Annotated in this window: 41 protein-coding genes, 1 tRNA gene and 2 pseudogenes; 22 read left to right on the top strand and 22 right to left on the bottom strand. The window is 68.3% G+C overall.

Features of this window, described 5'->3' with window-relative positions:
• Nucleotides 1-309 precede the first annotated feature (309 nt).
• A pseudogene (locus HB724_RS13120) lies at nt 310-1,794 on the bottom strand (DEAD/DEAH box helicase); the annotation flags it as partial.
• A gap of 265 nt (nt 1,795-2,059) precedes the next feature.
• Here HB724_RS13120 and HB724_RS13115 point away from each other — a divergent pair.
• Nucleotides 2,060-2,437, top strand: a complete 378-nt coding sequence (locus HB724_RS13115) for a PilZ domain-containing protein (RefSeq protein ID WP_213981392.1) — start codon at nt 2,060-2,062, stop codon at nt 2,435-2,437.
• Here HB724_RS13115 and HB724_RS13110 read toward each other — a convergent pair.
• Together HB724_RS13110 and HB724_RS13105 are read right to left on the bottom strand one after the other, a co-directional pair.
• Nucleotides 2,434-4,065, bottom strand: coding sequence for a glycoside hydrolase family 43 protein (locus HB724_RS13110; RefSeq protein ID WP_213981391.1), 1,632 nt, complete (start codon nt 4,063-4,065; stop codon nt 2,434-2,436). The two genes, HB724_RS13115 and HB724_RS13110, sit on opposite strands and share 4 nt — an antisense overlap.
• Entirely contained in the window at nt 4,062-5,312 is a 1,251-nt protein-coding gene (locus HB724_RS13105) for an MFS transporter (protein ID WP_256731501.1), read from the bottom strand. The genes HB724_RS13110 and HB724_RS13105 overlap by 4 nt, the downstream gene beginning before the upstream one ends.
• 288 nt (nt 5,313-5,600) lie before the next feature.
• Here HB724_RS13105 and ada point away from each other — a divergent pair, with 288 nt between their 5' ends.
• On the top strand, nt 5,601-6,635 hold the full coding sequence (gene ada / locus HB724_RS13100; RefSeq protein WP_213981390.1) for a bifunctional DNA-binding transcriptional regulator/O6-methylguanine-DNA methyltransferase Ada: 1,035 nt from the start codon (nt 5,601-5,603) through the stop codon (nt 6,633-6,635).
• On the top strand, nt 6,632-7,102 hold the full coding sequence (locus tag HB724_RS13095) for a DUF1203 domain-containing protein (RefSeq protein ID WP_213981389.1): 471 nt from the start codon (nt 6,632-6,634) through the stop codon (nt 7,100-7,102). Before ada ends, HB724_RS13095 begins: the two co-directional genes overlap by 4 nt.
• Nucleotides 7,103-7,105: 3 nt before the next feature.
• Here the strand turns inward: HB724_RS13095 and HB724_RS13090 are convergent, their stop codons facing one another.
• The 3 genes from HB724_RS13090 to HB724_RS13080 form a co-directional block, all read right to left on the bottom strand.
• Entirely contained in the window at nt 7,106-8,632 is a 1,527-nt protein-coding gene (locus tag HB724_RS13090; RefSeq protein ID WP_213981388.1) for a serine protease, read from the bottom strand.
• A gap of 92 nt (nt 8,633-8,724) precedes the next feature.
• Nucleotides 8,725-10,266 (bottom strand): hypothetical protein, encoded by a 1,542-nt coding sequence (locus HB724_RS13085; RefSeq protein ID WP_213981387.1) that lies wholly within the window; start codon nt 10,264-10,266, stop codon nt 8,725-8,727.
• 269 nt (nt 10,267-10,535) lie between these two features.
• Nucleotides 10,536-12,707 (bottom strand): primosomal protein N', encoded by a 2,172-nt coding sequence (locus HB724_RS13080; RefSeq protein ID WP_213981386.1) that lies wholly within the window; start codon nt 12,705-12,707, stop codon nt 10,536-10,538.
• A gap of 73 nt (nt 12,708-12,780) precedes the next feature.
• Here HB724_RS13080 and HB724_RS13075 point away from each other — a divergent pair, with 73 nt between their 5' ends.
• Entirely contained in the window at nt 12,781-13,239 is a 459-nt protein-coding gene (locus tag HB724_RS13075; protein ID WP_213981385.1) for a hypothetical protein, read from the top strand.
• 3 nt (nt 13,240-13,242) lie between these two features.
• Here the strand turns inward: HB724_RS13075 and HB724_RS13070 are convergent, their stop codons facing one another.
• A complete protein-coding gene (locus tag HB724_RS13070; RefSeq protein WP_213981384.1) occupies nt 13,243-13,896 on the bottom strand; it encodes a DUF2490 domain-containing protein in 654 nt (217 codons plus the stop codon).
• Nucleotides 13,897-14,003: 107 nt separating this feature from the next.
• On the opposite strand from HB724_RS13070, the gene HB724_RS13065 reads away from it, so the two are divergent.
• The 3 genes from HB724_RS13065 (at nt 14,004) to HB724_RS13055 (ending at nt 16,143) form a co-directional block, all read left to right on the top strand.
• Nucleotides 14,004-14,399 carry a hypothetical protein gene (locus HB724_RS13065; protein ID WP_256731500.1) on the top strand — a complete coding sequence of 132 codons (396 nt, stop codon included), beginning with the start codon at nt 14,004-14,006 and terminating at the stop codon, nt 14,397-14,399.
• Nucleotides 14,400-14,551: 152 nt separating this feature from the next.
• Entirely contained in the window at nt 14,552-15,205 is a 654-nt protein-coding gene (gene fsa / locus HB724_RS13060; protein ID WP_213981383.1) for a fructose-6-phosphate aldolase, read from the top strand.
• Nucleotides 15,206-15,252: 47 nt separating this feature from the next.
• Nucleotides 15,253-16,143: a tyrosine recombinase XerC gene (locus tag HB724_RS13055; RefSeq protein ID WP_213981382.1), complete on the top strand. Its 891-nt coding sequence runs from the start codon at nt 15,253-15,255 to the stop codon at nt 16,141-16,143.
• On the opposite strand, the gene HB724_RS13050 is transcribed toward HB724_RS13055, so the two are convergent.
• The 4 genes from HB724_RS13050 to rsmI are packed head-to-tail and all read right to left on the bottom strand — an operon-like array spanning nt 16,140 to nt 18,978.
• Entirely contained in the window at nt 16,140-16,742 is a 603-nt protein-coding gene (locus tag HB724_RS13050) for a DedA family protein (RefSeq protein WP_213981381.1), read from the bottom strand. The genes HB724_RS13055 and HB724_RS13050 overlap by 4 nt on opposite strands.
• Before the next feature lie 9 nt (nt 16,743-16,751).
• Nucleotides 16,752-17,711, bottom strand: a complete 960-nt coding sequence (gshB, locus tag HB724_RS13045) for a glutathione synthase (RefSeq protein ID WP_213981380.1) — start codon at nt 17,709-17,711, stop codon at nt 16,752-16,754.
• A 42-nt stretch (nt 17,712-17,753) separates the two neighbouring features.
• Complete coding sequence (locus HB724_RS13040; protein WP_213981379.1) at nt 17,754-18,110, bottom strand: YraN family protein; 357 nt, start codon at nt 18,108-18,110, stop codon at nt 17,754-17,756.
• A 1-nt stretch (nt 18,111) separates the two neighbouring features.
• Nucleotides 18,112-18,978 (bottom strand): 16S rRNA (cytidine(1402)-2'-O)-methyltransferase, encoded by an 867-nt coding sequence (gene rsmI, locus HB724_RS13035; RefSeq protein ID WP_213981378.1) that lies wholly within the window; start codon nt 18,976-18,978, stop codon nt 18,112-18,114.
• An 11-nt stretch (nt 18,979-18,989) separates the two neighbouring features.
• Here rsmI and HB724_RS13030 point away from each other — a divergent pair, with 11 nt between their 5' ends.
• Entirely contained in the window at nt 18,990-20,189 is a 1,200-nt protein-coding gene (locus tag HB724_RS13030) for a penicillin-binding protein activator (protein ID WP_213981377.1), read from the top strand.
• Nucleotides 20,190-20,193: 4 nt separating this feature from the next.
• Here HB724_RS13030 and HB724_RS13025 read toward each other — a convergent pair whose 3' ends face one another.
• The 4 genes from HB724_RS13025 to HB724_RS13010 all read right to left on the bottom strand — a co-directional run bounded on the left by HB724_RS13025 (nt 20,194) and on the right by HB724_RS13010 (nt 23,742).
• Entirely contained in the window at nt 20,194-20,760 is a 567-nt protein-coding gene (locus HB724_RS13025) for a carboxymuconolactone decarboxylase family protein (protein ID WP_213981376.1), read from the bottom strand.
• Nucleotides 20,761-21,147: 387 nt separating this feature from the next.
• Nucleotides 21,148-22,293 carry a radical SAM family heme chaperone HemW gene (gene hemW, locus HB724_RS13020; RefSeq protein WP_213981375.1) on the bottom strand — a complete coding sequence of 382 codons (1,146 nt, stop codon included), beginning with the start codon at nt 22,291-22,293 and terminating at the stop codon, nt 21,148-21,150.
• A 184-nt stretch (nt 22,294-22,477) separates the two neighbouring features.
• Nucleotides 22,478-22,551 (bottom strand) — tRNA-Gly (locus HB724_RS13015).
• A gap of 51 nt (nt 22,552-22,602) precedes the next feature.
• Nucleotides 22,603-23,742 (bottom strand): serine hydrolase domain-containing protein, encoded by a 1,140-nt coding sequence (locus HB724_RS13010; protein WP_213981374.1) that lies wholly within the window; start codon nt 23,740-23,742, stop codon nt 22,603-22,605.
• Nucleotides 23,743-23,801: 59 nt separating this feature from the next.
• Here HB724_RS13010 and HB724_RS13005 point away from each other — a divergent pair, with 59 nt between their 5' ends.
• The 6 genes from HB724_RS13005 to dacB all read left to right on the top strand — a co-directional run bounded on the left by HB724_RS13005 (nt 23,802) and on the right by dacB (nt 31,136).
• Entirely contained in the window at nt 23,802-24,686 is an 885-nt protein-coding gene (locus HB724_RS13005) for a LysR substrate-binding domain-containing protein (RefSeq protein ID WP_213981373.1), read from the top strand.
• Nucleotides 24,687-24,754: 68 nt separating this feature from the next.
• Nucleotides 24,755-25,789 (top strand): N-acetyltransferase DgcN, encoded by a 1,035-nt coding sequence (dgcN, locus tag HB724_RS13000; protein ID WP_213981372.1) that lies wholly within the window; start codon nt 24,755-24,757, stop codon nt 25,787-25,789.
• Nucleotides 25,747-26,736 (top strand): N-acetyl-D-Glu racemase DgcA, encoded by a 990-nt coding sequence (gene dgcA, locus HB724_RS12995; protein ID WP_213981371.1) that lies wholly within the window; start codon nt 25,747-25,749, stop codon nt 26,734-26,736. The genes dgcN and dgcA overlap by 43 nt, the downstream gene beginning before the upstream one ends.
• Complete coding sequence (locus tag HB724_RS12990) at nt 26,733-28,295, top strand: amidohydrolase family protein (protein ID WP_213981370.1); 1,563 nt, start codon at nt 26,733-26,735, stop codon at nt 28,293-28,295. Before dgcA ends, HB724_RS12990 begins: the two co-directional genes overlap by 4 nt.
• Nucleotides 28,296-28,464: 169 nt before the next feature.
• Nucleotides 28,465-29,709: a dicarboxylate/amino acid:cation symporter gene (locus HB724_RS12985; RefSeq protein WP_256731499.1), complete on the top strand. Its 1,245-nt coding sequence runs from the start codon at nt 28,465-28,467 to the stop codon at nt 29,707-29,709.
• Nucleotides 29,706-31,136, top strand: a complete 1,431-nt coding sequence (gene dacB, locus HB724_RS12980) for a D-alanyl-D-alanine carboxypeptidase/D-alanyl-D-alanine-endopeptidase (protein ID WP_213981368.1) — start codon at nt 29,706-29,708, stop codon at nt 31,134-31,136. Before HB724_RS12985 ends, dacB begins: the two co-directional genes overlap by 4 nt.
• A gap of 468 nt (nt 31,137-31,604) precedes the next feature.
• Here dacB and HB724_RS12975 read toward each other — a convergent pair whose 3' ends face one another.
• Both HB724_RS12975 and HB724_RS12970 read right to left on the bottom strand, forming a co-directional pair.
• On the bottom strand, nt 31,605-32,618 hold the full coding sequence (locus HB724_RS12975; RefSeq protein ID WP_213981367.1) for a serine hydrolase domain-containing protein: 1,014 nt from the start codon (nt 32,616-32,618) through the stop codon (nt 31,605-31,607).
• Nucleotides 32,615-34,147 carry a permease gene (locus HB724_RS12970; RefSeq protein ID WP_256731498.1) on the bottom strand — a complete coding sequence of 511 codons (1,533 nt, stop codon included), beginning with the start codon at nt 34,145-34,147 and terminating at the stop codon, nt 32,615-32,617. The genes HB724_RS12975 and HB724_RS12970 overlap by 4 nt, the downstream gene beginning before the upstream one ends.
• A gap of 304 nt (nt 34,148-34,451) precedes the next feature.
• Between HB724_RS12970 and HB724_RS12965 the strand changes: the two genes are divergently transcribed.
• A complete protein-coding gene (locus HB724_RS12965; protein ID WP_213981366.1) occupies nt 34,452-37,472 on the top strand; it encodes a TonB-dependent receptor in 3,021 nt (1,006 codons plus the stop codon).
• Nucleotides 37,473-37,617: 145 nt separating this feature from the next.
• Here HB724_RS12965 and HB724_RS12960 read toward each other — a convergent pair whose 3' ends face one another.
• Genes HB724_RS12960 through HB724_RS12950 form a run of 3 tightly spaced genes read right to left on the bottom strand, consistent with a single transcriptional unit; the run spans nt 37,618 to nt 43,448 of the window.
• A complete protein-coding gene (locus HB724_RS12960; protein WP_213981365.1) occupies nt 37,618-39,081 on the bottom strand; it encodes an efflux transporter outer membrane subunit in 1,464 nt (487 codons plus the stop codon).
• Nucleotides 39,078-42,269, bottom strand: a complete 3,192-nt coding sequence (locus HB724_RS12955; RefSeq protein ID WP_213981364.1) for an efflux RND transporter permease subunit — start codon at nt 42,267-42,269, stop codon at nt 39,078-39,080. The genes HB724_RS12960 and HB724_RS12955 overlap by 4 nt, the downstream gene beginning before the upstream one ends.
• A 6-nt stretch (nt 42,270-42,275) precedes the next feature.
• Complete coding sequence (locus HB724_RS12950; RefSeq protein ID WP_256731502.1) at nt 42,276-43,448, bottom strand: efflux RND transporter periplasmic adaptor subunit; 1,173 nt, start codon at nt 43,446-43,448, stop codon at nt 42,276-42,278.
• A 323-nt stretch (nt 43,449-43,771) separates the two neighbouring features.
• On the opposite strand from HB724_RS12950, the gene hisS reads away from it, so the two are divergent.
• The 6 genes and pseudogenes from hisS (at nt 43,772) to HB724_RS12920 (ending at nt 51,047) form a co-directional block, all read left to right on the top strand.
• Complete coding sequence (hisS, locus tag HB724_RS12945; RefSeq protein WP_213981363.1) at nt 43,772-45,016, top strand: histidine--tRNA ligase; 1,245 nt, start codon at nt 43,772-43,774, stop codon at nt 45,014-45,016.
• Nucleotides 45,013-46,086 carry a peptide chain release factor 1 gene (prfA, locus tag HB724_RS12940; RefSeq protein ID WP_213981362.1) on the top strand — a complete coding sequence of 358 codons (1,074 nt, stop codon included), beginning with the start codon at nt 45,013-45,015 and terminating at the stop codon, nt 46,084-46,086. The genes hisS and prfA overlap by 4 nt, the downstream gene beginning before the upstream one ends.
• The gene (prmC, locus tag HB724_RS12935; protein WP_213981361.1) at nt 46,083-46,895 is read left to right on the top strand and encodes a peptide chain release factor N(5)-glutamine methyltransferase; all 813 of its coding nucleotides are present in this window, start codon (nt 46,083-46,085) and stop codon (nt 46,893-46,895) included. Before prfA ends, prmC begins: the two co-directional genes overlap by 4 nt.
• Before the next feature lie 258 nt (nt 46,896-47,153).
• Nucleotides 47,154-47,345, top strand: a pseudogene (locus tag HB724_RS20720) (DUF4167 domain-containing protein); the annotation flags it as partial.
• 741 nt (nt 47,346-48,086) lie between these two features.
• On the top strand, nt 48,087-49,484 hold the full coding sequence (locus HB724_RS12925; protein ID WP_213981359.1) for a DUF4139 domain-containing protein: 1,398 nt from the start codon (nt 48,087-48,089) through the stop codon (nt 49,482-49,484).
• Nucleotides 49,485-49,487: 3 nt separating this feature from the next.
• The gene (locus HB724_RS12920; protein ID WP_213981358.1) at nt 49,488-51,047 is read left to right on the top strand and encodes a hypothetical protein; all 1,560 of its coding nucleotides are present in this window, start codon (nt 49,488-49,490) and stop codon (nt 51,045-51,047) included.
• A 2-nt stretch (nt 51,048-51,049) separates the two neighbouring features.
• On the opposite strand, the gene HB724_RS12915 is transcribed toward HB724_RS12920, so the two are convergent.
• On the bottom strand, nt 51,050-51,349 hold the full coding sequence (locus HB724_RS12915; protein ID WP_213981357.1) for a hypothetical protein: 300 nt from the start codon (nt 51,347-51,349) through the stop codon (nt 51,050-51,052).
• 65 nt (nt 51,350-51,414) lie between these two features.
• Here HB724_RS12915 and HB724_RS12910 point away from each other — a divergent pair, with 65 nt between their 5' ends.
• Entirely contained in the window at nt 51,415-51,843 is a 429-nt protein-coding gene (locus HB724_RS12910) for a CBS domain-containing protein (RefSeq protein ID WP_213981356.1), read from the top strand.
• Nucleotides 51,844-52,043: 200 nt separating this feature from the next.
• Here HB724_RS12910 and HB724_RS12905 read toward each other — a convergent pair whose 3' ends face one another.
• A complete protein-coding gene (locus tag HB724_RS12905) occupies nt 52,044-53,522 on the bottom strand; it encodes an oligosaccharide flippase family protein (protein ID WP_213981355.1) in 1,479 nt (492 codons plus the stop codon).
• Nucleotides 53,523-53,689 lie beyond the last annotated feature (167 nt).

Here is a 53,689-nt window from a genome sequence, read left to right as displayed (position 1 = left end):
CCCGCGGGGGGGGGGGCCCCCCCCCGCCCCCCCCCCCCCGCGGGGGGGGGGGGGGCGCGCCGCCCCGGGCGCGGGGCCGCCCCCCCCCGCCCCGCCCCCGCCCCCCCGGCAGCGCGTGCGTGCTGACATAGCCCTTCGCCCCGTTGAGCCGCCACTGGAAACGCGCGGTCGTCTTTGGCGGCCCGATCGCCACCCCCCTCCCGGCCACCGGCCGCCCCTACATCCCCTCCGCCCCCCGGTGGGCCTTTTTCCGCGCCCCCTCCCCCCCCCCCCGGCCGCGCGGGGGGGGGGGGGGGTTCCCCCCCCCCCCCTCCCCCCCCCCCCCCCGCCTCCCCCCCCCCCCCCCCCCCCCCCCCCTTCCCCCCCCCGCCGCGGGCGGCCGCGGCCCCCCCGGGCCGGGGGGGCTCGCCCCCTGCCCTTGGGGCGGGCCTTGCTGGCGGGCTTTGCGGCCCGCGGGCGCTTCCTGCGGGGGGCCTCCGTTCCCGGCCCCCCGGCGCGGCGCGGCTGATCGCCCCGCGGCGGACCGTCACGGCGCTCGCCGCGCGGCTGGCTGTCGCTGCGGCGGCCGTTCTGGTGCTGCATCGCGCGGCCGTTGCGGCCGTTCTGTTCGTCGCGGGCGACCGGCATCGGCGAACGGCTCGACTTGATCTTGTTCGATTCGTTGACGAAATCGGCCGGCAGCGGCTCGATGGTCACCTTCTGGCGGGTGAGCCGCTCGATGTCGCGCAGGTATGGACGCTCGTCATCCGCGCAATAGCTGATCGCCACGCCGGTCGCGCCGGCACGCGCGGTGCGGCCGATGCGGTGGACATATTGATCGGGCACATTGGGCAGCTCGAAGTTGAAGACATGGCTGACGCCCGACACGTCGATGCCGCGTGCGGCGATGTCGGTCGCGACCAGGATCTTGACCTTGCCCGACTTGAACTCGCCCAGCGCGCGCTCGCGCTGCGGCTGGCTCTTGTTGCCGTGGATCGCATTCGAGGCGATGCCGCTGCCGCCGAGCAGGCGGACGACGCGGTCGGCGCCGTGCTTGGTGCGGGTGAAGACCAGCGCGCGATCGATGCTCGGATCGCGCAGTGCGATCGTCAGCAGCGACTGCTTCTCGGCCTGCTGGACGAAGGTGACGCGCTGCTCGACACGCTCGGCGGTCGTCGCCTCGGGCGTGACCTTCACTTCGATTGGATCCTTGATGAACTGGCCGGCCAGCTCGCGGATCGTCTTGGGCATGGTCGCCGAGAAGAACAGCGTCTGGCGCTTCGAGGGAAGCTCGCGGACGATGCGCTTCAGGGCGTGGATGAAGCCCAGGTCCATCATCTGGTCGGCTTCGTCGAGCACCAGGATCTCGATCCCGAGCAGGATCGCATAATGCTGGTCGATCAGGTCGACCAGACGGCCCGGCGTGGCGACGACGATGTCGACGCCGCGGGCGAGATCGGTCTTGTTCTTATGGATCGAGGTGCCGCCGAACAGCGTGCAGATCGACAGGTTGGTGCCCTTGGAATAGGCGCGGGCGCTCTCGGCGATCTGGCTGGCCAGCTCGCGGGTGGGGGCGAGCACGAGCATGCGGCAGCCGCGCGGGGCGGCGCGCTTGCCCGATGCGATCAGGCGATCGATCGAGGGGAGCATGAACGCGGCGGTCTTGCCGGTGCCGGTCTGGGCGATGCCGAGCAGGTCGCGCCCTTCGAGCAGCGACGGGATCGACTTCTCCTGGATCGGAGTCGCTTCGGTATAGCCCTTCGCGGCGAGCGCAGCGAGGACGGTCTCGGACAGGCCGAGGTGCTTGAATTGCATTATGGAACTTTCGAATGCGGCCGACGCGCACGGAATCCGGACGCGGAAGCGGTGTCAAAAATGACAACCCGCGTGATAAGGGAAGCCGGGGTCTGGACCGAGGCAGAGCCGGGCGTCCAAAGACGGCCCATCACGCTGCATGATGCCTCGATGGCGGCGCATATGGCAGCGAGACTGACCAAAGTCAAGACGGTTCGCGCCGCCCCGGGGTTACGAAACCTTTAACGATATCCGTCCTAGAATCGCGCTCCGGAAGCAGGGTGGAGTGCGGAAATTGCTGGTCGCGCGACTGGAAGTGTTGGGCGAAGTCGATGCACGGGGGGCGATCCGCTTCATCGTGGACAGCGAGACGACGCTCCGCGGCATGGACGGCAAGCCCTTCGACGTGACGGTCGAGAATTTCTCGCGCACGGGCTTCCTGTTCACGGGCGATGTCGATCTGCCGGTGGGGACGCTGGTTTCGGTCGGGCTGGCCGGCGCCGGGGCGCGCGAGGCCAAGGTGGTGCGCCGCGACGGACAGCGCCACGGCTGCGAATTCCTGATGCCGCTGCCGAAGCGCGAGCTGGTCCATGCGTTCAAGGGCCAGGCGCAGGTGGTCGCGGAGCTGGAGGCACTGCTGCGCAAGGCGCGGGAGGGGCGCTAGAGCGCCTCCGCATCGGGCGCATAGGGGCGCTCGCGATAGTCGAACCAGTCGAAGTCCGCCGGGCGGCCGGTGCCGGCCATGTCCTGGCAGGCCATCCCCACGAACGCGCCGGTGAAATTGGGCTGGCCGGGGGCGGTGGCTTCGTCGGACAGGATCGAGGCGTCGAATATTTCGGGGAGCCAGGCCCAGTCGTCGTCCCCCACGCGCCAGGCGAAGCGCAGCCGCTCGTAATCGACCTCGACGCGCAGCGCGATGCGGCCGGGCGGGATCGGCACCGGCGCGGTGAAGGCATCGACCTGGGGCGCATCGGGCAGCACGGACATCACGCGGATATGGCGGCCGATTTCGGCGTCGTGCGTGACGTGCAGGTAATGGAATTTCGACCCGTTATAATAGGCGACCAGCCCGGCAGCCTGCTGGAAATGCTCGGGCTCGAACGCCAGCGCGCAGGATGCCGAATAGCAGAAACCCTGCTGCCGCCGCGCGACCAGCGCTTGGGTGAACAGGCTGCCGATCGTCTCGCGGCCATGGAGGCGCAGATGGCCGGGGCGCTCGGTCAGGCTGAAGATCGTCTCCGGCTCGGGCGTGCGGAGCCATTGCAGGTCGATCGGCAACTCGGCTTCGTCGAAATCGTAGCGCGCCTCGGTCGGGCGGGGCAGCGAAGGGGGGAGATCGGGCGCGGGGGCTTCGAGCATCGGCAGCCCGGAGCGGTCCTGCGTGTAGAGCCAGCCATCCTCGGCCCAGCGCATTGGCTGGAGCGCGGTCTCGCGGCCGAGCACGCAGCGGCCGCGATCCGGAAGCGGGCGGCCGCAGAGATAGGCCATATAGGTCGCGCCGTCCCGCGTCTCGACCAGATCGGCATGGCCGGCGCGCATCAGCGGGGCGTCGGGCCGGGTGCGGCTGCTGAGGATATGGACGTCCGGGTGGAGCTCATAGGGGCCGAGCAGGTCGCGGGCACGCGCCATCGTCACGGCATGGTTCCAGCCGGTGCCGCCCTCGGCGGTGAGGAGGTAATACCAGTCGCCGCGGCGATAGAGGTGCGGCGCCTCGGTGAGGCCGAGCGGCGTGCCGGGGAAGATGTTCGCACGCTCGCCGACCAGCCGGCGCTGCTCGGGCGAATATTGCTGGAGGACGATGCCGGCGAAGCGGTTATGGCCTGGGCGGTGGTCCCAGAGCTGGTTGACCAGATATTTGCGGCCGTCCGTATCGTGGAACAGCGAGGGGTCGAAGCCGCTGCTGTTCAGGTAGATGGGGTCTGACCATTCGCCGTCGATGGTATCGCAGGTAACAAGATAATTGTGGAAATCGCGCAGGCTCGCGCCGGTGGCGCCGGAGACGGTGGTGCGGCCATAGCGCTTCACATCGGTATAGATCAGGTGGAAGCGCTCGCCGTCATGGCTCAGGCAGGGCGCCCATACGCCGCAGCTATCGGGATCGCCGCGCATGTCGAGCTGCGATGCGCGGCGCAGCGGACGGGTGAGCAGCGTCCAGTTCGCGAGGTCGCGGCTATGATGGATCTGGACGCCGGGGAACCATTCGAAGGTCGAGGTCGCGATATAATAATCGTCGCCGACGCGGCAGATCGAGGGATCGGGATTGAAGCCGGGCAGGATGGGATTGCGGATCATTCGGGGGCCTTGATCAGGGTCCAGAGCAATGCCGCGGCGACCAGATCGAGCAGGCCGAGCGCGACGAAGAAGGGATTGTAGCCGATCGTCGAGACGAGTCCGCCGATCAGCAGCGAGAAGATCAGGATGCTGGCATTGGCGAGCGTGCCCGCCATGCCGGCGACGGTGCCCAGCTCGTTGCGGCGGAACAGGTCGCTGGCCATGGTGATGACGGTGACCGACAGCGTCTGGTGCGCAAAGCCGCCCAGGCAGAGCAGGGCCACCGCCGCCCAGGCGCTCTCCACCGTGCCGACGAACATCATGCCGGTCATCAGCACCGCACCCAGCGTGAAGGTCCAGCGGCGCGCGTTGATGAGGCCGATGCCGCGCCGCTCCAGCCACAGCACCACGGTCGGCCCGAACAGGCAGCCGAGATCGGCGGCGACGAAGGGCAGGAAGGCGGAAAGCGCGATCTGGCCGAGATCGAAGCCGCGCACGGTGGTCAGGTAAAGCGGCATCCAGAAGGTGAGCGTGCCCCAGGTGGGATCGGCCAGGAAGCGCGGGATGGCGATGCCCCAGAAATTGCGCTGGCGCAGCAGGGAGGGGATCGAGGGCGGCGCGGCGGACGCCTGGATATGCGCTTCCTGCCCGGCGAGGATATGCGCGCGCTCCGCCTCGGAGATCGACGGATGGCTGGCGGGCGGCCGATACCAGAAGAGCCACAGCACGACCCACATCAGCGCGAGCAGGCCCGCGACGACGAAGGCCGCGCGCCAGTTCCACAGATAGATCGATCCCGCCACCAGCGGCGCCGCCAGCGCCGAGCCCGCCGACGCGCCGAGATTATAGACGCCGCCCGCCATTCCACGCTCGCGCGCCGGAAACCATTCGGAGACGACCTTCAGCCCGCCGGTGTGCGACGTGCCCTCGGCGAAACCCAGCAGGCCGCGCAGCGCGAACAGCCATTGCCAGCTGATCGCCAGTCCGTGCGCCATGGTCAGCAGGCCCCAGCCGGCCGCGAACAGCGCCAGCCCCGAGCGCAGCCCGATGGTGTCGAGGATATAGCCCACCAGCGGCTGGAGCATGATCCCGCCCTGGAAGGCGGCGGTGATGTAGGAATATTGATGCTCGTCGATCTTCAGATCGGCCATGAAGGTTGGCGCGGCCACCGCGAGCGTGCTGCGGGTCAGATAGTTGACGATCGTGCCGAGCATCACGATCGCGATGATCCACCATCGCAGCGCGCGCGTGCGTTGCCAGAAGCCCAATCGCCCTCTCCCTTGCGGCGTCTGCGCGCCCGTTAGCGTTAACAGTGCCGGCAAGCGCTGGCGGGAGCAAGGGGTTTGTCCGAGTTATTGAGGCAATCCGCGCGCCCAATCCGTCACCCCGGCCGAAGTGCCGGGGGCCACTCATCCTCCAGCGAGCCCCTCTGAGCTTCGAGCGGCTCTCCCGGCCTCCCGGTGGACCCCGGCACTTCGGCCGGGGTGAAGGAGAGACGTAGCTTTGAGCGCAAGCAGCGGGATGTCGGGCGCGGTCGGCGCGACTATATCCACCGCATGAGCACGCCCCTTTCCGACGATGCCGCCTGGGCCGCCTTCGCGGCGCGCGACCGCGCGTTCGAGGGGCGGTTCGTCGTCGCGGTCACCACCACCGGCATCTATTGCAAGCCGACCTGCCCGGCACGGCGCCCCCGCCGCGAGCATGTGCGCTTCTACGGCGATGTCGAGGCGGCGCGCGCGGCGGGTTTCCGGGCGTGCCTGCGCTGCAAGCCCGACGAAGTGGGCCGCGAGCGGGTGGCGGTGGCTCAGGCGGTCGCGCTGATCGAGGCATCGGAGGACGGGCTGGGGCTGGAGGAACTGGCCGGGCACGTCGGCTATGCGCCGCATCATTTCCACCGGCTGTTCAAGCGCGCGACCGGGGTGACGCCGGCCGCCTATGCCCGCGGCCTGCGCGCGCGCCGTGCGGCCGAGGCGCTGACCGTGGAGGAAAGCGTCACCGGCGCGATCTACGAGGCCGGCTATTCGGCGCCGAGCCGCTTCTACGAAACCGCCAATGCCCGGCTCGGCATGACGCCCAGCGCGTGGAAGCGCGGCGGCGCGGGGGTGACGATCCGCTGGACGATCGCCGAAACCAGCCTGGGGCCGCTGCTGATCGCCGCGACCGACAAGGGGCTGTGCCGCATCGCCTTCGACGAAGACCGGTTCGCGCTCGCCCGGCGCTTCCCTGCGGCGGAGATCGTGAGCGGCGGCGCGGCGCTGGCCGCGCTGGCCGCGCGGGTGGTGGCCGAGGTCGAGACGCCGGGGCGGCACACCGACCTGCCCGTCGACGTGCAGGGCACCGCGTTCCAGGAGGCGGTGTGGAACGCGCTGCGGGCAATCCCGCCGGGCGAGACGCGCAGCTATGCCCAGATCGCCGCCGAGGCAGGCAGCCCCGGCGCGGTGCGCGCGGCGGGATCGGCGTGCGGGGCCAATCCGGTGCCGATCGTCGTCCCCTGCCACCGCGTCCAGCGTAGCGACGGCGGGATCGGCGGCTATGCCTATGGCGTCGATCGCAAGCGGGCGCTGAGGAAACGCGAAGGCGTGGAAGAATGAGCTTCGTCATCGCCGGGCTGGATCCGGCGCCGTTCCGCTATCTCTACGGGATGGACGATGCCGCGCTGGCGGCCGAGGGCGTGGTCCGCGTCGTCGCCGACGGCAAGCCGGGCTATCCCTGCCGCGTCACCCTGGAGGATGCCGAGCCGGGCGAGGCGCTGCTGCTGCTGCTCAACTACGAGCATCTGCCGGCGCGCAATCCCTATCGCTCGCGCCACGCGATCTTCGTGTGCGAGGGCGCCGAGACGCCGGCGCGCCATGTGGATATGGTGCCGGAGCAACTCGCCTGCCGGCTGCTTTCGGTGCGCGCCTTCAATCGCCATGCGATGATGACCGATGCCGACGTGATCGACGGGCGCGAGTTGGAAACGCTGATCGAGCGCTGGTTCGCCGATCCGGCGACGGCTTTCCTGCACGTCCATAACGCCAGGCGCGGCTGCTTCGCGGCGCGGGTGGACCGGGCCTGAGCCTTACTCCGCCGGTGGCCCCTCCGCTGCCGCCGTGCAGCTATAGACCAGCTTCTCGTTATAGACCGGCGGCAGCGCGGCGCGGACCGACTGCTGCTGCGCGGCGAGCGCGGCGCGGGCGCTCTGGTCGGACGAGCAGGTCTTGAGCGGCACGGTGGCGCGCAGCGCGCGGGCGCTCTGCATCTGCTCGGACGAGAGCAGGTAGCGCGTGTTGGTATAGGTGCGCGTGTCCGGATCGAAATCGAGCACCGAGACGGTCTGCTCCTGGTCGGGGACGAGCACCCGCTGCCAGCGCTTGCCCGATTCGGCATATTGGGTGCGGCCGTTGACGCAGCCGTCATTGCCGACGTCGAGATCGACCTTGTCGGTCGTCGTGACGGTGACGCGGCTGCGCTCGGGGACGAGCGTGCAGACCATCCGGCCAAGCGCGGCGGTGCTGACCGCCGCCGCCCCATGGGCCTCGGGCACCGGGATCACCTTGGTCTCGTCGAAGCCGGGTCGGCTGAAGAACAGGGCGATCGCGCCCAGGATCAGCACGCCGCCGCCCGCCGCGACGCCATAGCCCTCGCGCCGGCGATCGCGCGACAGCAGCAGGCCGCCGCCGGCCACGGCGAGCGCGCCGAGCACCAGCAGCACCGCGGCGCCGGCCATGAAATTCTCGCGCATCGCCTCGTTGCGGCTGCGCGCCTGGGCGATGGCGTCCTGGCGATCCGATTCGGCCTTGGCGGCGACGGCACGGGCCTTTTCCTCGGCGTTCACGCGGGCCTGCTCGTCGGCGCTGCGATCGGCGGCGATCCGGTCCTCGATGCTGGTGCAGGGGATGTCGACCGTGGCGAAGGGCTGGCCGGCCTCGCGCAGGAAAGCGCCGAGCTCGGTGCCGGCGATGGCGAAGGCGAAGGTGGAATCGCCCTCGTCGGCGCGGGTGATCGCCGAATTGACGCCGAGCACGCGTCCGCAGCGATCGAGCAGCGGCCCGCCCGAATTGCCGCGGGCGATGCTCGCGGTGTGGAGCAGCACGCTGGTCCCCTGCAACATGCGCAGGCCGGCGAACCCGCCCTGCGAGCGCACCGGCGATTGCGGGGTGATGAAATCGGCGGCCGAGCGCGCCGTGGCGAGATCGACATTGCCGGGATAGCCGAGCGCGATCAGCGCCTCGCCGTCCTGGACGCCGCCCGAATAGAGCGTGAGCGGGGGCAGTTTGACGCCGGTGAACTCGATCAGCGCGAGGTCGCGCGCGGTATCGATCTTGATGAGCGTGCCCTGGAAAGACTTGTCGCCTTCGGAGGGCACCACGCCGATCACGACATTGTCGGGATAGCGCGAGGCGAGCTCGACGACATGGGCATTGGTGACGATGCGATTGGGCGCGACCGCGAAGCCGCTGCCATGGCCGAAGCCAACCACTTCGTCGCCCACCACCGCGATCGTGACGATGCGCACCACGCCGCGCCCCGAGGCGGAGATGTCATCGGCATGCGCCGGCATCCCCCAGGCGAGGACCAGCGCCACCAGAATCAGCAATCGCCGCATCGCGTGCCCCGTCGTTTCGATGGCGCCGCTTTCGGGCAAAAGCGATGGCGGTTCAAGCCGTGCCCGAACCGCCATCGAGCCTTTCGAGGGGATCAGCCGCCCTTCTTCCTGGCGTCCTCGCCCTTCTTCCTGGCTTCCGCCTGGGCGTCGTCGAGCACCTTGAGCGCGGCGTCGGAGCCGCCACCGTCGAGCGCGGTGACGACCTTCAGTGCCACATTGTTCTCGCCCGCGCCCTCATGCGGGCCATAGGCGATCTTCTCGAATGCGATGCGGGCGGCCGGGACGTTGTTCTGGCGGATCAGCACCTCGCCTGCCATGAATCGGAGACCGTCGTCATAGGGTGCCTTCACATAAGCGCCGATCAATCCGTCCTGTGCCGTCTTGGGCGCCGCCTGATCTGCGGCCGCGAAGCTCTGATAATAAAGGATCAGCGGTTGCGAATATTCGGTGTCGAGACGGTTCGCCTTGACGAACCAGCTGCGGATCGCCTTCCACTTGGCCGCGTCGCGCTCCTTGGCGGCCTTCGCGATCTCCATCTGGGCCATGCCCTTGTAGAGCAGCGCGTGGATGGATTCGGGATCGGCGGCGAGCGCGCGATCGGCGGCCGCTTCTGCAGCCGCATGGTTGCCGGCGTCGAATTCCGCTTCGGCCAGCTCGTTCTGCGCAGCCGCATCGTTGGGATAGGGCGCAGCCGCCCTGCGCGCCCATTCGACGACAGTCCTGGCTCGTTCGGGATCGACGCCGCGTTGCGAATAGATGCGTGCCTTCATCGTCGCGGCTTCGCCGCCGGTGAGCGCCCGCATCTTCACCTCGCCCACGGGGACCTTGCCTGCTTCCACGCGAATCGTCGGCAAGGTGCCCCGTTGCGCATAGCTGTTCAGTTTGCCGTCGAGCCGGTCCAGCGGGCCGAATGCCTTGTTCGCCTCGTCGATTGATTTTCCTTCGTTGATCGCCTTGATATAGCCGACGAGCTGATCGGCATGGCCCCCCAGGATCGTATAATGGGTGAGCAGCCAGCCGCGTCCATAGAGCGTCTGCGTGTCCAGGTCTTTGTCCTTGGGATCCAGGCGCAGCATGCGCTCCGCGGGCATCTGGGCCGTCCGCATAAGGCCATAGGAGCGATAGTCGGGGTTCTTTCCGATGATCAGCGTCCCGTCGCTCCGGTAGAATGCGGTTCCGACGAATTCGGCGAATCCTTCAACGAACCATTTCGGGAACACGATGCTCGGCCAGCTCGAGAACATGAAGCTGTGGCCATATTCGTGCTGGAGGATCGTCTGCGCGTCGAGCATGCCGCCGCCGTCGCCATCGGGCACGAACGCGACCGATCCGGTAGCGCGCGCGTTGAAGAAACCTGCGGGACCGGAACCGCCATAGAGTTTCTCGATCTCGCCGACATTGGAGAGGATATAGACATGGACTCTCAGCAACGGGCTTAGCGGCTTGTCCGGCGTACCAGTGAGGAAGCGCAACGTCTGGTCAAAGCGTTCGAGCTGCTCGGTATAGGTCTTGAGCTTGCCCGGATCCTTGTCGGCATAGACGACGAAGTGCTTGGAGCTCGCCTCGTACCAATCGGCATGGGCGAGCGAAGGCGCCACGAGAAACGCGGCGGACAGAAAGAGTTTACGAAGCATCAGTTTCCCCCTGAATCCTTCGCACCTTAAGAGTCTATTTGGGTTCGGCAAGCGTGATCGATTCAGCCGTCCGGTTTGCCCGGATCGGGATCGGCGGCGGGTTCTTCGGGTCTGGCGTCGAGCGTCTTGAGGGCGCCGTCGATCATCGCGATCAGCCATCGCGCCAGGGCTGGCCAGCGCGAGCAATTTCCGGAACAACGCGAATCTCCCCCGAGTCCAGGCGATGCTAACCGCGGCGTGGGCAGAGGAATAGAAGCGATTCGACAGGGTTAGACGAAGCTGTAGGGATCGACGTCCACCGCCACGCGCACCCTGGCGCTCCAGTTCAGCGCGCCCAGCCATTCGCGGATCACGTCCTGCACGTCGAAGCTGCGCCGGGCATGGACCAGCAGGCGGAATCGGTGGCGGCCGCGCAGCATCGCCAGCGGCGCGGGGGCGGGGCCATAGACGTGCATCTCGGCCAGTTGCGGCGCCGCGCGGCCGATCATGCGGGCAGTCTCCTCCGCCGCCGCCTTGTCCTCCGACGAGACGATGATCGCGGCATAGCGGCCGAAGGGCGGCGCCTCGGCATCGCGGCGCGCCTCGGTCTCGGCGGCGTAGAAGGCTTCGGTGTCGCCGCTCACCAGCGCCTGCATCACGCGGGCTTCGGGGGCATGGGTCTGGATATAGACGGTGCCCGGCTTCTCGCCGCGCCCGGCGCGGCCGGAGACCTGCATGATCTGCTGGAAGGTGCGCTCGGACGCGCGCAGGTCGCCGCCGTCGAGGCCCAGATCGGCATCCACCACGCCGACCAGCGTCAGATTGGGGAAATGATAGCCCTTGGTCACGAGCTGCGTGCCGACGACGATGTCGATCGCACCATGCTCCATGCGGGCAACGAACTCCGCCGCCTTGGCGGGGGACCAGAGCGTGTCCGACGTCACGATCGCGGTATGCGCATCGGGGAAGAGCGCGGCGACCTCATCGGCGATGCGCTCCACGCCGGGGCCGCAGGCGACCAAAGTGTCCTCGGACTTGCATTCGGGGCACATGCTCGGCGCTGGAACAGTGTGGCCGCAATGATGGCAGGAAAGCCGGCGCAGCAGCCGGTGCTCGACCATCCACGCCGTGCAGTTCGGGCATTGGAAGCGGTGGCCGCAATTGCGGCACAAAGTCAGCGGGGCATAGCCACGGCGATTGAGGAACAGCAGCGATTGCTCGCCGCGCGCCAGCGTCTCCTCCAGCGCCTTGACCAGCCGGGGGCTGAGCCAGCGGCCGCGCTCGGGTGGCTCGCGGATCAGGTCGATCGCCTCGATATGCGGCAGCTCCGCCGCGCCGTAGCGGCCCGGCAGCTTCAATTCCTCGTAGCGGCCCATCGCCACCTGGTGGTGCGTCTCGATCGCCGGCGTTGCCGAGGCGAGGATCACCGGGCATTCCTCGAACTTGCCGCGCATCACCGCCACGTCGCGGGCGTGGTAATGGACGCCGTCCTCCTGCTTGAAGCTGGTCTCGTGCGCTTCGTCGACCACGATCAGGCCGAGGTTCGGATAGGGCAGGAACAGCGCCGAGCGCGCGCCGACCGTCACCATCGCCTCGCCGCGCGCGATCGCCCGCCAGGCGCGGCGGCGCTGCGAGGTGCGCAGGCCCGAATGCCAGGCGACGGGCTCGCAGCCGAATCTTTTTGCGAAGCGGGTGAGGAAGGGTTCGGTCAGTGCGATCTCGGGCAGCAGCACCAGAATCTGCCTGCCCGCCGCCAGCGCGGCGGCGACGGCCTCGAAATAGACTTCGGTCTTGCCCGAGCCCGTCACGCCGTCGAGCAGGAAGGGCTGGAACGCCTCCGCGCCCACCGCGTGGCGCAGGACGCTGGCGGCATGGGCCTGGTCGGCGCCGAGATCGGGCGGGCCGAAATCGGGATCGGGGAGCGGATAGGGCGTGTCGGTATCGACCACGACCGCCTCGATCGCGCCGGTCTTCACCAGCCCGCGAATCACCGCGTCGGAGACTTCGGCGATCGTCGCCAGCTCGCGCACCAGCCCCTGGCGCTCGCCGATCCGCTCCAGCGCCTGCGCCCGCTGCGGGGTGAGGCGGTCAGGCACCTGCCCGGTCGCGCGATACTCCACGATCGTCGGCGCGCTCTCGAACGCCGCCGAGGTGCGCAGCGCCATCGCCAGCACGGCGGAGGGCGGGCTCAGATAATAATCGGCGGTCCATTCGATCAGCCGGCGCACCGGCGCGGGGATCGGCGGGGCGTCGGCCACGGCAAGGATGTTGCGCAGGCGATTGTCGCCGACTTCCTCGGTCGCCAGCCGCTCGGGCTCCCAGACCACGCCGGCATATTGGCGCGGGCCGATCGGCACGACGACGATCGCGCCCGGCTCGACCGCCATGCCGTGCGGCACGCGATAATCGAGGATTCCGAGCACGGGGTGCAGGACGAGGACACGGGCGCGGTTGCCGGGCATTGCCGCCTCATATGGGGATTCCGCCGCGAACGGGAATCCCGTATCGCGCGTTGTACGTTTCAGGAGGCTCGCCATGTTGCTCTTCGCTGCCCTGCTCTTCGCCCAGGCCGCCCCGGCGGCCCAGACCACCGCCTGCAAGGCGGCCGACGCCGCGCTGCCCGCGTCGCTGACGGGCTGGACCGCGCCCGGCGACGAATTCACGCCCGACAAGGCGGTCTCGCTCGACACGGTCGATGCCGCGACGCTCAAGGGCGTGCCCGCGGGCACCAAGCCCGGCAAGGCGGCGACGATCGCCTTCCGGATCGCGACCGCCGGCACCTATGGCGTGGCGCTCGACCAGCCCGGCTGGATCGACGTGCTGCCGGGTGCGGCGGGCGGCACGGCGCTGGCGTCGGTCGCGCACGGCCACGGCCCCGAATGCTCGACGATTCGCAAGATCGTGCGCTTCAAGCTCGATCCGGGGCTGTACCGCCTCTATGTGACCGGCCTTGCCCAGCCCAGGGCCAAGGTGATGCTCGTCAGCGGCGAATGAGCGTCACAGGTTGAGCGACAGGCTCAGCACGGCGGCATGGTCCATCTGGTCGCGCGCGCCGTCGCGGCCGAAGCGATACTGGTTGAGATAGGCGATATCGGCGGAGAGCTGCTTCGCCAGCGGCACGGTGACGCCCGCCTGGTTGCGCATCCGCTCATAGCCCGAGCGCTGGCCCCAGCGCGTATCGTTGACGTTGAGGAAGCTCTCGTGCTGCGCGAACAGCGCCGGTCCCTTGGTGGCGAGCGGCAGGGTGAAGCGCAGCAGCGGACGGACGCGGACGCCGATCGCGGGGCCGCTGCTGTTGAAGCGCTGCTCGACGCGGAGCCTTGTAAGGAGGTTGCCGAGCGTCACCGTCACCATCTGGCGCAGCCTCTCCTCATTGGGCAGGGCGCGGCCCTGGTCCCAATCCTCGACATGGCGATAGCCCGCGGCGATCTCGACGCCCTTGGCAATCGTCACGCTGCCCAGCACGCCGAACTCGGAATGGGCGAAGCCGCCGGCGCGATCGCTGAACCGGCCGATCGATTCGAGCGTCAGCCGCTCCCGGTCGCCGATCGCGGTGGAGGCATTGACGGCCAGCCAGAGCTGTTCGTCGGTGCGCTGGGCGAGCGCCGGCAGCGGCGCGAACAGGAGCGGAAGGGCGAGAAGCGCGCGCATGGCGGCGCCCCGTACACTTTCGGCGTTCGATTGTCACAATCCGGATGAGGCTTGTTTCGGGGTTGGAACGAAAGTAGAACAATGGCGACCAACCGGGGAGGCCGCACATGTTCCTGACCGCGCTTGCACTGACGATGGCGGCCCCGTGCCGCATCTATGACACCGCGCTGCCGCGCCCGCTCGCCGGCTGGATGCGGCTGGGGCGCACGCTCGATACCGGCCGCGCGGTGACGCTGGCGGCGGGACGCGACAAGGCGGCGGCGACCAATGTGCGCATCCGCAAGGCCGGGGTGTTCGGCATCGCGGTGGACCAGGACGGCTGGGTCGATCTCTACCAGGGACGCGGCAAGGCGTTGAAAATGGCGTCGGAGAGCCGCGGGCCGGCCTGTTCGACGATCCGCAAGGTCATCCGCTACCGGCTGAAGCCGGGCACCTATCGAGTGGAGGTGCGCCAGTTGCAGGCGCCGCGCGTCAAGCTGATGCTGGTGGCGGGGGAGCGCTGACATCCTTCGTCACCCCGGCCGCACGGTGGACCCCGGCACTTCGGCCGGGGTAACGGGAATGAGGCGCCGCGGACCCATCCCGCCGTTGCCCGATCCGGCGCGCTCGGCTAGGCGCGCGACAACCGCAGCTCAGCGCCGAAAGGGCCGTTTCCATGAAGTTCTTCGCCGACACCGCCGACACCGCCGACATCCGCGACCTGGCCGAGACCGGCCTGCTCGACGGCGTCACCACCAACCCGTCGCTGATCCACAAGGCGGGCCGCGATTTCCTGGAGGTGGTCGCCGAGATCTGCCAGATCGTCGACGGCCCTGTCTCGGCCGAAGTCGTCGCGCTCGACTATCCGACGATGATGAAGGAAGCCGAGATCATCCGGAAGATCGCCGACAATGTCGCGGTCAAGGTGCCGCTGACGATCGATGGCCTCAAGACCTGCAAGGCGCTGACCGACGACGGCACGATGGTCAACGTCACGCTGTGCTTCTCGGCGAACCAGGCGCTGCTCGCGGCCAAGGCGGGCGCGACCTTCGTCTCGCCGTTCGTCGGCCGGCACGACGACAACGGCTTCGACGGGATGGAGCTGATCGAGGACATCCGCACGATCTATGACAATTATGATTTCGGCACCGAGATCCTGGTCGCCAGCGTGCGCCACCCGATCCATGTGCTGGAGGCCGCGAAGATCGGCGCCGACATCATGACCGCCCCGCCCGCCGTGATCCGCCAGCTCGTAAAGCATCCGCTGACCGACAAGGGCATCGAGGGCTTCCTCGCCGATTGGGCCAAGACCGGCCAGAAGATCGGCTGATTCTCTAATTCCTCCCCGTACCGGGGAGGAATTGATAGGGTATCGCAATGCCATACCCGCTCCCCCTCCTCTACGCCCAGCATCTCGCCCGCGACCGGCGGCGATCGGCGCATACCGTGCGGGCTTACGGTGCGACGGCCGAGCGATTGGTGGCCTTCCTGCAGGGCCATTGGGGCAGGGCGGTGACGCCCGAGGCGCTGGCGAAGGTAAGCGCGGCCGATCTGCGCGCGTTCCTCGCCCACCGCCGCAACGATGGCCTCGGCAACGCCTCCGCCGCGCGCGAGCTTTCGGCGGTGCGCGGGTTCCTGAAGTTCGCGGTGGGCGATGCCGCGGACCTGCCCCGGCTGCGCGGCCCGAAGGTCAAGAAGGGCGTGCCGCGCCCGATCGCCCCGCGCGAGGCGGTGGCGCTGGCCGAATGGGCTTCGGACGAGGCGAGCGAGCCTTGGATCGCCGCGCGCGACTGGGCGGTGCTGCTGCTGCTCTATGGCGCCGGGCTGCGCATCGGCGAGGCGGTGGCGCTTGCCGGCGCGGTGCTGCCGCTGGGCGAGACGCTGCGCGTCACCGGCAAGCGCGACAAGACGCGCATCGTGCCGCTGCTGCCCCAGGTGCGCGAGGCGATCGAAGCCTATGCCAAGGCGTGCCCCTATGGCGTCTCTTCCGAGGCGCCGCTGTTTCGCGGCGCCAAGGGCGGCCCGCTGCCGCCGGGAATGATCCGCAAGGCGGTGCGCTCGGCGCGGACCGCGCTGGGGCTGCCCGAGCGGACCACCCCGCATGCGCTGCGCCACAGCTTCGCGACGCATTTGCTGGGCCGGGGCGCCGATCTGCGCGCGCTCCAGGAATTGCTGGGCCATGCGAGCCTCAGCTCGACCCAGATCTATACCGCGGTGGATGCTGCGCACCTGCTCGACGTCTATCGCAACGCGCATCCGCGCGCTTAGCGCGTTTCGTCCGTCCGGTGGCGCGATTTCCAGGTGAGCACGCGCCACAGATAGGCCAGCACGGCCAGCGCCACGACCGCCGTCACCACCGGGGCGATCCAATGGTCGACCGTCTCGAAATTGGTCCCCAGCCAATAGCCGACGCCGACCAGGATCGTGTTCCACACCGCGCTGCCCAGGGTGGTGTAGATCAGGAAGCGCCAGAAGGGCATCCGGAGCAGGCCGGCGGGGATCGAGATCACCGTGCGTCCGATCGGCATGAAGCGGAAGATGAACACGGTGATGCCGCCCCAGCGATGGAAGAAGCGGCGCAGCTTCTCGACATCCTCCCATTCGAGCGTCAGCCAGCGGCCCCAGCGATCGACGGCGGGCCTGAGCCGCTCATAGCCGTAGCGACGCCCGACCTCGTACCAGAAGAGATTGCCGACCGCGCAACCCAAGGTGCCCACCAGCACGAGCAGCGGGAAGCTCATTCTGCCCTGTCCGGCGGCGATGCCCGCCACGCTCATGATGAGCTCGGAAGGGACGGGCGGGATGACGTTCTCCAGCACCATCAGCAGGAAGATGCCGAAATAGCCCCAGTCGAGCCAGTTGGTCATGCGCGGCGCTCAGCCTGCGCGGGCGGCGACGCGGCGCTCGATCGCGTCCCAGATCATCGCGGCGGTATCGGTGCCGTTGAACCGGTCGATCGCGACGATGCCGGTGGGGGAGGTCACGTTGATCTCGGTCAGCCATTCGCCGCCGATCACGTCGATCCCCACGAACAGCAGCCCGCGCCGCTTGAGCTCGGGGCCGAGCAGCGCGCAGATTTCCAGCTCGCGGGGCGTCAGCTCGGTCTTGGCCGCCGATCCGCCGACCGCCAGGTTGGATCGGATCTCGCCTTCGCCGGGAATGCGGTTGATCGCGCCGGCGATCTCGCCGTCCACCAGCACGATCCGCTTGTCGCCTGCCGCCACCGAGGGGAGGAACGCCTGGATCATGTGCGGCTCGCGATAGGCGGTGTTGAACACCTCGATCAGCGCGGAGAGGTTGGCGCCGTCGCTGCCGACCTTGAAGATCGCCTTGCCGCCGTTTCCGTGGAGCGGCTTGACGACGATCTCGCCATGTTCGGCCAGGAATTCACGCGCTTCCTCCAGGCTGCGCGTGACAAGCGTCGGCGGCATGAACTGCGCATAATCGAGGACGAACACCTTCTCGGGCGCGTTGCGGACGTTGGCGGGATCGTTGACCACGAGCGTCTTGTCCGAGATCCGCTCCAGCAGGTGGGTGGCGGTGATATAGCCCAGGTCGAAGGGCGGATCCTGGCGCATCAACACCACATCGGCCTCATTGCCGAGATCGAGCTTCACCGGCGCCTCGAAATGGAAATGGTTGCCCGGCACGCGCTGGACGGTGACCGGATGCGCCCGCGTCCAGACGCGGCCGTCGCGATAGTTCAGGTCTTCGGGCGTATAATGGAACAGCCGATGGCCGCGCGCTTGCGCCGAGAGCATCAGCGCGAAGGTCGAATCGCCGGCGATGTTGATCGCGTCCAACGGGTCCATCTGCACGGCGACGGTGAGCGACATTCGGCCTCCTTTTGACGCCTCTAGGTGACTTATTCGGCTAAGTCACCCTATCCAGGCGTTCTCGATATGGCGAGGGAGCGTCTTGGGGGCAATGAGGATCACGTCGACACGGATGTCATCGCCCGGCCCGGCATAGCGCGGCATCAGCACCTCGGCCGCGGCGGCGACGCGCGAGAGGCGGAACTGGTCGATCGCGAAATCCAGCTCGGCGGCGGTGCGGCGGGTCTTCACCTCGACAAAGGCGATCAGGTTGCCCTTGCGGACGACCAGGTCGACCTCCCCGGCAGGCGTGCGGACGCGGCGATCGAGGATCTGCCAGCCGCGCAGCCAAAGCCACCAGGCCGCACGCCGCTCGCCGTCACGCCCGCGAAGCTCGGCGGCGCGGCGGTCGCGTGCCATGTTAAAGCCCCTCCCCTTCAAGGGAGGGGCTTATTCTGTCCTTCATCGCCATCGCCCGGGCGTAGAGTTCCCTCCGGTCCAGCCCCAGCCGCTTCGCCACCTCGCCCGCCGCCTTCGAAGCGGGCAACCGCGTGAGCGCCTCGGCCAGCGCCATATCCGCCTCCTCGGCGGACGCAGGCGGGGCCTCGCCGGGCGGGGCGACGATGATGACGATCTCGCCCCTGGGCGGCGCATCGGCATAGCGCGCGGCAAGCGCGGAAAGCGTGCCGGTCACGCATTCCTCGAACTTCTTGGTGATCTCGCGCGCGACTCCCGCCTCGCGGTCGCCAAGCCCCTCGGCCAGTGCGCCCAGGCAGGCGGCAAGGCGCGGACCCGATTCGTAGAGCACCAGAGTCGCCCGCACCGACGCGATCTCGGCGATCGCCTCGGCCCTGGCATGCTGCTTCGAAGGCAGGAAGCCGAGAAACAGGAAGCGATCCGTGGGCAACCCGGCCAGCGTCAGCGCCGCGATCGCCGCGCAGGGGCCGGGGATCGTCACCACCAGATGCCCCGCCGCCCGCGCGTCGCGGACCAGCTTGTAGCCCGGATCGGAGATCAAGGGCGTCCCCGCGTCGGAGACCAAAGCCACCGCCTCCCTCGCCATCCGCGCGATCAGCCCGGGCCGCACGGCATCGGCGTTATGGTCGTGATAGGGCAGCATCGGCCGCTTCACGCCGATATGCCGCAGCAATCCCGCCGTCACACGGCTGTCTTCAACTGCAACCACATCGGCGCCCGAGAGTATTTCGGATGCGCGCGGGGAAAGATCGCCGAGATTGCCGATCGGGGTGGCGACGATATAGAGGCCGGGCGCTAGAACAGGTTTCATCGGGGAGAGTCATGGCAGACGCCAAAGGGATACGGCAACACGGGCTTTTCGCCCGCCTGCGCTGGGCGGTGGTCGGCGCGGCCCTGTTCATCGCCGCATGCTCCACCGGACCCCGGGTGATTCCCGAGGCGGAGAAGCCCCCCGTGGCCGAGCGCCCGGCCGAGCGGCCGGTGGTGATCCAGCCCGGCCTGCCCCAGGATATCGAGCGCCACCGCATCGCGTTGCTGGTGCCGCTCACCGGCGCCAATGCCGGCGTCGGCAAGTCGCTCCAGAACGCGACTCAGCTCGCGATCCTCGATACCGGCACCGATGCGATCCGCATCACCACCTATGACACCACCATGCCCGGCGGCGCGGCGGCGGCGGCGCAGCAGGCGGTGGCCGAGGGCAACAAGCTGATCCTGGGGCCGCTGCTGGCCGAAGATGCCCGCGTCGTGGCGCCGATCGCGCGCAAGGCGCATGTGCCGGTGCTGAGCTTCTCCAACGATGTCAGCGCGGCGGGGGGCGGCACCTTCCTGCTCGGCTATTCGCCCACCCAGTCGATCGAGCGCGTCGTCGCCTATGCCCGCACCAACGGCATCAGCCAGTTCGCCGGCCTGATCCCCACCGGCGTCTATGGCGAGCGCGCCTCGACTTCGTTCCTGCGCACGGTGGAGGGGGCCGGCGGCAAGGTGCTCGCGCTCGAGACGTTCGATGGCCGCCCGGGCTCGCTGGCCGGCGCGATCACGAAGCTCGGCCGGGTGCCCTATCAGGCGATCCTGATCGCCGGCAGCAGTGGCAGCGCGGTCGCGGCGCTGCCCGCGGTGCGCAAGACCGCCAGCGGCAAGACCGCGCGCGTGCTCGGCACCGAATTGTGGAACACCGATTCGGGAATCGGCGCCAAGGCGGTGCTGAACGGTGCCTGGTTCGCCAGCGTGCCCGACACTTTCTACCGCCAATATGCGACCAAATACCGGGCGCGCTTCGGCGCGGCGCCCTATCGGCTTTCGACGCTGGGCTATGATTCGGTGCTCCTCACCGTCCGCATCGCGCGCGAATGGAAGCCGGGCGAGGATTTCCCGGCGCAGCGGCTCAGCGATCGCGGCTTCGGCGGCGTCGACGGCGCGTTCCGCTTCGGCCGCGACGGCGTCGCCGATCGCGCACTCGAAGTGCAGGAGATCCGTGGCGGCACGGTGGTGACCGTCTCTCCCGCACCCGCCAACGTAGAGTGAGCGGTCAGTCGCGTTCCGGCACCGGCACGTTGAACCCGTTGAGCGTGGTCGAGACGAGCGCGTAGAGCCCGACCAGATAGATGAGCTCGTTGGTGCCGTGCTGGCCGAACGTCTCGACCGCGAGCCGATAGACCGGCTCGGGCAGCACGCCGCCGCGCACCAGCGTATAGGCGAGGTCGAACGCGATATTCTCTTCCGGGCTCAGGTCGACGGGCTTGAGATCGGCGACCAGGGTGGCCAGCCGCTCGGGCTTCATGCCCTCCTTCTCGGCGACGGCGATATGCGCGTAGATCTCATAGGCCGCATCGAACCGCGCCCCCACGACCAGGATTGCGATCTGGCGGACATTGTCGGGCAGGCTCGCCTCGGCGGTCATCGCCAGCGTCAGATCCCAGATCGCCTTGCCGATGCGCGGCTCGTGCAGCCACGGGTTCCACGGCCCCATCAGCGCGCCGTCCTCGCGCTCCACCTTGAAGGCGTTGAAGTTGCTGGCGATCCCCTTGCGCATCTCGTCATAGAGCGGTTTCTGCTCGGGGCTGAGCTCGGCGGGGGGTATCAGGGGCAGACGCATATCGGCGCTCCTTCTTGGATCGGATCGGTGCCAACTAGCGTAACTGCGTGACAGTTCCGATCGGCGGGGCGGCACCTGGAGCGGAAGTCCCACCCCGGCGAAGGCCGGGGCTTAGTATCGTGGGCGTTCCACCAGATACTAGGACGGATCGACATTCATCCTGTCATTTCCTCTCCCCTTGATAGGGGAGAGGATAGCGAAGCTTGGCAGCGTGCTGCCTAGCGCAGCTTGGAGAGGGGTAGAGCGGAGCGCAGCTCCGCGCGGCTGCTTTGCAGCCCCCCACCCCTCACCCAGCTCCGACTATGGCCGCGCAAGTGCGCGACCATAGTCTGCGCAACCCTCTCCCCTCAAGGGGAGAGGGGAGATAGGGCTGAATGTCCATAAAACCTAATCGAGCACGATCTCGCGCAGGATCGCCTCCAGCACGGGCATTCCCGCCTCGGTGGCGCGCAGGCGGTCGCCCTCGCGCGCCATCAGGCCCTGGCGGATGAGCTGCCCGATCGCGAGATCGTCCACCGGCGCGGTGCCGCCGGCAAGGTCGGCGATGCGCGTCAGGTCCACGCCTTCGCGCAGGCGCAGGCCCATCACCAGCCCCTCGGTCGCGCGGTTGTGCGGGGTGAGCGCGTCCTCGATCTGGAGGCCGTTGGCCTTGCGTCCGATCGCCGCCATCCAGTTCTCGGGCTTCTTGTGGCGGACCGTCGCCAGTCCGCCGCGCCGGCCATGCGCGCCGGGGCCGACGCCCGCATAATCGCCATAGCGCCAATAGGTCAGGTTGTGCCGGCTCTCCGCGCCCGGCCGCGCATGGTTGGATATCTCATAGGCCGGCAGCCCGGCGTCGGCGGCGATCGCGCGAGTCGCTTCGAACAGGTCCGCGGCGGTGTCGCTGTCGGGGATCGTCAGCGCGCCCTGCGCCGCCAGCGTGGCGAATCGCGTGCCGGGCTCGATGGTGAGCTGGTAGAGCGAGAGATGCTCGGTGCCGAAGCCGATCGCGCGGGCCAGCTCCGCTTCCCACGAAGCGAGCGACTGGCCGGGCCGGGCATAGATCAGGTCGAAGCTGACGCGGCCGAACGCCTTTTGCGCCGTCTCCAGCGCCGCGAGCCCTTCGTCCACGCCGTGCGCGCGGCCGAGGAAGCGGAGCGCCTCGTCGTCCAGCGCCTGGAGGCCGAGCGAGACGCGGTTCACCCCCGCCGCCGCCAGATCGGCGAAGCGCGCGGCCTCGACCGAGGAGGGATTGGCCTCCAGCGTGATCTCGATATCGGGCTCGAAATCCCAGTGCCGCCCCGCCGCCTCGATCAGCGCGGCGACCGTCCCGGGCGGCATCAGCGAAGGCGTGCCGCCGCCGAAGAAGATCGATCCCAGCCGCCGCCCGGGCAGCAGCGCCGCCTCATGCGCCAGATCGGCGAGCAGCGCCGCGCGCCAGGCATCCTGGTCCACCTGCTCGCGGACATGGCTGTTGAAGTCGCAATAGGGGCATTTCGACACGCAGAACGGCCAATGCACATAGAGTGCGAGCGGGAGGGTGTCGGTTTTCATAGCGAGAGGCTTGAGCGGGTAACGGGAATCGAACCGTGCGCGTAGCCCTTCAGGGCGGAGCGCCAACAAAGAATCATGGGTTCGCTACTGCAAAAATTGGAGCGGGTAACGGGAATCGAACCGTGCGCGTAGCCCTTCAGGGCGGAGCGCCAACAAAGAATCACGGGTTCGCTACTGCAAAAATTGGAGCGGGTAACGGGAATCGAACCCGTGTATTCAGCTTGGAAGGCTGCTGCACTACCATTGTGCTATACCCGCTAGCCGCGCGCCGAGTGCCATATTCGCGTGGCTGTGGTCAACCGGTAAGGCTCAGGGCCGGGCGAGCCGTTCCTCCGTGGGGGTGAAGGCCGAGCGGGCGCCCGGCGCATCGGCCACATCGGTCGCGAAATAGACGACGCCGGTGCCGGCCGCGCGATCCACCCACAGCCCCGAGCGCAGGCCATAGGCTTCGCCGGCATGGCCGATGCGGCGCGTGCCGTCGCCGAACGGATCGTCGCGGCAGCCCTGGCCGGGCGTCGGGAGGAAGGTGATCGCCAGGCCGTAGCTGCAATAGAAGCCGTGGATCGTGTCGCCGTTGCTGCCGTCATAGGTCCAGAGCGGCCGCTCCAGCAGCGCCATCGTGCGCGGGCCGAACAGCCGCACGCCGTCCACCGTGCCGCCGCCGAGCAGCAGCCGTCCGATCTTCGCCAGCCCGTGCATCGAGATGCGCAGGCCGCCCTGCGGCGCGAAGATCGCCCCGTTGGCGCCGGCGCGCCACTTGGCGAGATCGCAGCTCCCGTCGGTGGCGGGCGTCACGGAACAGGGCGGCGCCGCGCCGCGATGATCGTCCTTCACCGGCTGGCCGTCGCGATAGAGCGTCACCGCATGCGCGGCGGTCTTCGCGTCGCAGCTCGCCCAATTATAGCAGGCGTCGATCTTCAGCGGCCGCAGCACCAGCCGGTCCATCAGCCGGTCGAAGCGCTCGCCCGTCGCCTTCTCCATCACCGCGGCGATCACCGGGAAGTTGAAATTGGTGTAGCGGAACCAGCTTCCCGGCGCGTGGGCGGCGTCCCAGGCCTTGGGATCGGTCAGCACGCTGCGCATATCGGCATCGAGCGGCAGGACATAGTCGATCGTGTCGGTCAGGCTCGATCGGTGCGAGAGCAGCAGCCGCAGCGTGATCGGCGCGTCCGGAAAGGCGGGGTTGCGCAGCTTCCAGCCCAGATATTGCGAGACGTCGGCATCGAGATCGAGCCGGTGCTGCTCCACCAGCCGCAGCACCGCGATCGATGTGACGAGCTTCGAGATCGAAGCGACGCGCACCGGATCGTCGGCCATGACGGCGCGCCCGGTGGAGAGATCGGCCACGCCCTGCTGGCGGATCGAAGTCTCGCCCTTGCGGTCGAAGGCGATGCGCACGCTTGCGATCGGGTGTGGCGTGGCGGCGAGCAGCAGGGCGGTGAACAGCATGACGCGAAACCTAGGTCGGGGTGGACAGCACGCGCAAGCGAACCCTAGGCTATGGTCCCATGAACCTACGGCATATCGAAATCTTCCACGCGGTCTATGTCAACGGATCGGTGAGCGGCGCGGCGCGGGCGCTCAACGTCTCGCAGCCCTCGGTCTCGAAGATGCTGCGCCATGCCGAATCGCTGCTCGGCTTCCAGCTCTTCCAGCGCACCAACGGCCGGCTGGTGCCCACCGACGACGCGCATACGCTGTTCACCGAAGTCAGCGAGATCCAGGACAAGGTCCATGCGCTTCGCGAGGCGAGCCGCAATCTGCGGCGCGGCAGCGGCCATATGCTGCGCGTCTCGGCGCTGCCCTCGATCGCGCTCGATGCGCTGCCGACTGCGGTGGCCCAGTTCCTGCGCAGCCATGAAAGCGTGAAGTTCGATCTCCAGACCGTCCATCACGACGATCTGCTGCGCAAGCTCTACGAGCGCGAGACCGATATCGCGATCGCCTATGAGGTGCCGCATGCCGCGCCGGTGGGCCATCGCTGGCTGGGCGAGGGCGAGCTGGTGGTGCTCTATCGCGAGGAGGACATGCCGGACGCGCCGCCGCGCATCGAGCTCCAGCGGCTGCGCGACCACAAGTTCATCAGCGTGGTCGCGAGCGGCCCGATCGGCCAGCTCTTCACCCAGGAGCTGGAGCGCGCCGAGATCGTGCTGGACGAAGTCGTATCGGCCCGCACCTTCTATATCGCCACCGCTTTGGTGCGGCAGGGCGTGGGGCTGACGGTGGTCGACAGCTTCACCGCCGAGGCTTCGATGGCGCCCGGCCTCTCGATCCGGCCGCTCAAGCCGCAGGTGACGTTCGACGTCCATGCGATGTTCCTGCTCAATCGGCCGCCCACCGCGCTTGCCACCGATTTCCTCAAGACGCTCGCCCAGGTCATTGACGCGCCATAACGGCTGGCTATGCCGGGCGGGCCGATTGCTATGCGCGGTCGGGGCCGGCGGACGATAGCGTTACCGTGATGATACCTGCTCCTTATCTGCTTTACCTCGGCCACAGCACCGATTTCGCCGGCATCAAGACCTCGCGTGGACTCGCCGAGTTCCGCCGCGACGATTGCGTGGGCGAGTTCCGCCACGACGACAGCCCGCTCACCCTCGGCCTGCCCCGCCTGACGATCGCCGAAGGCGCGGCGGCGGGGGCGAAGACGATCGTGCTCGGCATCGCCAATTCGGGCGGGATGCTGGGCGGCGATCTGGTCGACGATGCCGCCGCCGCGCTGGAGGCGGGGATGAATGTCGCCGCCGGGCTGCACCAGCGGCTGCGCGACGTGCCGCGGCTGGCGGCGCTGGCCGCGGAGAAGGAGCTGACGCTGTTCGACGTGCGCGAGCCGCCGGCCGACATGGTGGTGGGCAACGGCAATCGCCGCGCCGGCCACCGCCTGCTCACCGTCGGCACCGATTGCTCGGTCGGCAAGATGTACACCACGCTGGCGCTCGCCCGGGGCCTGCGCGCGCGCGGGATCAAGGCCGATTTCCGCGCGACCGGCCAGACCGGCATCCTGATCGCGGGCGACGGCGTGCCGATCGACGCGGTGGTCGCCGATTTCATCTCCGGCGGGATCGAGATGCTCACCCCCGCGCGCCACGACGGCGGCTGGGATGTGATCGAGGGGCAGGGATCGCTGTTCCACCCCAGCTTCGCCGGCGTCTCGACCGGGCTGCTCCACGGCGCCCAGCCCGAGGCGCTCGTGCTGTGCCACGATCCGGTGCGCAGCCATATGCGCGGCATCCCCGGCCGGGGGCTGCCCGGCCTCGCCGAATGCCTGGCCGCCAATCTCCAGGTCGCGCGGCTGACCAGCCCGGAGGTGCGCGCGGTCGGCGTATGCCTCAACACCTCGCGGCTCGCGCCGGCCGAGGCGGAGCGGCTCTGCGCCGCCATCGCCGACGAGCTGGGCCTTCCCTGCACCGATCCGATCGCCTTCGGCGTCGATCCGATCCTCGACGAGCTGCTATGCTTAGACTCTTCAGCGCGCAGCACGACTGCTTCGCGCTGAGCCGCCCGTTCCGCATCTCGCGTGGGGTCAAGACCCAGGCGGATGTGGTGACGGTGACGGTGGCGGCGGACGGCGTCATCGGGCGCGGCGAGGGCGTGCCCTATCCGCGCTACGGCGAAAGCGTCGAGACGACGCTGGCGGCGATCGAAGGCGTCCGGGGCGCGATCGAGGGCGGCGCGGGGTGCGAGGAACTGCTGCGGCTGCTGCCGCCGGGCGCCGCGCGCAATGCGGTCGATTGCGCGCTCTGGGATCTCGAATCGCGCATCGCCGGAAAGTCGGTCGCCGCGCTGATCGGCGCGCCGGAGCCCGAGCGGCTGGCGAGCGCGCTCACCATCGGCATCGACACGCCGATGATGATGGGCGCCGCCGCCCGCCGCATCGCCGGTGCGCCGCTCATCAAGGTCAAGGTCGATGCGACCTTGCCCGATGCCCAGATCGCCGCGGTGCGATCGGCGGCGCCCGATGCGGCGCTGATCGTTGATCCCAACGAGAGCTGGGACCGGCGGATGGTCGAGGCGATGCAGCGCGTGCTGGTCGCGTGCCGGGTGTCGCTGCTAGAGCAGCCGGTGCCCGCCGCCGACGATGCCTGGCTGGAGGGCTTCGTGCCCGAAGTGCCGATCTGCGCCGACGAATCGGTGCATGTCGCGGCCGATCTCGATCGCGTCGCCGCGCGCTACCAGGTGGTCAACGTCAAGCTCGACAAGTCGGGCGGGCTCACCGCCGGGCTGGAGCTGGCGCAGGCGGCGCGGGCGCGCGGGCTGGGGCTGATGACCGGCTGCATGATCAGCACGTCGCTGTCGATCGCCCCGGCGCTGCACATCGCGCGCATGTCCGACTTCATCGACCTTGACGGTCCGATCTGGCTCGCGGAGGATCGCGCCGGCGGGGTGCGCGACGAGCACGGCTATATGTTGCCGCCGGCAAAGGGATTTTGGGGATCGCCATGAAGGTCGCGCTGCTGCTCGGGATTGCGGCTTTCACGCTGGGCGCGGCATCGCCGCCCGCGCCGCAAAAGGTCGACCTGCTGATCCGCGGCGGCACGATCTACACCGGCTCGGACGCGCCGTTCGTCGGCGATGTCGCGATCTCGGGCGACCATATCGTCTCGGTCGGCCCCCATGCGAACGTCACCGCGGCGCGGGTGATCGACGCCAAGGGCATGATCGTCGCCCCCGGCTTCATCGATCCGCACACCCATATGGGCGAGGATCTCGCCTCGGACGATCCGGCGAAGCGGCTGATCCCCGCCTTCCTGATGCAGGGCGTGACGACCGCCTTCATCGGCAATGACGGCGGCGGCACGCCCGATGTGGCGAAAATACTCGGCACCGCGGCGACGAAGCCGGTGGGGATCAACTATGCCGCCTATGTCGGCTTCGGCGCAGTGCGCGAGAAGGTCGTCGGCGAGGCCGATCGCGCGCCCACGCCCGAGGAACTGGCGCGCGAGAAGGCGCTGGTCGCGGACGCGATGTGCCAGGGCGCGCTCGGCCTCTCGACCGGACTCTTCTACGCGCCACAGAGCTTCTCGAAGACCGAGGAAGTGATCGAACTCGCCAGGGAAGCGGGCAGGCGCGGCGGCGTCTATGACAGCCATATCCGCGACGAATCCTCCTACACCGTCGGCCTCGCGGCGGCGATCGACGAGGCGATCCGCATCGGCCGCGACGGCGGGCTGCCTTCGCATATCAGCCATATCAAGGCGCTCGGCGTCGATGTGCAGGGCATGGCGCCCCAGATCATCGCCAAGGTGGAGGCCGCGCGCGCCGCGGGCCAGAACGTCACCGCCGATCAATATCCCTGGTCGGCCTCGGGCACGAGCCTGGTCGCCTCGCTGATGCCGCTCTGGGCGCAGGACGGCGGCCGCCCGGCGCTGCTCAAGCGCTTCGACGATCCCGCGCTGGCGGAGAAGCTGCGCGCCGGCATCGTCGAGAATCTGCGCAAGCGCGGCGGCGCGGAGAAGCTGCTGATCGTCGAGGGGCAATATGCCAACCAGACGCTCGCCCAGGTGATGCAGGCGCGCGGCGAGGATGCCGTGACCGCCGCGATCGCCGTGATCCGCATCGGCGATCCGGGCGTCGTCTCGTTCAACCAGAGCGAGGACGACATCGCCGCCTTCATGAAGCAGCCTTGGGTGATGACCGGCTCCGACGCATCGGGCGGCCATCCGCGCGTCTATGGCACCTTCGCGCGCAAATATTCGAAGTACGTCGTCGCCGATCACGTCCTGACGCTGCGCGAATTCATCGAGCGCAGCTCGGCGTTTCCGGCGGACTGGTTCGGGCTGAAGGGGCGCGGGCATCTGAAGCAGGGCGCGTTCGCCGATCTGGTCGTGTTCGATCCCAAGACCTATGCCGCGCGCGCCACTTACGAGCAGCCGACCCTGCTCGCCGCCGGGGTGCAGACCGTGGTGGTCAACGGCGTGGTCGCGGTCGACAAGGGCGCGCTCACCGGCAAGGCCGGCGGCCGCGCGCTCGCGCATGCCCCCACGCCCGGAAGCTGCCATTGATACATCGGGCGCATGGCTTCCTATTTCTCCCCTCCCTGCAAGGGAGGGGATCAAGGGGTGGGTCTAGCGGAGCCGAGGCTCGATGCCTCGGTTTCGCTTCGACTGCGGGGGCGCGGCTGACGCCGCGCACCCACCCCCAGCCCCTCCCTTGCAGAGAGGGGAGTACATCTTGCTGAAGGCCTGGTTCGCGACGGCGCTGTGGAAGCGCGTCCTCGGCGCGCTGGCGCTGGGCCTGGTCTTCGCGCTGGTCTGGCCCTCGGCCACGCCGCACGTCCAGTTCCTCGGCGACCTGTTCGTCCGCGCGATCCGGATGCTGGTCGCGCCGATCGTGCTGGTGACGATCGCGTCGGGCATCACCTCGCTCGCCGATCCCAGGCGCCTGGGCGGGCTGGGCGGGCGGACGATCGGGCTGTTCGCCCTCACCACCGCGATCGCCGTCTCGGTCGGCATGCTGGTGGCGGCGCTGATCCGCCCCGGCATCGGCGCCCCGCTCGGCACCGCCGCGCCGCACGCGCTGGGCACCCCGGTCACCCCCTATGACCAGCTGATCGGCATCATCCCCCTCAACATCGTCGATGCGCTCGCCAAGGGCGACATGCTCGCGCTGATCTTCGTCGCGATCCTGCTCGGCTGCGGCACGGTGATCGCGGGCGAGGCGGGCAAGCCCTTCACAGCCGTGCTGCAATCCATCTCGGCGGTGCTGCTCAAGGTCGTCGGCATCGTCATGGAGGCGACGCCGTTCGGCGTGTTCGCGCTGATCGCCAATGCCGTGGCGGCGAACGGGACGGCGGTGTTCGTCCATGTCGGCTGGCTGGCGCTGGCGGTGGTGCTGGGCTCGGCGATCCAGATCGTCGTGGTGCACAGCCTGATGCTCCGGCTGCTCGCGCGCCTGCCGCTGCTGCCCTTCTTCCGCGGCATCGTCGATGCGCTGGTCGTCGCTTTCTCCACCGCCTCCAGTTCGGCGACATTGCCGGTGGCGATGCGTGTGGCCGAGCAGAATCTCGGCGTCGGCCGTCCGGTATTCTCCACCGTGCTGCCGCTGGGCGCGAGCATCGGCAAGGACGGCACGGCGATGTATGTCGGCCTGCTCAGCATGTTCGCGCTCCAGGCGTTCGGCACGCCGCTCACGCCGCAGGTCTATGGCGTCGTCCTGCTCACCGGCGCGCTCGCCGCGTTCGGCACGGCGCCGGTGCCCTCCGCCTCGCTGTTCATGCTCGCCGCGGTGCTCTCGGCGGTCGGCATCGCCCCCGAACAGACCGCGCTGGTCGTCGGCTTCGTGCTGCCGTTCGATCGGCTGCTCGACATGACCCGCACCGTCCCCAGCGCCAGCGCGAACCTGGCCGTCGCCACCTGCGTCGCGCGCTGGGAAGGGGAATTGGACGAGACCGTCTACCGGGGGGAAGACGCAGCATGAAGCGCAGCATTTTCGCGGCGGCGCTGCTTATCGCCACGCCCGCGGCGGCGCAGGACAGCCTGCAGGCCCGCGTCGAGGCGAAGCTGGGTGAGGCCGGGCCGGGCGTCCGCTTCGGCCTGGTCGTGGCGGGCGAGGATGGCAGCGAGATCGTCGCGGTCAATCCCGACGGGCGCTTCATTCCCGCGTCGAACACCAAGATGTTCACCACCGCGGCGGCCTTCGCGACTCTGCCCGGCATCGACCGGCCCGACACGGTGGGCGGCGCCTCGGTGCGGATCGAGGGGCGCGACGTGGTGCTGGAGGGGCATGGCGACGCGCGCTTGTCGAGCGCCGACGATTGCGCCGTGGATTGCCTCGCCGCTTTGGCCGATGCGGTGGCGGCGAAGACGCGCGTGGTGCGCGACGTGATCGGCGACGATACGCTCTTCCCCGACGAGCGCTGGAGCCCGGGGATGAGCTGGAACAACATCCCGACGCGCTCGGGCACCGGCATCTCGGCGCTGACGCTCGACGACAACGAGCTGGCCGCACAGGTGATCCCGGGCGCGGCGGGCGAGACCCCGAAGCTCGTCATGCTGCCCTATTTCGAGGTCGAGAACCGCGCCATCACGGTGGCATCGGGCAGAACCGGGATCGCCGCCGACCGCATGCCCCTTAGCCGCACGATCCGGCTGACGGGCACGATCGCCGCGGGTGCTGAGCCGGCGAAGCTGCGCTTCGGAATCGACGATCCGGCCGATTATGCCGCCTGGCGCTTGAAGGCGCTGCTGGAGGCGCGCGGCGTGCGCGTGACGGGCAAGGCGATGGCGCGGCACCGGCCCTTGTCGCCGTCCGATGATCCCAAGGTGCGCAAGGGCGCTCCGGCCGCGCGTCCGCCCGTGATCGAGCCGCTGGCCAGGCTCACGCCCCCGCCGCTGATCGAGGATCTGACGCTCACCAACAAGGTCAGCCAGAATCTCCATGCCGAGCTGTTCTTGCGCCGCGTCGCCGTGCAGCAGGGCAGCGGATCGATCGCCGACGGCGTCGCGGTGGTGGAGGCGATGCTGGCGGGCGCCGGCGTCCCGCGCCGCGCCTATGACTTCTCCGACGGCTCGGGCATGTCGACCTACAACCGCGTCGCCCCGCGCGGCGTGGTGACGTTCCTGCGCTGGATTGCTGCGCAGCCCTGGGGTGCAGCATGGCGCGGCACGCTGCCCAATGCCGGCGCCGACGGCACGCTCGCCCGCCGCTTCCGCGGCACGCCGCTGGAGGGCAGGCTGTTCGCCAAGACGGGCACGCTCAACGCCACCAACGGCCTGTCGGGCTATATGATCGGCAAGAGCGGGCGCACGCTCACCTTCTCGGCCTATGCCAATGATGTGCCCGAAGACGTGAACGCCACCCGGGCGATGGACGCTGCGCTGGAGCTGATCGCGGCGGAGAATTAAGGCGCGGCTCGCGGCGAAGGGGCGAAACTCCCTCTCCCCATTGGGGAGAGGGAAGGGGCCCGCTCGCGCAGCGAGTGGGAAGGGAGAGGGGCAGTCGTAGCCACTCCCACTGCCCCTCTCCCTTCCGCCGACTTCGTCGGCTCCCTCCCTCTCCCCGATGGGGAGAGGGATTTTAGATCCGCATGCGAAACCGCTGGCAATGTAGGATTTCACCTGCTTGGCTGCCGCGCCGCCAATGGCGTTGCTCTTTGAACCTTGGATAGAAGCCGGCCGGGACGCTGCCTGGGCGCGTCGGTGTCGCGTATATGCCGCGTGCGTGGAGCGCCAACGGCGCATCGGTGTCGCGTCGGTGTGGCCGCCCCGTCGCGTTGCAGCGGCGCTTCCCTGCGCACCCCTCTGGGAAGAGAGGAAACGCACCCCGCCAGCGAGTCAACTTGGTCAACCGGCAACCGACAGCCGGGAAATCGCTCAGCCCGCGTCCCACGCTCCGATCACCGCATCCCCGGTCGCGGGCCGCAGCGTGAAGATGCCGCTGTCGAAATGCCGGCTCGGATGCACCCGGTTGGTGAGCAGCGTCCAGGCCAGGCCCCGCTCGAAATCGATCCACAGCCCGGTGCCGGTGAAGCCGGTATGGCCGATCGTTTCATCGGAGCAGGCCTGCCCGCCAGACCAGCCGGCGAACTTGCGTTCCCAGCCGCAGGTGCGGTGGCTGTATTGGCGGGTGCGGATCGCCTGGAGCATCGCCGGCGAGGCGCCGGTGCCGTCGAGCAGCCCCTGCGCGAAGCCCAGCACCCCGGCCACCGTGCCGAACAGCCCGGCATGGCCGGTCTCGCCGCCCATCGCCGCGCAATTCTCATCATGCACCTCGCCCTTGAGCACGCGGTCCCGCCACATGCAGCGCTCGGTGGCGACGGCGGGGCCGGGCGGCGGGCCGTAGCTCAGGCCCGGTCCCAGCGGCCAGTCGGACAGCGGCTCGCCGGTGATCCGCTCGATCGCGATGCCGAGCAGGATGAAGTTGATGTCCGAATAGACCGGCTCGACATGCCGCCATTCGCGCTGGAGGACGAAGGCGCGGAGCCGGTCCGGATCGTCGCCATAGGTGTAGATCGGCTCGACGGCGGGCAGATGGGTGCGGTGCGCCAGGCAGTCGCGGAAGGTCAGCTTGCGCTCGGCGGCGTTGGCGACGTCGTATTGGCGCAGGTCGGGGATCGCGTCGGTCAGCGGCCGGTCGAGGTCGAGCCGGCCTTCGTCGGCGAGCTGGAGGATGATCGTCGTGGTCGCGATCACCTTGGAGACCGAGGCGAGGTCGAACCAATGGTCCTCGGTCAGCATCTCGGCTTCGGGGACGAGCGCGGCCATGCCGATGTGGCGGACCCAGCGCCGGCCGTCGGCGCTCACCACGCCGAGCGTCGCGCCGGGGATGCGGCCCGCCGCCACGGATGCGGCGGCGGGAGCGAATGCGGGGTCGATCGTGTCGATCATGATGCGTCGTCGGGCCGCGGCCGGGCGCGGAGGATCAGCGGCAGGAAGACGATCGCGGCGAGGCTCATCGTTCCCGCCATGAGGAAGAAGCCGTCATAGCCGATCGCCTTCTGGAATACGCCGGACAATCCCGCCAGCAGACGGGGCAGCAGGAAGGCGAGCCCGGACAGCAGGGCATATTGCGCGCCGGGGAAGCGCGGGTTCACCAGCAGCGAGAGATAGACGACGAAGACCGCGCCTTCGAAGCCATGGCCGAACTGGTCGACCGCCATGGCGAGATAGAGGTCGAAGTCGCCCGCCGTCACCGGCAACGATCCGATGTGGAACCATAGCGGCCCGCCCGGCGCCTGGTGCGCCAGCCAGGCGAAGATCCAGTTGGAGAGCGCCGACATCACCGCGCCGATCGCCAATGCCCAGCCCATCGGCGCCTTGGCCGCCAGCCAGCCGCCCAGCGCCACGCCCAACATGCTCGAAAAGAGCGCGACGAACCCGTCCGCCACGCCGATCTGGGTCAGGCCATAGCCGAGCGCGTTGAACAGCGGGTGGGAGAGCGTGAGCGCCATCACGTCGCCCATCCGGTAGACCGAGACGAACAGCAGGATCGGGATGATGACGATGCCGTATCGCCAGGCCACATTGATGTACGGGGCCAGCGCCGCGGTGTTGAGCAGGGGATGGTCCGCCGGCAGCTTGACGATCCACGGCACCGCGGCGCCCAGCGCGATGAACGGTATCAGCGCGATCCCGAACACATAATAGCTCATCACGCTGGGGTTGCGCATTCCGATCGAGCCGATCGCCGCGAGCAGCGCCCAGCCGACCGCCGCGGCGACCGCCAGGCTCGCCCCGAGCACCAGCGTGCTGGCGATCAGCCCGGTGGCGAGCGCCGTGCTGCGCCCGCCGCCACGTCCGGGATCGGGGCGCATCGCCGCGAGGATCGGGAAAGGCAGGAAGGAGGCCGCCGCGATGACGAGATAGGCGATCGTCCAGTCCCAGGCGGCGGCGATCAGGATCGCGCCGCTCCCGGCCGCCACCATCGCGCTGCGATAGCCCCACAGGTTCGCGGCCACCAGCGGCCCCTGCTGCTCGGCGGTGGGAGCGAGCTCGATGCGCCAGGCGTCGGCCGCGACTTCGAGCGTGGTGGTCCAGAAGGCGAGCAGCACCGCGAACAGCGCGGTCACCGGCAGATTGGTATCCGCGGACGTGAACGCCATCGCCACGGTCGAGAGGAAGATGCCGAGCTGCGAGAGCATGATCCAGCCGCGCCGCTTGCCCCAGAAGCGGCCGAAACCGGGCACGTCGTACTTGTCGAGCAGCGGCGCCCAGGCGAATTTGAAGGTCGGCAGCAATGCCACCCAGGCGAAGAAGCCGACCGTGACGATATCGACGTCGTGCCGCGCCAGCCGCAGCAGCAGCACCGCGTTGAACATGTAGAAGGGCAGGCCGGCCGAAAAGCCGAGCAGCACATACAGCGCCATGCGGCCCAGGCCGGGGCGGATGACGGATGCTTGCGGAGTCGTGTCAGCCAAGCGTGTGGCTCGCGGATTCATGCGAGGAGTGCAGCAATTTCGGTCCCCCGGGGCAGCATTTCCGCAACGCTCGGCCGTGCGGCGCGATACGTCAATGGCCGGAAATGGACGGAAAAGCCCGCGGTGTTGCGCCCGCGCCACGTTTCGCGACAATTCCAAGACAGGAAATGCCGCGACGTTATGGATTGTGCAACAGATACTATGGCGCACCGCAACATTCTTGTTACTTAATGTCGCAGGCCGCTCTGGGGTTGAGCGGCGCTTGGGGGCCATGACCATGCTTGCTGCGAAGTCTTTCAAATTGATGCTGGTATCGGGCACGGCGCTCGCCGGGCTCGCCGTTGCGGCCCCTGCCGCCGCGCAGACGCAGGCCGACCAGGACACACAGGAGGCCGCGACGCCGACCGGCGCCGCCGTTCCGGTCTCGGATCCGGAGGAAGTCCAGGCGAAGAGCAACGAGATCCTGGTCACCGGATCGCGCATCAAGCAGGATCCGAACAATTCGGCGCTGCCGCTCCAGGTGATCACGACGCAGGAGCTGTCGCGCAACGGCATTTCGAGCCCCGAGCAGCTCGTGATGTTCCTGTCGACCAACGGCAGCGGCGCGGACAATCTCGCCTCCAACGCCGATGTCACCAGCGGCGCGCAGCGCGGCACCAACGGGCTTTCCGCCGCCAATCTGCGCGGCCAGGGCAGCGCGGCCACGCTGGTCCTGCTCAACGGCCGCCGCGTCGCGGCGCACGGCCTCACCGGATCGGCGGTGGACGTCAACCAGATCCCGTTCGCGGCGATCGAGCGTGTCGAGGTGCTGAAGGACGGCGCGTCGGCGATCTACGGCACCGACGCGGTCGGCGGCGTGATCAACTTCATCACCAAGAAGGATTATCAGGGCCTGGGCCTCCAGGGTTTCACCGACGTCACCGAAGCGGGCGGCGGCAACATCTATCGTCTTTCGGGCATCGCCGGGTATGGCGATCTCGACAAGGACGGCTTCAACGTGATGGGCGCGGTCGCCTATAGCTGGAACCAGATCCTGCGCGGCTCGGACCGCGGCTTCGTCAACGGCAACCAGCCCAATCGCGGCCTTTCGATCGATACGCGCGGCACGCCGATCGCGACGATGTTCCCGCTGAACCCCAATGCGACCGGCGGCTTCCCGAACGGGACGCTGCTGGGCGGCACCACCGCGGCGAACGCCACGACCGGAGCGCCCAGTAACCGGCTCGAGAACCTGCTGATCCCGGGGAGCACGGTGCGCGCGGACGGCGGCATCAACACGCTCGATCTTCCGGGCGGCGCCGGTTGCGACAGCATCGACGGCGGCATGGCCTATGACGAGCAGCTCTGGAACGCGCCGGGCGCGGCCTATGCCTGTTCGTGGGATACGGGTCGTGCGGCGGTGATCCAGCAGCCGATCGAGACGCTGACCTATTATGGCCGCGGCGTCGTGCGGATCGCGGGCCAGCACGAGCTGTCGCTCGAAATCACCGGATCGGACGCCAATTCGGCCAAGAGCTTCTCGAACGCCCAGGTTTCCGGCAACACCACCAACCTGCCGGTCGCCTATCCGCTGAACGCGCTTACGGCGCCGACCTATAATGCGATCTACAACTCGCTGATCGCAGCGTTCCCCAATGCGGGCATCCAGGCCAATTACGGCAAGCCGATCGCCTATCGCTGGCGCTGCGACGCCTGCGGCCCGCGCGAATACCAGACCGAGACCAAGACGTTCCGCGCCGCCCTGGGCCTCGAAGGTCCGCTGTGGGAGGGCTGGGACTATCGGGCCGGCGCTTCCTATGCGCGAAGCGAATCTTCTTCGGTCCTGGGATCGGGCTATTATTATCGCGGCACCAATGCGGCCAATGCGCCCGATCCGGGTGCGCCCACCGCGCCCGGCGCGACGCAGCCCGGCCTGCTCGGGGTGCTCAACGCCGGCCTTATCAATCCGTTCAGCCTGCAGCAGACGCCCGAGGGCCTCGCCGCGCTCGATGCCGTTTCGGCCTATGGCGCGACGCTGTATGGCGGCCGCTATGAAGTGAAGCAGTTCGACGCATCGGTGTCGGGTCCGCTGTTCCACATCTGGGGCGGCGACGTGCAGATCGCTGCCGGCATCGATTATCGGCGCGAGACCTATGAGTTCAACGGCTCCGATGCCGCGGCGGCGACGGCGCCCGTCATCTTCCTGGCGGCGTTCGACAACGTCAACGCGCTGACTCCGAAGAATCGTAACGTGAAGGCGGCCTATGCCGAGGTGCTGGTCCCGCTGCTGCCGGGCCTGGAAGTCACCGGCGCGGTGCGCATCGACGATTATACCGGCTTCGGCTCGACGACCAATCCGAAGGTTGCGATCAAGTTCCACCCGATCGACCAGATCATGTTCCGCGGATCCTACAATACCGGCTTCCGCGTGCCGTCGTTCAACCAGATCTTCAACGGCATCACCGAATCGCCCTATGCGGGAAGCGACCTCGCCGATCCGGTGCGGTGCCCGGGCGGCGTTCCCAATGCGACCGACCCGGCCTGCGCCTTCATTCGCCCAAACATCTGGACGGGCGGTAACGGCCAGCTAGGGCCGGAGACGACGAAGCAGTTCAATGCGGGCGTGGTCATCCAGCCGGCGCACAATTTCAGCTTCTCGGCCGATTGGTGGTCGATCTCGGTCGACAACACGATCCAGTTGCTGACGCTGCGCCAGTTGATCGAGAATGCGGCGCTGTTTCCGGACAATTTCATCCGCGATCCGGCGACCGACGAAATCACCACCATCGACAATCGCTGGGTGAATGCCGGCTCGCGCCGGACCCAGGGCCTCGAATTCTCGGCCCGCGGCGGCATCGAAGGGCTGGGCGGCCTGTTCTCGGCGGGCCTGGACGGCACGCTGCTGCTGAAGAAGCGCGAGAAGCTGACGCCGTCCGCGCCCTATGGGCCGAGCCTGATCGGCGTGTTCAGCTTCGCCGGCGATCTGGGCGTCAAGTGGAAGCACAATGCGTTCCTGAGCTATACGAACAATGACATCAGCCTGTCGCTCAGCCAGATCTTCCGTAAGGGTTACAAGAACTTCGCGCTGCCCGGCATCGCCGCGGGCACGATCACACGGCCGGACTATAACGAGTATGTGAAGGACTATGTGATCTACAACGCATCGGTCGCCTATACTGGCATCCCCGGCTACAAGCTGACCGCCGGCATCCGGAACCTGTTCGACACCGATCCGCCCTTCGCCATCACCTATGACGGCAATACCGGCGCAGGCAGCTCGTGGGAGCCGCGCGTGGCCGATCCGCGCGGACGCTCGTTCACCATTGCGGCGGAGGTGAAGTTCTAAGGCAGACGTTTTCCCACCCTTATCCGTCGGCTCCTGCTTTGTGCCGGAGCCGACGAACGGGGTTTTTTGCGATCACGGCCACCTGGGGCGGAGGGTGATTGGTTTCAGGATAAAGAAGAGAGGATGCTCCGGGGAGGGCGCTTCTTCACCGCGGTGAAGGAGCGCCCTCTTCGTTTGTGCGGGGCGCGGGGCCTGCATTGGTCGGCTCGAGCAGCGAATCGCCGCCCAGCGTGCGGTAGAGCGTGACGAGGTTGCTCGCCCGGACCAGCCGGGTGCCGACCAGTCCGCGCTCAGCCGAATAGAGCGAGCGTTGCGCGTCGAGGCTGGAGAGGAACGTGTCGATGCCGCCGCGATAGCGGGCCTCGGTCAGCCGATAAGTGTCGCTCGCCGCCTCGGCCTGGGCCTGGTCGGCGCGGAGCTGCTCGGTGATGGTGCCGCGGCGGGCCAGCGCGTCGGAGACTTCGCGGAAGGCGGTCTGGATAGCCTTCTCATAGGTGGCGACTGCCGCCTGCTGCTGCGCCTCGCTGAGCGCGACGCCGGCGCGCCCGGCCCCGGCGCTGAAGATGGGGTAGCTGCCGCTGGCGCCGGCCGACCAGTTGAAGCCCTCGCCCGAGAATATCCCGCGCAGCGCGTCGCTGGCGACACCCAGCAGGCCGGTGAGCGAGATGCGCGGGAACAGCGCCGCGCGGGCCGCGCCGATCTCGGCATTGGCGGCGCGGAGCTGATATTCGGCCTGCACCACGTCGGGCCGGCGCAGCAGGATGCCCGAATCGATTCCGGCGGGCAGCTCGGCGATGGCAGTCTCGGTCTCGTCGATCGAGGCGGGGAGCAGCGACGGATCGATCGGCGCGCCGACCAGGAGCTGGAGCGCGTTGATGTCCTGCGCGAGCGCGGTGCGTTGTGCCGCGACGTCCGATTGCGCAGTGGCGAGCACCTGTTCGGCCTGGCGCAGGTCGGTGCGCGGCGCGATGCCGCCGTCGAGCCGCGCGCGGGTGAGCTGCACGCTGCTCCCGGCGCTGGTGGCGGTGTCCTGCGCGATCTTGAGCAGGCTGGCGTCGGCGGCATAGTTCAACCAGGCATCGGCGATGTCGCCGACCAGGGTGAGCCAGGTCGCCCGCGCGCCGGCCTCGGTCGCGAAATAGCGGTTCTGCTCGGCGCGGCTCAGCGAGGCGAGGCGGCCGAACAGGTCGAGCTCGAAGCTGGTGATGCCGGCATCGGCCGAGAAGCGCGTGCGCGTGCCCGAGCTGTTGCTGCCCGTGTTGCCCGAACTGGTGCCGTCGGAGACGGTGCCGCCGGCGCTCCCGTCGATCTGGGGAAGCTGCCCGGCGCGCTGGATGCGGTAATTGGCGCGCGCTGCCGCGATGTTGGCGGCGGCGATCCTGAGGTCGCGATTCTCCGCGAGCGCCTGTCCGATCAGCTTCTGCAGCCGCTGGTCGCGGAAGATGTCGCGATAGGTGACCGCCGGCAGCGATGATTCGCTCTGCTTGAGATAGGCGTCGCCCACCGGCCAGGAGGCCGGCACCGGCGCTGCCGGCTGGACATATTTCGGGTCCATCGAGCAGCCGGCCAGCGCCGTGCCGGCGCACAGGAACAATGCGATCCGCTTCATGGCTGCGCCTCCGGCTGAGGCTCGTCATGGTGATGATGCAGCCGGTTGAGCGCGTCGCGCGTGGTCCGGCGGACGATCACGAAGAACAGCGGGATATAGAAGATCGCGAGGATCGTCGCGGTCAGCATGCCCCCGATCACCGAAGTGCCGATGGCGATGCGGCTGTTGGCGCCGGCGCCGGTCGAGATTGCCAGCGGCAGCACGCCGAAGATGAAGGCGAGGCTGGTCATCAGGATCGGGCGGAGACGGATGCGGGCGGCCTCCAGCGCGGCCTCGATCACCCGCTTGCCCTGCTTCTCGGCGGCCTCGGCGAATTCGATCATCAGGATGGCGTTCTTGGCGGCCAGGCCCATCGTGGTGAGCAGGCCGATCTGGAGATAGACGTCGTTCTGCAAGCCCCGCAGCGTCACCGCGAAGATCGCGCCGACCAGCCCGAGCGGAATGACGAGCAGCACCGCGATCGGGATCGACCAGCTCTCGTACAGCGCGGCAAGGCACAGAAACACGACCAGCAGCGAAACGCCGTAGAGCAGCGGCGCCTGGCCCGAGGACAGCCGCTCCTGATAGGAAAGACCGGCCCAGGCGACGCTGGTGCCCGGGATCTGCGCGGCGAGCTCTTCCATGCGCCGCATCGCCTCGCCCGAGCTCTTGCCCGGCGCGGCCTGGCCCTGGAATTCGAAGGAGGAGATGCCGTTGAAGCGCGACAGGGTGGTCGGCGCCGTCGCCCAGCTCGTCTGCGCGAAGGCGGAGAAGGGCGCCATCTCGCCATTGTTGCTGCGCACGAACCATTCGCCGATATTGCCCGGCGCGGCGCGATATTGCGCATCGCCCTGGACGTAGACGCGCTTCACGCGGCCGCGATCGATGAAGTCGTTGACATAGCGGCCGCCCCAGGCGGTCGACAGCGTGCTGTTGACGTCGCCCTGGTTGAGGCCGAGCGCGGAGAGCTTCTCCTGGTCGATATCGACCTTGAGCGTCGCGACGTCGGGCAGGTCGGACAGGCGGATCTGGGCGAGCTCCGGATCGGCCATGGCTGCGGCCAGCAGCTTGTCGCGCGCGACGACGAAGTCCTCGCGGCTCATGCCGCTGGCGTTCTGCAGCTCCATGGTGAAGCCGGTGGACTGGCCGAGGCCGCGGATCGCCGGCGGCACCAGCGCGAAGACCTGGGCGTCGCGGAAATTGCGGAAGGCGCCCGAGGCGCGGCCGACGATCGCGTCGGCTGTATTCTTGCTGCCCTTGCGATCGGACCAGTCGGTGAGGTTGAGGAAGCCCTGGCCGGTGTTCTGGCCGCTCGCGCCGCCGCCACCGCCACCGCCGGTGACGGTGAACATGGTCGCGACGTTCTTGCCTTCCTGACCCAGGAAATAGCGTTCGATCGCGAGCTGCACGTCCTGCGTGCGGCTCTGGGTCGCGCCGGCGGGCAGGCGGAACTGGATCGACGCGGCGCCCTGGTCCTCGGTGGGCAGGAAGCCCGTCGGCAGCCGGTAGAACATCAGCACGAGCAATGCGCAGATCACGGCATAGATCGCCAGGAAGATCCATTTACGATCGATGACCTTGGTGACGGCGGCCGTATAGCGATCGACGCCACGCTCGAAATTGGTGTTGAACAGGTCGCGTGCGCCGCCGAAGAAGCGACCGACGGCCGGGAAGCGATGCTCGACCCAGCCGTTATGGTCTTCGCTCTTCTTCTTGAGCAGGGTCGCGGTGAGCGCCGGCGTCAGGATCAGCGCGACCAGCACCGACAGCACCATGGCCGAGACGATCGTCACCGAGAACTGGCGATAGATCACGCCGGTCGATCCGCCGAAGAACGCCATCGGCAGGAACACGGCGGAGAGCACCATCGCGATGCCGACCAGCGCCATCTGGATCTGGTCCATCGACTTGATCGTCGCGTCGCGCGGGGAGAGGTTCGGATCCTCCTCCATCAGGCGCTCGACATTCTCGACCACGACGATCGCGTCGTCGACAAGCATGCCGATCGCGAGCACCAGCCCGAACAGCGTCATCGTGTTGATCGAGAAGCCCAGCGCATAGAAGACCGCGAAGGTGCCCAGCAGCACCACCGGCACCGCGACGAACGGGATCAGCGTCGCGCGCACGCTCTGGAGGAAGATGAACATGACGATCACGACGAGGATGATCGCCTCGATCAGCGTCTTGACCACTTCCTCGATCGACAGCTTGATGAAGCCGGTCGTGTCGTTGGCATAGGCATAATCGAGCCCGGACGGGAAGGTCTTGGCGATCTCCGCGACGCGCGCCTTCACCAGCTCGGCCGTCGTGAGGGCGTCGGCGCCCGGGGCGAGCGAGACGGCGATGCCGGCGCCGGGATGCCCGTTGACGCGGCTGACCGAATTATAGCTTTCGGCGCCGAGCTCGATCCGCGCCACGTCCTTCAGCAGCACGGTGGCGCCGCTGGTATCGGTCTTGAGGATGATCTTGGCGAACTGATCCGGCGTCTGGAGCCGCGACTGGGCCGTCACGGTGGCGTTGAGCATCTGCGTGGGCGGCTGGGGCTGGCCGCCGATCTCGCCCGCCGCCACTTCGGTATTCTGGTTCTGGATCGCGGTGACGATGTCGCCCGGCATCAGCGAATAGCTCGCCAGCCGATCCGGGTTCAGCCAGATGCGCATCGCATAGGGCGCGCCGAACACGTTGGTATCGCCGACGCCGGGAATGCGGGCCAGCGGATCCTGCATGTTGGACGCCATCCAGTCGGACACGTCCTGGTTGGTGCGCTTGTCGGTCTTGTCGAACACGCCGACCAGCAGCAGCGAATCGGGGTTGGACTTGGTGACGCGCAGCCCCTGCTGCTGGACCTGCTGGGGAAGGCGGGAAAGCGCCTGCTGGACCTGGTTCTGCACCTGGACCTGGGCGATGTCCGGATCGGTACCCTTCTCGAACGTGACCGAGATGTTCACCTGGCCGCGCGAGGTGGACGAGGTGGTGAAATAGAGCAGTCCGTCGATGCCGGTGAGCTGCTGCTCGATCACCTGGGCGACGCTGTTCTGCACCGTCTCCGCCGACGCGCCGGGATAGGTGGCGCGGACATTGACCTGGGGCGGCGCGATATCGGGATATTGCGCGATCGGCAGCGACAGGATCGCCCCGGCGCCCATCAGCATGACGATGATCGCGATCACCCAGGCGAAGATCGGGCGATCGATGAAGATGCGTGACATCGGAGGTCAGCCGCCCTTATTCTGGGCCGCGCCGGCGCCCTGGCGCCCCTTGGGCGCCTCGATGCGCTGGGGGGCGGTGGCGGGAACGGGCTTGATCTCGGCGTCAGGCCGCACGTTGGCGGTGCCCTGGACGATGATCTTGTCGCCCGGCGCGAGGCCCTGGGTCACCACCCAATTGGGGCCGATCGTGCGTTCGGCGATGACGGTGCGGGCCACGGCGCGGTTGCCCGGGCCGACCACCCAGACGGTGGCATTGCCCTTGGGATCGCGGGCGACACCGGCCTGCGGCACCAGGAATGCCTGGGTATCGATCGCCTGGGCGAACACCGCGCGGACGAACATGCCCGGCAGCAGCACGCCCTGCGGATTGGCGAAGCGCGCGCGCAGCGTGACGGTGCCGGTATTCTCGTTGACCATCACTTCGGAGAATTCGACCGTGCCGGTCTGGCCGAAATCGCTGCCGTCCTCGAGCTTGAGGCGCACCGCGGCGCTGGCCGGTATCACGCCGCCACGGGCGAGCGCCTTGCGCAGCGCGAGCATGTCGGCGCTCGATTGCTGGATGTCGACATAGATCGGATCGAGCCGCTGGATCGCCGCCAGCGGATCGGTCTGGTTGGTGGTGACGAGCGCGCCCTCGGTCACCAGCGAACGGCCGATCCGGCCGGTGATCGGGGCGGGCACGCGGGTGAAGCGCAGGTTGATCTGCGCGGTATCGAGCTGCGCCTTGTTCTGTGCCACCGCCGCCTCGGCCTGGCGGGCCTGGGCGAGGGCATCGGTATAATCCTGCTGCGCCACCGCCTGCATCTGGGCGAGCGGACGATAGCGATCGGCGCGGACCTTCGCGGCCTCGGCATTGGCGCGCGCGCTCTGCAGATTCGCCTGCGCCTGATCGACGGCGGCCTGATAGAGGCTGGGATCGATCTGGTAGAGCGTCTGCCCCTGCTGGACGATCGCGCCCTCCTGGAAGAAGCGGCGGCGGATGATGCCGGCGACCTGAGGCCGGACCTCCGAGGATTGATAGGCGGTGACACGGGCGGAAAGCTCGGTCGTCACCGGCACGCTGCTGGGCTGGACGACGACGAAGCCGACCTGCGGCGGGCCGCTTTGGCCACGTCCCTTTTTCTGGGCACTGCCTCCGCTACCGCTGCATGCTGAGAGAATGGATGCCGCGGCCAACAGGGTGAGGCCCGAACGGCGAAGGCTGGTCGGTAGGATTGGAGCCAATTCAAGAACCCGCTCATAGCGCTCCCCGGAAGCGGGGGGCGCAGGTCAATTGCGAAACTCGCTCATAGGCAAGCGGTTTCTTTCGTTCCACAGGAGAAATATCCCGGAAACGCGAAAGGCGCGTCCATTCGGGACGGGTTTTCACATTTCGGGAGCGGGCGGAAGTCCTTGGCGGCCGGGTCTCAGAAATGCGGCCGGATGCCCGCATTTCCGGGGCGGCGCGGCGGCAGTGATCTCGTGCGTTGCGATAGCGGCTGAACGCGCCTAATCGCGCGGCGATGGCACGTATCGAAACCCCCAAGCGCATCCGGGGCACCCAGGACATCTTCGGCGACGAGCAGCGGCGCTTCGCGGCCGTGCTCGAGAAATTCGATCGGGTGCGGCGGCTCTATTGCTTCCAGCGCGTCGAAATCCCGGTGTTCGAGGCGACCGGCGTGTTCGCGCGGTCGATGGGCGAGACCAGCGACGTCGTCTCGAAGGAGATGTATACCTTCGAGGACAAGGGCGGCGACCTTATCACGCTGCGTCCCGAGTTCACCGCCGGCATCTGCCGCGCCTTCATCACCGAGGGCTGGCAGCAGCATGCGCCGATGAAGCTGGTCACGAGCGGCGCGGTGTTCCGCTACGAGCGGCCGCAAAAGGGGCGATTCCGCCAGTTCCACCAGATCGACGCCGAGATCATCGGCGCGGCCGAGCCGGCGGCGGACGTCGAGCTGCTCGTGCTGGCGGATCAACTTCTGCACGAGCTGGGTATCGCCGACGGCGTGACGCTGCAGCTCAACACGCTGGGCGATGCCGAGACGCGCGATGCGTGGCGGACGGCGCTGGTCGCGCATTTCGAGAAGCATCGCGAGGAACTGTCCGAGGACAGCCAGACGCGGCTCGAGAAGAATCCGCTGCGCATCCTCGATTCGAAGGATCCGCGCGACCGTTCCATCGCCGACAGCGCGCCCGATATCGACGCCTATCTGACCGAGGAGGCCGCGACCTTCTTCAGGGCGGTGACCGATGGGCTGGATGCTGCGGGCGTGCAGTGGACGCGCAACGCGCGGCTGGTGCGCGGGCTCGATTATTACCGGCACACGGCGTTCGAGTTCGTCACCGATCGGTTGGGCGCGCAGGGCACGGTGCTTGCGGGGGGGCGCTATGACGGGCTGATCGGCAATCTCGGCGGCCCCGAGACGCCGGGCGTGGGCTGGGCCGCGGGGGTCGAGCGGTTGGCGATGCTGATCGAGGAGCCCCCCGCCGAGAAGCCGGATGTCATCATTGCGGTGGAGGATGATTCCGCGTTCAAGATCGGCCTGCGCGCATTGAAGCTATTCCGTCAAAGCGGTCTTTCGGCGGATATGATCGCAACGGGATCGCCGAGGAAGCGGTACGACAAAGCTACGAAAGTTCTCGCCAAAGTCCTGGTGTCCATTCGGGGCGACGAAGATTCATCCGAGATCAATACGCGGGCGGCGCAAGGCGTCGAAGAGCATGAACGTGTCAAAGAGCTAGTCTTGCAACTGGTCGGCGCATGACCTCCATCCCCGCAGACCGTATCGCCGCGATCGAGGCGCGGCGGGATGAGTTGCAGGCGCTGATGGCGACTGGCGATTTGTCGGGCGATCGCTTCGTCCAGGTCTCCAAGGAATATGCCGAGATCGAGCCCGTCGCGGTGGCGGCGGGCGAGGTGCGGCGGTTGCGCACCGAGGCCGAGACGCTCTCCGGCATGGAAGGCGATGCCGATTCCGATCTCCGCGAGATGGCGCGCGAGGAGCTTGCCTCGATCCGCGAGCGGCTGCCCCAGGCCGAACGTAGCCTCGCGCTCGCGCTGCTGCCGCGCGACGCGGCCGACGAGCGCGCGGCGATGCTCGAGATCCGCGCCGGCGTGGGAGGCGACGAGGCGGCCTTGTTCGCGGCAGATCTGTTCCGCATGTACCAGCGCTATGCCGATCGGATGGGCTGGAAGGTCGAGCTGATCTCCGCCTCGCCGTCCGAGGCTGGCGGCTACAAGGAAGTCGTCGCCAGCGTGGAAGGAAAGGGCGTGTTCGCCCGCCTGAAGTTCGAGAGCGGCGTCCACCGCGTCCAGCGCGTTCCCGCCACGGAAGCGGGCGGCCGCATCCATACTTCGGCCGCGACGGTGGCGGTGCTGCCCGAGGCCGAGGAGGTCGACGTCAAGATCGACGACAAGGATCTGCGGATCGATATCTATCGTTCGTCCGGGCCAGGCGGCCAATCGGTCAACACGACCGATTCGGCGGTGCGCATCGTCCATATCCCGACTGGCCTGGTCGTGATCCAGCAGGACGAGAAGTCGCAGCACAAGAACAAGGCCAAGGCGATGAAGGTGCTGCGCACCCGCCTGTATGAGCAGGAGCGCGAGCGGCTCCATGCCGAGCGGGCGGGCGCGCGCCAGTCGATGGTCGGATCGGGCGATCGTTCGGAGCGGATCCGGACGTATAATTACCCGCAGGGCCGGGTGACCGATCACCGCATCAACCTGACGCTGCATCGCCTGCCCGAGATACTGGAAGGCGAGATGGACGAGCTGATCGGCGCGCTGATCGCGCAGGACGAGGCCGATCGGCTGGCGCAGCTCGACTCGTGATACGTGCGGCGCTCGCTGCCGCGGCCCAGCGCCTTGCCGAAGTCAGCGATACGCCGCGGCTCGATGCTGAATTGCTGATGGCGCACGCGTTGGACGTCTCCCGCGACGACCTGTTGTTGCGGCGGCTCGATGATCCGGCGCCCCAAGCCTTTGAGGCGCTGGTCGCGCGCCGCCTCGCGCATGAGCCCGTCGCCTATATCACCGGCACGCGCGCCTTCTGGACGATCGACCTCCGGGTGGGGCCGGGCGCGCTGGTGCCGCGGCCGGACAGCGAGACGCTGATCGAGGCGGCGATCGACTGGTTCGGCGAGCGTGCGCCGGCCTCGATCCTCGATCTGGGTACCGGCCCTGGCACGCTGCTGCTCGCGGCGCTCGACCAATGGCCCGGTGCGACGGGGCTGGGCATAGACCGGTCCGAGGCGGCGCTCGGCTATGCGCGCGCCAATGCCGAGCGCCTCGGCATGGCGGATCGCGCCGCGTTCCGACTGGGCGACTGGGGCGCCGGGCTGGACCGGCGCTTCGACCTGATCCTCGCCAACCCGCCCTATATCGGCACGGACGAGACGCTGCCCGAGGATGTCCGCCGCTATGAGCCCGCCTCGGCGCTGTTCGCCGGACCCGACGGGCTCGATGACTATCGCCGCATCCTGCCCGATCTGCGGCGCCTGCTGGCGCCCGGCGGCACGGCGATCGTCGAGATCGGCTGGTCCCAGGCCGAGACGGTATCCGCAATTGCCCGCAATTCCGGCCTCGCCCCCATGGTCTATGAGGATCTCGGCGGGCGTCCCCGTGCGATACGGCTCACTTGAAATCGCATCAAAACGTCACATATTTCTGCTTGGAGATTGATGCTGCACGGGCTAAGAACGGCGCCGGGGCGAGGCACTTTCAACCAAGTTGTTGAAATCAGGGCTATAGCCCACTCCATGGTCATGTGAGCCGCTGCAGTCCGGCGGCCGTGGCAGGCGGGAAGCGCTGGAGACATCCGGCGCCCCCTGCGAATGTAACTTGCATCCGGAACCCATGATGGACCGACGGACGGCTTAGTAGGACAGGACAAACAGATCTTGATCAACAATCGTCAGGCAAACGGCCGCCGTCGCGGTCGTGGCGGGCAGCAGCAAGGGCGGGGTGGCAACCCCAACCAGCGCGACAACGGCAATCGTATCGACAATCGCGCTCGCGGCAATGCGGCTCAGCTTCTTGAGAAGTACAAGAATCTCGCGCGCGACGCGCAGATGCAGGGCGATCGGGTCAACGCCGAATATTATCTCCAGTTCGCGGACCACTATTTCCGGGTGCTGAGCGAAACCCGCTCGCGCTTCGAGGAGCAAAACCAGAATCCGAACCAGAATCGCCGCCCGCGTGACGACGAGGACCAGGACGAGGATTTCGATTTCGAGGCCGACGGCAATCGCGACGAGCGCGATTTCCAGGAGCCGCGCCAGCAGCAACCGCAGCAGCGCGAGAATCGCGGCAACCGCGACGATCGCGAAGCCCGTGGCAATCGCGACGATCGTGAGGGCCGCGAGCCCCGCGAAGCGCGCGAGCCTCGGGAACCCCGTGAGGATCGCCGCAACGGCCGCCCCAATGCCAACGGCAATGGCTATGCGAACGGCAACGTGAATGGCAACGGCGGCCACGCCGAAGCCGCCGCGCCGGCTGTCGAGGCCATCGAAGCCAGTGGCGAGGAAGCGCAGGATCGTGCACCGCGCCGCCGCGGCCGTCCGCGCCGTGAGGAGGCCGTCGAGGCCGAGGCGCCGTCGCACGGCATCGATCTGGCGGTGCTACCGCCGGCCTTCGGGATCGAGACCAGCGCCGATGCCGCCGAGGAGGCCCCCAAGAAGCCGCGTCGCCGCCGCACCGCGAAGAGCGACGACGCCGAGGTTTCGGCTTCCTGATCCGTCCTCGGCATCCGCCGATCTGACGGTTTCAAGACAGACTAGCCCTTGGGCTGCAACCTGCTAGCATCCTCTCCAGAGACCATCTGGGGAGGATGTATGCGTTTGGGGGCGTTGATTCTCTTGGGCCTGCCGTTTGCCGCGCAGGCGCAGGCGCAGACCGCGGCGGTGCCTTCCCCTGACCAGACCGCGCAGGGCGAGCTTTCGGTCACCATCTACCAGAACGGCCAGTCGCTGGTGCAGGACGTGCGCCAGCTCGATCTTCCCGCCGGCCGCACCCGGCAGGAATTCGCCGACGTGTCGGCGCAGATCCGATCGGAGACGGTGACGCTCTCCGGCCCGGGCATCGGCATCGTCGAGCAGAATTTCGATTACGACCTGCTCTCGCCCGACAAGCTGATGGAGAAGGCGGTCGGATCGGTCGTGACGATCGTGCGGACCAATCCCGCGACCGGCGCCGAGACGCGCGAGCAGGCCAAGGTGCTGGCCGCGAACGGCGGCATCGTCCTCCAGATCGGCAACCGCATCGAAGTGCTGCGCGACGACGGGCTGCCGGTGCGGGTGATCTTCGACAAGGTGCCCGAGAATCTGCGCGCCCGGCCGACGCTCTCGGTCACCCTCCAGGTCGCGCGGGCCGGGCGGGTGCCGGCCACGCTCACCTATCTCACCCCCGGGCTCGGCTGGACCAGCGACTATGTGATGCTGTTCGACGAAGCCAAGGGCGCGATGGACATGCAGGGCTGGGTGACGCTCACCAACAATACCGGCACCACCTATCGCGGCGCCGACGTGCTGCTCGTCGCCGGCAATCCCAATCGCGGCGGCAGCACTGGCTTCTCGCAGCTCGCCGATTCGACGATCGAGGAAGCCGGCACCGAGAGCGGCCCGCGCGAGCGGCTGGGCGACTATTATCTCTATCCGCTGGCCGAGAAGACGACGATCGCCAATGCCCAGCAGAAGCAGGTCAGCTTCCTCGACGTGAAGGGGGCATCGGCGCGCAAGGCCTATGAATGGACCAATGGCTGGCTGAGCACCCAGTCCGATCCGCGCAGCGCCTCGTCGGTGCTCAAATTCTCCACTTCGCGGAATGGCGGGCTCGGCGACCAGCTCCCCGCGGGCACGATACGCGTCTATATGCGCGACGCGCGCGGCGACCCGCAGTTCATCGGCGAGAGCCGGGTCGCGGCGGCGCCGATGGGCTCGGCGATGTCGATCCGCACCGGCGATGCTTTCGACGTGAAGGGCACCGCGACGGTGGTCGAGCGCAAGCGCCTGTCCTCGGCGCGGTGGCGCACCGCGATGCGCTATGATTTCACCAATGCCCGGCCCGAGCCGGCGACGATCGACCTCGCGCAGGACGGCCTGTGGGGCGATGTCCGCATCGTCGAGCAGAGCCAGGCCGGCGAGCGCGTCTCGGCCGATCGGATGGAGTGGAAGGTGCCGGTGCCCGCCAATGGCAAGGCATCGGTGACCGTGGTGTTCGACACGCGCTACTGACCGATGCGCCGCATCGCCCTTGCCTTGACCTCGCTGCTCGCCGCCTGGCCCGTGGCGGCGCAGACTTTGGTCGAATCGGACCGGATCGATTCGACCTCGGTCACGCTCTACCGCGATCCGCAGCGCGGCGAGGGTGCGATTCGCGCGGGCGGCTGGCCGGGCGGCTATGCGCTGGTCACCGAGACGCGGACGATCCGTGTGCCCGCGGGCAGATCGGTGATCCGCTTCGTCGGCGTCTCCGAGGGGATGTTGCCCGAGACCGCGATCGTCACCGGCCTGCCGCGCCAGGTGAACGAGAAGAACCGCGACGCGCGGCTGCTGTCGCCCGCGGCGCTGATCGACGCCTATCTCAAGCGCCGCGTCACGATTCGCCGCACCGACCGCGCGACCGGCAAGGTCCGGGAGGGGGAGGCCGTCATCCAGTCCGGCCCCGGCGGCGGCGTGGTGCTGACCACGGCCGACGGCGTCGAGGCGCTCGGCTGCTCGGGCCTGCCTGAAAGGCTGACCTATCCCGGCGTGCCGGCGGACCTTTCCGCCAGGCCGACGCTATCGGTGACCACTGATAGCGCGGCCGCCGCGACGGTGACGGTGCAGCTTTCCTATCTGGCGCAGGGGTTTGACTGGTCGGCCAATTATGTCGCCCGCGTCGCCGATGATGGCGAGACGCTCGACCTGTTCGCCTGGCTGACCGTGGTCAATGGCGGCAGCCAGGGGTTCGCGGACGCGAACACCAACGCGGTTGCCGGTGCGCCCAACAAGGAGGCCGCCGCTGTTCTGCCCAGGGGGCCGGACCTGGCGCTGCACCTGCGCTGCTGGCCGATGGATACCACCAGCACCTTCCCGCGCTGGGGGATGGAGCCGCCATCGCCCCCTGCACCGGCTGCGCCCATGGCATATGCCGAGGATATCGTCGTCACCGGCATGCGGAGCGCCCGAATGCCCATGGCCGCGCCGGTCCCGGCGATGGTGGCGCAGCAGGAGGAACTCGGCGACCTCAAGCTCTATCGCATCCCCGAACCCGTCACCGTCGCGGCGCAGAGCCGCAAGCAGGTGGCGATGATCGACCGCAAGAAGGTCAGGTTCGAGCGCGTCTATACCGGCAGGTTCGAGCCGTTCGACTATGATGCGGACGGCGACGGCCCCGAAAGCGAAGCCGCCGCGCGGATCCTGCGTACCGAGAATCTCGCGGCAAAGGGGCTCGGCCTTCCGCTTCCGGCCGGCGGCGTCGCGGTGTTCGAGCAGGCGCGCGGCGAATCGCTGCTGGTGGGCGAGAGCGATCTCGCCGATCGCGCGGTGGGCGAGGAAGTCGAGTTCGGCACCGGCGAGAGCGATGATGTCCGCTATCGGGTGGTCGCCCGGCCGCCCTCCCGCCGCCGCCAGCCCTTCGTGGTGGAAGTCACCAATGCGCGCGCGACGCCCGAGACCTTCGAACTGGCGATTCCCTATGGGCTCGCCTCGTCCAATGCGAAGCTGATCGAGCGCAAGGGCGTGAAAACCTGGCGCGTCACCGTGCCCGCGAACGGCGCGGCGCATCTCGAATTCGCGCTCAGGCTGGAGCGCTGATCTCAGTCGATATCGATCTCGCCCTTGAGCGGATCCTTCACCTGCGCGTCGTGCCCGGTGCCCGAGCTCAGGAACATAAGCCCCATCAGCGCGGCGGCGAGCATCATCGTCAGGAACACGCCGAAGAACGTGGCGAGGGCGGTGGCGAGTCGCAGCTCGCCCATCGACCAATAGAGCGCCAGCTCGGCGACGCCCGAGGTGAACAGCGACACCAGCGCCATCCATCCCAGGATGCGGCGGAAGCGGCCCCAGGCGAAGGCCGCATATTCGGGATCGTCCAATCCTTCGGGGCGCTCATCCATGGCTTTGCAATTGGGAGCGAATCATGGGAGAAACAATCGCCTGAACCCGTATGCGGAGATAAGCGATGACGATCGCAGCGATCCTGGGGGGGAAAGGCCATGAAGTGGTGTCGATCGGTGCCGATCGAACCGTGGCCGAAGCAGTCGCATTATTGGCGGGACGGAGGATCGGCGCGGTGCCGGTGCTCGACGGCGACACGGTTGCCGGCATCTTTTCCGAACGCGACGTGATCTATTGCCTGGAGCAGTTCGGCGCCGCGGCGCTCGACCGCACGGTCAGCCAGGTGATGACCGCGCCGGCGATCACGGTCGATCCGGGGGAAACGGTGCTGGGCGCGCTCGCGCTGATGACCCGGCGGCGCATCCGCCACCTGCCCGTGGTCGAGGGCGGCCGGATCACCGGCTTCGTCTCGATCGGCGATCTGGTGAAATACCGGATCGACCGCATCGAATCGGAGGCCGAGGCGATGCGGGCCTATATCCAGGCGGTGTAGCCGAGGCGGTTGCGTGAGAAACCGGCGGAAATACGTGGATTCCGCGGATTCTGGGGCGTGGCCGGCCGACTCGATCGGTTGACACGGTTGACACCGGCTATGTCGAAAAGCCTTCCTTCCGGATTCCGCGTTTTTCAAGACATCGACGATGAGAAAGAGCCGGTCCTTCGGTCGGCTTCGAAATCCTACATTGCAAGCCCCTAGCCGGCGCGATTGCGGACCAGCGCGATTACTTCGACCAGCATGGTGCGCGCGAAGAGAAGAAGCAGCGCGCCATAGGTGACGCCGCCGATCAGGACGAGCAGGCCGAGCCGGGCGACCGGCGCCATCCCCGGCAGCAGGTGATCGGCCAGCCCCACCACCAGCCCCATCGCCACCGCGGCCAGCACCGGCGGCGCGATCGATTCGGCCAAAGTGCGGAGCTTGACGCCGATCACCGGCAGCGTTCGCCAGGTGCAGATCGCCAGATAGAGCGGATAGGCGGCGAACCAGGCGGCGATCAGCCCCGGCAATCCCCATTGCACCCCGATCAGGAAGGCGACGGGCAGCAGCGCCGCGCCGGTCGCGGCGTTGCGCGCGCTGATTCCCGGGCGGCCGCACGCATCGCTCGCCGGCGCGAACAGGGTTTGCAGCGTCATCATCGGCATGGCGAGCGCCAGCCAATGGACGATCGGCGCGGCCTCGATCCATTTGGGGCCGAGCACCACCTGGACCAGCGGTCCGGAAGTCGCGGCCAGCCCCATGTAGAAGGGCATCGCGACGACCATGATGATCCGGGCGCCCTTCACGAAGGCGGCCGCCACGGCGGCGCGATCGTCCTTCAGTCGGGCATAGGCGGAGAAGGCGACTTCGTTCAGCGGCGGCACGAACTTCGAGACGAAGATCTGGGTGAGGAACAGGCTGGTCGTATAGATGCCCAGCGTGTGCGGATCGAACTGGCGCCCGGCGATGAACACGTCCGCCTGGCTCTGGAGGAACCAGAAGATCTGTCCGGTCGCCATCACGCCGCCATAGCGGGCGATGTCGCCGGCGCCGCGGAAGTCGAAGCTCGGCCACATCAGCGAGCGCGCGGCCAGCGTCATCCCGATCGCGCGGACGCTGAACAGGGCGATCGGCGCGGCGACCAGGGTCCACACGCCCCATCCCGCAAGCGCGCCGCCCAATGCGGCGAGCGCGCCGGCCGCGGCGGAGACGAAGTTCACCTGGGCCTGTTTGCGGAAATCCATCTCGCGCGCCAGCAGCGCATAGGGAAGGGCGATGAACGGCGTCGCGATGTAGAGCAGCGCCTGCACCCGCAGCAGATCGGTCACCATCGGCTGGCGATAATAGGCGGCGGCAAGCGGGGCGGCGGCGAACTGGATCGCGCCGAGCCCGAGGTTCAGCAGGATCAGCATGCCGAAGAGCTGGCGCTGCGCGTGGCGCCCGGCCTCGCCGCGCTGGATGAGCGCGCTCGCGAGTCCATAGCCGTTGAGCATGTTGAGTAGGACCAGCACCACCTGCGTCATCGCGAACAGGCCATAGTCCGAGGGGCTCAGGATCCGGATCACCAGGAAGGTGGAGATCCAGGCGAGCATCTGGCCGAGAATCTGGGTGCCCGAACGCCAGATCACGGCGCTGCGGACCTGATTCCGAAGCGATTCGGCAGGCTGATTCGGGGTCTGGGCGGTAGTTCCGGTCACAAAACCATCATGGGCCACACATCTTGAGATGCCGTAAAGCACGGTTTTCCGCGGGTTTCGGGGCTTGTTTCGGAAAAAAGACAGAAAGTTACAAATCGCGGTTGACCGAATCAAAAGCCGCGCATAGAAGCCACTCCACCGCAGCGGTGCTCCTCACGGGAACGACG

The organism is Sphingomonas sp. dw_22, assembly GCF_018449795.1.
Classification (GTDB): Bacteria; Pseudomonadota; Alphaproteobacteria; order Sphingomonadales; family Sphingomonadaceae; genus Sphingomonas.
Note: the sequence above shows the minus strand (reverse complement) of the source record. Positions and strands in the feature narration are given on the sequence as shown.

What these genes read in the sequence shown, in the direction of transcription:
- HB724_RS13110 (WP_213981391.1), bottom strand. Translation starts at nt 4,065, where the DNA reads ATGATCCGCAATCCCATCCTGCCCGGCTTCAATCCCGATCCCTCGATC.
- ada (WP_213981390.1), top strand. Translation starts at nt 5,601, where the DNA reads ATGAGCACGCCCCTTTCCGACGATGCCGCCTGGGCCGCCTTCGCGGCG.
- HB724_RS13095 (WP_213981389.1), top strand. Translation starts at nt 6,632, where the DNA reads ATGAGCTTCGTCATCGCCGGGCTGGATCCGGCGCCGTTCCGCTATCTC.
- HB724_RS13090 (WP_213981388.1), bottom strand. Translation starts at nt 8,632, where the DNA reads ATGCGGCGATTGCTGATTCTGGTGGCGCTGGTCCTCGCCTGGGGGATG.
- HB724_RS13085 (WP_213981387.1), bottom strand. Translation starts at nt 10,266, where the DNA reads ATGCTTCGTAAACTCTTTCTGTCCGCCGCGTTTCTCGTGGCGCCTTCG.
- HB724_RS13080 (WP_213981386.1), bottom strand. Translation starts at nt 12,707, where the DNA reads ATGCCCGGCAACCGCGCCCGTGTCCTCGTCCTGCACCCCGTGCTCGGA.
- HB724_RS13075 (WP_213981385.1), top strand. Translation starts at nt 12,781, where the DNA reads ATGTTGCTCTTCGCTGCCCTGCTCTTCGCCCAGGCCGCCCCGGCGGCC.
- HB724_RS13070 (WP_213981384.1), bottom strand. Translation starts at nt 13,896, where the DNA reads ATGCGCGCGCTTCTCGCCCTTCCGCTCCTGTTCGCGCCGCTGCCGGCG.
- HB724_RS13065 (WP_256731500.1), top strand. Translation starts at nt 14,004, where the DNA reads ATGTTCCTGACCGCGCTTGCACTGACGATGGCGGCCCCGTGCCGCATC.
- fsa (WP_213981383.1), top strand. Translation starts at nt 14,552, where the DNA reads ATGAAGTTCTTCGCCGACACCGCCGACACCGCCGACATCCGCGACCTG.
- HB724_RS13055 (WP_213981382.1), top strand. Translation starts at nt 15,253, where the DNA reads ATGCCATACCCGCTCCCCCTCCTCTACGCCCAGCATCTCGCCCGCGAC.
- HB724_RS13050 (WP_213981381.1), bottom strand. Translation starts at nt 16,742, where the DNA reads ATGACCAACTGGCTCGACTGGGGCTATTTCGGCATCTTCCTGCTGATG.
- gshB (WP_213981380.1), bottom strand. Translation starts at nt 17,711, where the DNA reads ATGTCGCTCACCGTCGCCGTGCAGATGGACCCGTTGGACGCGATCAAC.
- HB724_RS13040 (WP_213981379.1), bottom strand. Translation starts at nt 18,110, where the DNA reads ATGGCACGCGACCGCCGCGCCGCCGAGCTTCGCGGGCGTGACGGCGAG.
- rsmI (WP_213981378.1), bottom strand. Translation starts at nt 18,978, where the DNA reads ATGAAACCTGTTCTAGCGCCCGGCCTCTATATCGTCGCCACCCCGATC.
- HB724_RS13030 (WP_213981377.1), top strand. Translation starts at nt 18,990, where the DNA reads ATGGCAGACGCCAAAGGGATACGGCAACACGGGCTTTTCGCCCGCCTG.
- HB724_RS13025 (WP_213981376.1), bottom strand. Translation starts at nt 20,760, where the DNA reads ATGCGTCTGCCCCTGATACCCCCCGCCGAGCTCAGCCCCGAGCAGAAA.
- hemW (WP_213981375.1), bottom strand. Translation starts at nt 22,293, where the DNA reads ATGAAAACCGACACCCTCCCGCTCGCACTCTATGTGCATTGGCCGTTC.
- HB724_RS13010 (WP_213981374.1), bottom strand. Translation starts at nt 23,742, where the DNA reads ATGCTGTTCACCGCCCTGCTGCTCGCCGCCACGCCACACCCGATCGCA.
- HB724_RS13005 (WP_213981373.1), top strand. Translation starts at nt 23,802, where the DNA reads ATGAACCTACGGCATATCGAAATCTTCCACGCGGTCTATGTCAACGGA.
- dgcN (WP_213981372.1), top strand. Translation starts at nt 24,755, where the DNA reads ATGATACCTGCTCCTTATCTGCTTTACCTCGGCCACAGCACCGATTTC.
- dgcA (WP_213981371.1), top strand. Translation starts at nt 25,747, where the DNA reads ATGCTTAGACTCTTCAGCGCGCAGCACGACTGCTTCGCGCTGAGCCGC.
- HB724_RS12990 (WP_213981370.1), top strand. Translation starts at nt 26,733, where the DNA reads ATGAAGGTCGCGCTGCTGCTCGGGATTGCGGCTTTCACGCTGGGCGCG.
- dacB (WP_213981368.1), top strand. Translation starts at nt 29,706, where the DNA reads ATGAAGCGCAGCATTTTCGCGGCGGCGCTGCTTATCGCCACGCCCGCG.
- HB724_RS12975 (WP_213981367.1), bottom strand. Translation starts at nt 32,618, where the DNA reads ATGATCGACACGATCGACCCCGCATTCGCTCCCGCCGCCGCATCCGTG.
- HB724_RS12965 (WP_213981366.1), top strand. Translation starts at nt 34,452, where the DNA reads ATGCTGGTATCGGGCACGGCGCTCGCCGGGCTCGCCGTTGCGGCCCCT.
- HB724_RS12960 (WP_213981365.1), bottom strand. Translation starts at nt 39,081, where the DNA reads ATGAAGCGGATCGCATTGTTCCTGTGCGCCGGCACGGCGCTGGCCGGC.
- HB724_RS12955 (WP_213981364.1), bottom strand. Translation starts at nt 42,269, where the DNA reads ATGTCACGCATCTTCATCGATCGCCCGATCTTCGCCTGGGTGATCGCG.
- hisS (WP_213981363.1), top strand. Translation starts at nt 43,772, where the DNA reads ATGGCACGTATCGAAACCCCCAAGCGCATCCGGGGCACCCAGGACATC.
- prfA (WP_213981362.1), top strand. Translation starts at nt 45,013, where the DNA reads ATGACCTCCATCCCCGCAGACCGTATCGCCGCGATCGAGGCGCGGCGG.
- HB724_RS12925 (WP_213981359.1), top strand. Translation starts at nt 48,087, where the DNA reads ATGCGTTTGGGGGCGTTGATTCTCTTGGGCCTGCCGTTTGCCGCGCAG.
- HB724_RS12920 (WP_213981358.1), top strand. Translation starts at nt 49,488, where the DNA reads ATGCGCCGCATCGCCCTTGCCTTGACCTCGCTGCTCGCCGCCTGGCCC.
- HB724_RS12915 (WP_213981357.1), bottom strand. Translation starts at nt 51,349, where the DNA reads ATGGATGAGCGCCCCGAAGGATTGGACGATCCCGAATATGCGGCCTTC.
- HB724_RS12910 (WP_213981356.1), top strand. Translation starts at nt 51,415, where the DNA reads ATGACGATCGCAGCGATCCTGGGGGGGAAAGGCCATGAAGTGGTGTCG.